40 protein-coding genes (2 of these 40 cut by a window edge) are annotated in these 57,671 nt (G+C 67.6%); 21 read left to right on the top strand and 19 right to left on the bottom strand.

From position 1 onward, the window contains the following. The 4 genes from PS060_RS09735 to PS060_RS09720 all read right to left on the bottom strand — a co-directional run. Positions 1 to 1,614, bottom strand: the 5' portion of a protein-coding gene (locus tag PS060_RS09735; RefSeq protein ID WP_273982777.1) for a CHAT domain-containing protein. It extends 1,452 nt beyond the left edge of the window; the window shows 1,614 of its 3,066 coding nt (coding positions 1-1,614); the start codon lies at positions 1,612 to 1,614; its stop codon lies beyond the left edge, outside the window. Position 1,615: 1 nt separating this feature from the next. Then, entirely contained in the window at positions 1,616 to 8,047 is a 6,432-nt protein-coding gene (locus tag PS060_RS09730) for a beta strand repeat-containing protein (protein ID WP_273982776.1), read from the bottom strand. Position 8,048: 1 nt separating this feature from the next. Continuing rightward, positions 8,049 to 9,863 carry a ShlB/FhaC/HecB family hemolysin secretion/activation protein gene (locus tag PS060_RS09725; protein ID WP_273982775.1) on the bottom strand — a complete coding sequence of 605 codons (1,815 nt, stop codon included), beginning with the start codon at positions 9,861 to 9,863 and terminating at the stop codon, positions 8,049 to 8,051. Between the two features lie 354 nt (positions 9,864 to 10,217). Next, positions 10,218 to 11,072: a hypothetical protein gene (locus PS060_RS09720; RefSeq protein WP_273982774.1), complete on the bottom strand. Its 855-nt coding sequence runs from the start codon at positions 11,070 to 11,072 to the stop codon at positions 10,218 to 10,220. 187 nt (positions 11,073 to 11,259) lie between these two features. On the opposite strand from PS060_RS09720, the gene PS060_RS09715 reads away from it, so the two are divergent. The 4 genes from PS060_RS09715 (at position 11,260) to PS060_RS09700 (ending at position 17,979) form a co-directional block, all read left to right on the top strand. Next, positions 11,260 to 11,895, top strand: a complete 636-nt coding sequence (locus PS060_RS09715; RefSeq protein WP_273982772.1) for a DUF1826 domain-containing protein — start codon at positions 11,260 to 11,262, stop codon at positions 11,893 to 11,895. A 97-nt stretch (positions 11,896 to 11,992) separates the two neighbouring features. Next, positions 11,993 to 14,131, top strand: coding sequence for a S46 family peptidase (locus PS060_RS09710; protein ID WP_273982770.1), 2,139 nt, complete (start codon positions 11,993 to 11,995; stop codon positions 14,129 to 14,131). Positions 14,132 to 14,230: 99 nt separating this feature from the next. Continuing rightward, the gene (locus tag PS060_RS09705; RefSeq protein ID WP_273982768.1) at positions 14,231 to 15,220 is read left to right on the top strand and encodes a glucokinase; all 990 of its coding nucleotides are present in this window, start codon (positions 14,231 to 14,233) and stop codon (positions 15,218 to 15,220) included. Continuing rightward, positions 15,217 to 17,979: a phosphoenolpyruvate carboxylase gene (locus PS060_RS09700; RefSeq protein WP_273982766.1), complete on the top strand. Its 2,763-nt coding sequence runs from the start codon at positions 15,217 to 15,219 to the stop codon at positions 17,977 to 17,979. Before PS060_RS09705 ends, PS060_RS09700 begins: the two co-directional genes overlap by 4 nt. Positions 17,980 to 18,044: 65 nt before the next feature. Here PS060_RS09700 and PS060_RS09695 read toward each other — a convergent pair whose 3' ends face one another. Beyond that, positions 18,045 to 19,064: a LacI family DNA-binding transcriptional regulator gene (locus tag PS060_RS09695; RefSeq protein ID WP_273982764.1), complete on the bottom strand. Its 1,020-nt coding sequence runs from the start codon at positions 19,062 to 19,064 to the stop codon at positions 18,045 to 18,047. A 166-nt stretch (positions 19,065 to 19,230) separates the two neighbouring features. Between PS060_RS09695 and PS060_RS09690 the strand changes: the two genes are divergently transcribed. The 4 genes from PS060_RS09690 to eda all read left to right on the top strand — a co-directional run bounded on the left by PS060_RS09690 (position 19,231) and on the right by eda (position 24,581). Then, positions 19,231 to 20,514, top strand: a complete 1,284-nt coding sequence (locus PS060_RS09690) for a sugar MFS transporter (protein ID WP_273982762.1) — start codon at positions 19,231 to 19,233, stop codon at positions 20,512 to 20,514. Between the two features lie 209 nt (positions 20,515 to 20,723). Next, positions 20,724 to 22,163, top strand: coding sequence for a glucose-6-phosphate dehydrogenase (gene zwf / locus PS060_RS09685; RefSeq protein WP_273982761.1), 1,440 nt, complete (start codon positions 20,724 to 20,726; stop codon positions 22,161 to 22,163). After that, positions 22,156 to 23,970 carry a phosphogluconate dehydratase gene (gene edd / locus PS060_RS09680; protein WP_273982760.1) on the top strand — a complete coding sequence of 605 codons (1,815 nt, stop codon included), beginning with the start codon at positions 22,156 to 22,158 and terminating at the stop codon, positions 23,968 to 23,970. Before zwf ends, edd begins: the two co-directional genes overlap by 8 nt. 2 nt (positions 23,971 to 23,972) lie before the next feature. After that, on the top strand, positions 23,973 to 24,581 hold the full coding sequence (gene eda / locus PS060_RS09675; RefSeq protein WP_273982758.1) for a bifunctional 4-hydroxy-2-oxoglutarate aldolase/2-dehydro-3-deoxy-phosphogluconate aldolase: 609 nt from the start codon (positions 23,973 to 23,975) through the stop codon (positions 24,579 to 24,581). A gap of 50 nt (positions 24,582 to 24,631) precedes the next feature. On the opposite strand, the gene PS060_RS09670 is transcribed toward eda, so the two are convergent. After that, complete coding sequence (locus PS060_RS09670; protein ID WP_273982756.1) at positions 24,632 to 25,537, bottom strand: alpha/beta hydrolase; 906 nt, start codon at positions 25,535 to 25,537, stop codon at positions 24,632 to 24,634. Positions 25,538 to 25,697: 160 nt separating this feature from the next. Here PS060_RS09670 and PS060_RS09665 point away from each other — a divergent pair, with 160 nt between their 5' ends. The 3 genes from PS060_RS09665 to PS060_RS09655 all read left to right on the top strand — a co-directional run bounded on the left by PS060_RS09665 (position 25,698) and on the right by PS060_RS09655 (position 28,964). Continuing rightward, positions 25,698 to 26,723 carry a LacI family DNA-binding transcriptional regulator gene (locus PS060_RS09665; RefSeq protein ID WP_273982755.1) on the top strand — a complete coding sequence of 342 codons (1,026 nt, stop codon included), beginning with the start codon at positions 25,698 to 25,700 and terminating at the stop codon, positions 26,721 to 26,723. Positions 26,724 to 26,737: 14 nt separating this feature from the next. Further along, complete coding sequence (locus PS060_RS09660; protein WP_273982754.1) at positions 26,738 to 27,004, top strand: hypothetical protein; 267 nt, start codon at positions 26,738 to 26,740, stop codon at positions 27,002 to 27,004. A 130-nt stretch (positions 27,005 to 27,134) separates the two neighbouring features. Further along, positions 27,135 to 28,964 (top strand): DEAD/DEAH box helicase, encoded by a 1,830-nt coding sequence (locus PS060_RS09655; RefSeq protein ID WP_273982753.1) that lies wholly within the window; start codon positions 27,135 to 27,137, stop codon positions 28,962 to 28,964. Positions 28,965 to 28,971: 7 nt separating this feature from the next. Here PS060_RS09655 and PS060_RS09650 read toward each other — a convergent pair whose 3' ends face one another. The 8 genes from PS060_RS09650 to PS060_RS09615 all read right to left on the bottom strand — a co-directional run bounded on the left by PS060_RS09650 (position 28,972) and on the right by PS060_RS09615 (position 37,940). Further along, a complete protein-coding gene (locus tag PS060_RS09650; RefSeq protein ID WP_273982752.1) occupies positions 28,972 to 29,616 on the bottom strand; it encodes a DUF1109 domain-containing protein in 645 nt (214 codons plus the stop codon). Between the two features lie 2 nt (positions 29,617 to 29,618). Then, the gene (locus tag PS060_RS09645; RefSeq protein WP_273982750.1) at positions 29,619 to 30,143 is read right to left on the bottom strand and encodes a sigma-70 family RNA polymerase sigma factor; all 525 of its coding nucleotides are present in this window, start codon (positions 30,141 to 30,143) and stop codon (positions 29,619 to 29,621) included. A 104-nt stretch (positions 30,144 to 30,247) separates the two neighbouring features. Continuing rightward, on the bottom strand, positions 30,248 to 31,378 hold the full coding sequence (locus PS060_RS09640) for an acyl-CoA dehydrogenase family protein (RefSeq protein ID WP_273982748.1): 1,131 nt from the start codon (positions 31,376 to 31,378) through the stop codon (positions 30,248 to 30,250). Positions 31,379 to 31,401: 23 nt separating this feature from the next. After that, positions 31,402 to 32,595, bottom strand: a complete 1,194-nt coding sequence (locus PS060_RS09635) for an acyl-CoA dehydrogenase family protein (protein WP_273982746.1) — start codon at positions 32,593 to 32,595, stop codon at positions 31,402 to 31,404. Positions 32,596 to 32,821: 226 nt separating this feature from the next. Then, a complete protein-coding gene (locus PS060_RS09630) occupies positions 32,822 to 33,913 on the bottom strand; it encodes an LLM class flavin-dependent oxidoreductase (protein WP_273982744.1) in 1,092 nt (363 codons plus the stop codon). 126 nt (positions 33,914 to 34,039) lie between these two features. After that, entirely contained in the window at positions 34,040 to 34,954 is a 915-nt protein-coding gene (locus PS060_RS09625) for an aldo/keto reductase (RefSeq protein ID WP_273982742.1), read from the bottom strand. A gap of 2 nt (positions 34,955 to 34,956) precedes the next feature. After that, positions 34,957 to 35,961: a LacI family DNA-binding transcriptional regulator gene (locus tag PS060_RS09620; protein ID WP_273982741.1), complete on the bottom strand. Its 1,005-nt coding sequence runs from the start codon at positions 35,959 to 35,961 to the stop codon at positions 34,957 to 34,959. Then, the gene (locus PS060_RS09615; protein WP_273982740.1) at positions 35,958 to 37,940 is read right to left on the bottom strand and encodes an alpha-glucosidase; all 1,983 of its coding nucleotides are present in this window, start codon (positions 37,938 to 37,940) and stop codon (positions 35,958 to 35,960) included. Before PS060_RS09615 ends, PS060_RS09620 begins: the two co-directional genes overlap by 4 nt. A 164-nt stretch (positions 37,941 to 38,104) precedes the next feature. Here PS060_RS09615 and PS060_RS09610 point away from each other — a divergent pair, with 164 nt between their 5' ends. The 8 genes from PS060_RS09610 (at position 38,105) to PS060_RS09575 (ending at position 47,157) form a co-directional block, all read left to right on the top strand. Then, the gene (locus tag PS060_RS09610) at positions 38,105 to 40,420 is read left to right on the top strand and encodes a TonB-dependent receptor (protein ID WP_273982739.1); all 2,316 of its coding nucleotides are present in this window, start codon (positions 38,105 to 38,107) and stop codon (positions 40,418 to 40,420) included. 110 nt (positions 40,421 to 40,530) lie between these two features. Then, positions 40,531 to 41,796, top strand: a complete 1,266-nt coding sequence (locus PS060_RS09605) for an MFS transporter (RefSeq protein ID WP_273982738.1) — start codon at positions 40,531 to 40,533, stop codon at positions 41,794 to 41,796. Positions 41,797 to 41,870: 74 nt separating this feature from the next. Continuing rightward, positions 41,871 to 42,962, top strand: a complete 1,092-nt coding sequence (locus PS060_RS09600) for a YeiH family protein (RefSeq protein WP_273982736.1) — start codon at positions 41,871 to 41,873, stop codon at positions 42,960 to 42,962. Next, a complete protein-coding gene (locus PS060_RS09595) occupies positions 42,959 to 44,446 on the top strand; it encodes a glycerol-3-phosphate dehydrogenase (RefSeq protein WP_273982734.1) in 1,488 nt (495 codons plus the stop codon). Before PS060_RS09600 ends, PS060_RS09595 begins: the two co-directional genes overlap by 4 nt. After that, on the top strand, positions 44,443 to 45,015 hold the full coding sequence (locus PS060_RS09590) for an NADPH-dependent FMN reductase (protein ID WP_273982733.1): 573 nt from the start codon (positions 44,443 to 44,445) through the stop codon (positions 45,013 to 45,015). The genes PS060_RS09595 and PS060_RS09590 overlap by 4 nt, the downstream gene beginning before the upstream one ends. Continuing rightward, positions 45,015 to 45,626: a 3,4-dihydroxy-2-butanone-4-phosphate synthase gene (locus tag PS060_RS09585; protein WP_273982732.1), complete on the top strand. Its 612-nt coding sequence runs from the start codon at positions 45,015 to 45,017 to the stop codon at positions 45,624 to 45,626. The genes PS060_RS09590 and PS060_RS09585 overlap by 1 nt, the downstream gene beginning before the upstream one ends. Next, complete coding sequence (locus tag PS060_RS09580; protein ID WP_273982730.1) at positions 45,623 to 46,831, top strand: molybdopterin-dependent oxidoreductase; 1,209 nt, start codon at positions 45,623 to 45,625, stop codon at positions 46,829 to 46,831. The genes PS060_RS09585 and PS060_RS09580 overlap by 4 nt, the downstream gene beginning before the upstream one ends. Next, positions 46,828 to 47,157 carry a cytochrome c gene (locus PS060_RS09575; RefSeq protein WP_273982728.1) on the top strand — a complete coding sequence of 110 codons (330 nt, stop codon included), beginning with the start codon at positions 46,828 to 46,830 and terminating at the stop codon, positions 47,155 to 47,157. Before PS060_RS09580 ends, PS060_RS09575 begins: the two co-directional genes overlap by 4 nt. 1 nt (position 47,158) lies before the next feature. Here the strand turns inward: PS060_RS09575 and PS060_RS09570 are convergent, their stop codons facing one another. Continuing rightward, entirely contained in the window at positions 47,159 to 49,492 is a 2,334-nt protein-coding gene (locus PS060_RS09570) for a putative bifunctional diguanylate cyclase/phosphodiesterase (protein ID WP_273982726.1), read from the bottom strand. Continuing rightward, entirely contained in the window at positions 49,489 to 50,088 is a 600-nt protein-coding gene (locus PS060_RS09565; protein WP_273982724.1) for a methylamine utilization protein, read from the bottom strand. Before PS060_RS09565 ends, PS060_RS09570 begins: the two co-directional genes overlap by 4 nt. Positions 50,089 to 50,218: 130 nt before the next feature. On the opposite strand from PS060_RS09565, the gene PS060_RS09560 reads away from it, so the two are divergent. Both PS060_RS09560 and PS060_RS09555 read left to right on the top strand, forming a co-directional pair. Next, positions 50,219 to 51,280 carry a DUF3034 family protein gene (locus PS060_RS09560; protein WP_273982723.1) on the top strand — a complete coding sequence of 354 codons (1,062 nt, stop codon included), beginning with the start codon at positions 50,219 to 50,221 and terminating at the stop codon, positions 51,278 to 51,280. A 16-nt stretch (positions 51,281 to 51,296) separates the two neighbouring features. Further along, entirely contained in the window at positions 51,297 to 51,833 is a 537-nt protein-coding gene (locus PS060_RS09555) for a group I truncated hemoglobin (RefSeq protein WP_273982721.1), read from the top strand. Between the two features lie 73 nt (positions 51,834 to 51,906). Here PS060_RS09555 and PS060_RS09550 read toward each other — a convergent pair whose 3' ends face one another. The 3 genes from PS060_RS09550 to PS060_RS09540 all read right to left on the bottom strand — a co-directional run. Then, a complete protein-coding gene (locus PS060_RS09550) occupies positions 51,907 to 55,050 on the bottom strand; it encodes an autotransporter outer membrane beta-barrel domain-containing protein (RefSeq protein ID WP_273982720.1) in 3,144 nt (1,047 codons plus the stop codon). A 76-nt stretch (positions 55,051 to 55,126) separates the two neighbouring features. Continuing rightward, positions 55,127 to 57,586, bottom strand: a complete 2,460-nt coding sequence (locus PS060_RS09545; protein ID WP_273982719.1) for a TonB-dependent receptor — start codon at positions 57,584 to 57,586, stop codon at positions 55,127 to 55,129. A gap of 4 nt (positions 57,587 to 57,590) precedes the next feature. After that, a protein-coding gene (locus PS060_RS09540; RefSeq protein ID WP_273982718.1) for a FecR family protein crosses the window boundary here: on the bottom strand, positions 57,591 to 57,671 show its 3' end. 846 nt of this gene lie beyond the right edge of the window; the window shows 81 of its 927 coding nt (coding positions 847-927); its start codon lies off the right edge, out of view; its stop codon occupies positions 57,591 to 57,593.

The raw sequence follows: 57,671 nt of genomic DNA, 5'->3' as shown, positions 1-57,671 counted from the left end.
GCGGAACAGCTGGGCGGCCTCGTCGGTGCCTTCGGACAGCTCGCGGGCGAGCGCTGCCTGGGTCTGGGCAAGGCCGGGACGCTGGAGCAGCTGGCTGGCGGCGAACAGATCGGCGGCGGCATCGCTTCCGGCTGCACCGCCCTCGGTCAGCAGAGCGAAATAGGGCGTCATCACCCCGCGCAGCGAAGGCAGCGCCCGGCCTTCGGCATCGCCGATGATCCCGCGATAGAGCCCAAGCGCGTCATCGCGCCGTCCAGCGCGTGCGTAAAACCCTGCAAGCTGCGCTTTGGCGCTGCCAAGAACCGGCGTGCCGGGATAGGTCGCCTGAAGCAATGTGATCGCGGACCGATGCAGCCCCTCGGCCTCGGCGGGCCGGCCTTCGCGCTCAGCCACTTCGGCCAGTTCGCCAAGCACCTGCGCGCGCAGCCACGCGACCGAGACAACCCGACCGCCGCGCACTTCGCCGAAAGCCGCGTTCGCTGCGCGCAGGAAGCCGGTCGCCTCGTCAGTGCGCCCAAGCTGGCGCAGCGCGGTTGCCTTGAGATAGGCGTGCTGTCCATCGAGCAGCCGCGCGCGTTCCAGCGGGGTGAGGCTGAGTGAATATTCGCTGGTGATGCGCCCGCTCTCGCTTGCCAGCTGCCCGGCCAGTGCAGGGCCGATCGTCAGCGACCGGGCGAGGTCGTTGTCGGCAAATTCGACCGCGGGCGGGGTGTCGAGGATGGCCAGCGCACGGGCGGGCTGGCGCTGGTTGAGCGCGTCCATGCCCTCGTAATTGCGCTGGAGCCGCGCGAGCAACGGGCTGCTCGCCGCTGCGGGGCGCGTCAGGGCGAACAGGCGGCGGCCTTCGGCGAAGTTGCCGAGGTTGGACTGCTGCAACGCCTCGTTCAATTGCGCTTCGGCAGCGCCCGGCCCGGCGAGCGCCGCCGCCGAGGCTGCGAAGAACTCCGAGGCCTCGGCAAAATTGCCCGCGTTCGAACGGCGATAGGCCTCCGACAGTGCCTGATCGCCCGCAATCGCTTCGGCCTGCTGGCGCGCGAAGGCGATGGCGTCGGTGGTGCTGGTCAGCGGGATCTCGACCGTGCCCGGCACGACCTCGTCACTGGCGAGCGAGGCGAGGCCGAGTTCGAGCGCCTTGGAATAGGCGGTGAGCCCGGATGCGGCAAAGGTGCGGCCCGCGCGACCTGCGATCAGCAGGTCGGTGGCAAGGATCGATCCGTCACGCTTGCAGGTAAGGCGCTCGACCGCAGCAAGGCCGGGAAGCGCGGCCTGCCTTGCCGCCGCATCGCTCCCGCAGCCGTGGCCTTCCCCCAGAAAGCGCGCCGGGCCGGGGCTGTCGCCCGCCTTGGGCTTGACCACCCACAAGGTGCCGACCGGCGCGGCGGAATCGCGGCAGATCACCGCATAGCGGCGGTCGAACAGCCCTGCGCCGGGTTCGGGCGACAGGATCTGCGCTTCGCACAAGCCATTGGAACCGATCGGGAAGGTATCCCGCAACGACAGGCTGACGCTGTTTTCGGCACTGTCGGCAAGGCCGGGCGCGGCAAGGCCGAACACGGCCAGCGCCGCCGCAGCCCCGGCCGCGAGCCGGACGGGAAAGAGACGCGGATGCTTCATGTCACTTCCCTCCCTGCGGCGCGCCCGGCTGGGCAGGCGGCGTAGCCGTGCCATAGACAGCGGTATCGCTGCCGCTGGTGACCGGATCGTCCAGCAGCGGGTCTTCGCTGATCAGCGGCGTTTCCGGACGGTCGGGGAAGTCGACGCCGTAGCGCTCTTCGTCCTCGTCCGACACGCCCTGACGCGAATCGCCAATGGCAACCGGCTTTTCGAACACCTCCGGATTGTTGATCGCAACCGGCGGCTCCCGCTCCGGCGGCGGTGGCGGCGGCGGCGGTGGCGGCGGCGGCGGAGGCGGCGGCGGCGGCGGCGGAGGCGGCGGAGGCGGAGGCGGCGGGGTCAGCGGACATTCGCCCGTGTTGATGTCGCAATCGTTGAATTTGCTGGAGGAGCTGTAGGTCGTCGGGTCGTTGCCCGTGCGGTTGAAATTGACCTCGCGGAAGAACGCTTCGCCGACGATGAAGTCACCGGAAGCGGTCAGCCTGCGGCCATAGGCGAAGACATCGAGCGGGGCGGGGTTGGCCTTGGGCTGGTTTGCACCGCCCCCCTGATTGACGGCAGGGTCGAACCCGGCAATCGACAGTCCGGCATCGCCGACCAGGATCCCGCCTTGCGCGGAGGCCGTCCCGGTGTTGCGCACCAGCAGCCCGCGGCTGATGAAAATGTCGACATCGCGGGCGCGGATATAGCCGAGCGGGTCGTCGCTCCCCGCCGCAGCGACCGCAAGCAGCGCATCGCGTCCGGCGAAGTTGGGATTGGTTTGCAGCTGGGCGATGGTGGCAGCATCGGCCGCCCAGATATAGCCCGACGTCAGTTCGATCTGACCGCCCAGACCACCATCATTGTTGGTCACGCGGATGCTGCCGGGCGTGACGAGCTCGATCCGTCCGCCTGCAATCAGCGAGAGGACATCGCTGTCGATGGTGTCATCGAAGGCAAGGTTGCCCTCGATCCGGATGATTCCCTCGGTCGCCGATCCCACGCGGAAGCGAACCAGCGAGAAGCCGTCACCATCCGACCCGGCCAGCGTCAGGTTGCGGATGATCAGTGCCGGGGTGTTGGCATCGATCGCCATCGGCTGGTTGAGTTGGTTGTTGCCGCCCGGATCAACCAGAACCGGCATGAAGAAGGTGAGGTTGCGCCCGTCGATCCGGTCGGCTTCCTCAGCCAGCAGCGTCCAGCCATCGCCATCCACGGTGCCGCCGATCACTGCGGGCGCATCGGTGTTGATCGAGGACAGGCCCAGCACCGGCGCGGCGATCCGCGCCCCTGCCGTGATTTCGATATCGCGCGAGGACAGCCCGATTCTGTCCCCCGCCATCCCGGCGCGGGTGTCGTCATCGCCTTCGATGGTGATGGTCTGGCCCGAATTGACCGTGATCAGCGCGGTCGAGGTGCCCGCCGGGCCGCCGATGACCCCGCCGTTGAAGGTCTGGATCAGCACGTCGCCCAGCGCATTGGCATTCAGCACGCCCGAAACCAGCAGGGAGCCACGATCTGCGAGGAAGGTCGAGGGCGGCAGCGCGCCGTTCAGCCCGTCTCCCAAGGCCGAGGCGAACAGCGACCCGGCGTTGACGGTTCCATCGGCAAGCTTGATCGCGAACACCCCGGCGGTGTTGCGGTTGCCCCCCGGCGTCGCGCCGAAGCCGTCGGCCGCGAGCCGCAGATTGCCGACCGAAATTCGCGCCCGGCTGTCGGCCTCGATTTCGAGCGAGGCGGTGCCGCCCGACGCCGTGCCGCCCGCCTTCGCCTGTGCGCTGGCGTAGATTTCCATGAATCCGGCATCGATCGTGCTCGCCCCGGTCAGACGCAGGCGGGCAAGGCCGCTGGAGGCCGCCCGGCCTTCAGTGTTGTCGGTGCCGCCCGCCGAAATCGAGCGCGATTCGACGACCAGTTCATCGAGTGTCAGCGCCGAGCTGGCGAGGGTGAAGATCGCATCGAGACTGGTGGCCGAGCCATGCACCAGCGCCACGCCGGCCTCGGCGCGCGAACTCACCCGGAACGTGCCTGCGCCCGCCTGATCCGAGCTGACCGTCAGCGCCGAACCCTCAACCGTCAGCGTGACCGCACCCGAGGTGGCGTTGCCGCCGGTGCCTTCGCCCTCACCACCGTCACCGCCAAAGGCATCGGCGTTGATGAAGGAGGCTCCCCTGAGGCCGACCGTCGAGTTCCGGATCAGCACGTTCACCGGTGCAGAGGTGGCGCTGCCGCCATTGCCGGTCGCCGAAGTGGCGTTGCCGCCGGTCACCGTGGCCGCGATCCTGAGGATGGCGCCGGTTATATCGGTGTTGATCAGCGAGAAGTTGACCGGCACGCCCGCGGCATTGCCGCCGGTGCGCGTGCCGGTGCCGCCGACGATCCCGCCGTTGATCGCAATTCCGGCCTCGCCGGTGCCGTTGGGGGTGAAATTGATGGTCGAATCGGTAGCGGAGAAGCGCAGCTCGCCCGCGACCCCGCCTTCGCCATTGCTCAGGGTCACTGCGCCGCCGCGCACACCATCGCCCCCGCGCGACATATCGCTGAGGTCAAGCAGGCCCGTGATGTTGAGCGTGCCGCCGTTGAGCTCGATCTGGTTGAAACCGCTGATCGCCCCGCCGCCATCGCCCGAACCCGAGCCATCGCCGCCGCGCGCGCCCGATGCGCCTCCGGCCAGCTCCAGCGTCGCCGTCCCGCCGTTCAGCACCCGGATGATGCGCGTGCCGCCAATGCCCTGGCCGCCGTGGACATTGCTGGTCGAAACCGTGCTCGATCCGCCCTGCGAGAAGACGGTGAAATGGGTGCGGCCCATGACAAGGCTCGATCCTGCGCCATCGACCTCGATCACTGCCGTGCCGCCCTGGCCGATGCCCGCCGGGCCACCGGCAAAGCCCTCGCCCGCATCCACAGACGATCCGCCGCCAAAGCCGCGCGCCCAGATGCCGATTTCGGGCATGACGCCCTGGGTGGGGTCGATGTTGGTGGGCAGGGCGATGCTGCCGCCGCCCCGCGCGAGCAGGGCGACGTTGCCGCCCCGGCCCAGACCGCCCAGCCCGCTGCCGCCATTGGTATTGCCGCCGCTGCCGTCGGCGCTCAGGATCCCGCCCGCACCGGGCGCGGATTGCAGGTCGGTGATGATGTTCCGCTGGATAATCAGGCGGCTGCCTGTTCCGAGGCTGCGCATTTCGGCGGTGCCGCCAATGCCGTTGCCGCCTTCGTGGACCAACGCCTGCCCGCCGCGCCCGGTCGCCACCGCCTGGGCCGAGCCCAGCGTGATCGTGCTGCCGCCGCGCGACTGGATGAAGGCGAGCCCGCCCGTGCCGTTGCCCGCTGCAAAGGCGGCGCGCGTCTCGCCGCCTTCGCCATTGGCGAAGACCTGCGCGATGCCGGTCACGGTCAGGGTGCCGCCGCCTGTGTCGCCGACATTGGTGATATAGGCCGTGCCGCCCACGCCGTTGCCGCCCGCACCGGTCTCGGCCGCGCCGCCGCTGCCGCTGGCATCGACGATCAGCTCGCCATCGACATCGATGGTGATCCCGTCGATCTCGACCGCCGCTTCCCCGCCGGTGCCATTGCCGCCGCGCCCGCCAATGGCAAAGCCGCCCGAACCGCCCGCGAGCAGGAGGATCCCGGTCGCCTCAAGCCGCCCGCCAAGGCCGCCCAGCACTGCCGCAGCGCCGCCGAAGCCATTGCCGCCCGTGCCGCCCGTGCCGCCAAAGCCGACCGCATTGGCCTGCACCTGCTGCACCGACACGCGTCCGGCCCGTACCGTCAGGGCGGAAAAGCCGCCCGTGCCATTGCCCGCAAGGCCGCGCGGGTCGTCATTGCTGTTGTCGACCCCGCCGGTGCCGCCAAAGCCGGTGGTATCGAGCGTGAGATTGGAGAAGCTGGCAAACCCGCCGCCGACATTGCCCGGCCCGCCGAGCAGCGCCAGACCGGCCTGCGCCAGACCGCCAAACCCGTTGCCGCCGCGCCCCGGCGTGAACTGGTCGCTCGACGGCCCGCCGCGCCCGCCCGATCCCTGCGCCGCGACAAAGGCTTCGCCAGCGACGCTGATCTCGCCATAATCGCCGCCTGCGAGCAGATAGGCGCCGCTGTTGAAGGTCGGGTCGGCCTGGTTGGGCGTGTCGGACGATCCGCCATAGCCATCGCCGCCATTGCCCGGCGCGATCTGCTGGCCATCGTCAGACCCACCCTCGCCCCCGCGACCATCGGCGCGCACGTCGGCCTGACCGCCAATGGTGACCACGGCGCGCTGGCTGGCGGTGCCATTGGCCTGGAAGAAGGCATTGCCGCCGCGGCCGATGCCGCCATTGCCGCCATGCCCGAAATTGGCATTGCCGCCGACCCCGATCGCACTGGCGCGGGCCGCCTGCTGCAATGCGATGGTGCCGGTCACGGCATTGGCGCCCGCAAGCCCCGCCTCGGCATCGCCGCCCGAAATGCCGTTGCCGCCCGTCGCATTGCCGAAGGCCAGGAACTCGCCGCCGACCGTGATCCGCCCGGCACCGCGCGTGATCGCCCGTGCCGCGCCGCCCAGCGCCCGCCCGCCCTTGCCGCCGCCATTGTCGCCGCCGAAGGCCGAGGCATCGAGTTCGAGCTGGCCGTCGATCGTCAGCGCCCCGGTGCCATCGACCGCAATCTCCGCCGTCCCGCCATCGGCGAGCGCCCCGTCGCCCGACCCGTTGGAGCCGCGCGCAAAGGCAGCGGCAAACAGGCCGACATCACCGCGCACGCCGAGAGTCGCCGAATCCGCGAGCGAGATCAGCGTCGCCCCGCCAAAGGCGTTGGACGCGGTCGAGGCCGAATTGGTGTCCCCGTCGGCCCCATCGCCGTCCGCTGCAAGGAACAGGTTGCTGTCGATCGTCGCCGCGCTGTTGCCGCTCAGCACGATCCGCGCCGTGCCGCCCCGCGCTGCGGCGCCGGTGCGCACATCGCCGATCGAGCTGCCGAAGGCCGAGGCGTTGAGACTGACAAGCCCGCCAATCGCGAGCCGCCCGCCGGTCATCGCGATTTCGGCTGTCCCGCCGCGCGATGTGCCGGTGATGCGGTTGATGTCGTCCGCTCCGGCAAAGGCGTCGGAGGTGATCGTCACGTCACCATCAATATTGACCACCGCCGAGCCATTACCGACCGAAAGCCGGGCAATCCCGCCGGTCGCGTTGATCGCATCGAGCGATTGCAGGCTCGAACTCACCACGCCGAAATCGCGTGCGTCGATCAGCAGGTCGCCCTTGATCGTAACCGGCCCCGGCCCGGCGGCCGACAGCTCGGCGCGGGTGCGCCCCACGAGCAGGAGGTTGCCCGCGACCGACAGCGCGCCATCAAGGGTCGAGGCGATGGTGCGGCCATTGCTGATGGCAAGGATGCTGGAGGTCGAACTGACATCGCGCAGGTTCACCGTCACGTCGATCTCGCTCGTCGCCCGCTCGCCGCGGAACACCGCGTCCTTGCCGTCGCGGATCGAGCCGGTGTCGACGTTGCGCCCGAAGACGTTGTAATTGGCCGCAAGAATGATCTCGCCGTTGACGATCCCGGCGCTCTGGGCGGTATCGAAGCCGACATTGCCGCGCAGCAGCATCGAGATCGGGTCGCGCGCGGCGCGCATCACCCCGTAGATCATGTGCGCATCATTATCGCCGGTGCTCGACGGGCCACCGATATTGCCGTCAAGCCGCAGCACCTCGCCAGCGGCCGAGGTTCCGACCGGAATCGATATGTCGAACAGGCCGTTCGAAAACCTGAGGTTGACCAGCTCGCCTGCTACATAGGCGTGGCTGCCATTGACCCGCGCCGTGCCGCGCATCGCGACTTCGGCCCCGACGGCCGCAAAGAAGGCGTTCTCGTTGAGGGCGTTGATCTGCGCCCCCTGGCGAATGTCGATCAGCGCCGTGGTGCCCTGCTGGCCCTGCAGCGTCAGGTTGCCGCCCTGCACGAAATCATCGAAGGTGCCCGACACCGGATCGAGCGTGGTCAGCAGCAGGCTGCCGACATCGAAAGTCGCATTGCTGCCGACCAGAATCCCGGTGGGCGAATAGAAGGCGATGAAGCCGCCCGGCACGAACCCGCCCGTAGCATCGCGCACCTGCCCCAGCACCGCGCCGTTGATGACCGCGATATTGTTGTTCGCGGTCGGCAGGATGCGGTTGAGCACCGCAAAATTATCGCCCTGCGCAGCGCGGAAAATCGCGGTCGCGCCGGTGCGCAGGAAATCGAGCGCATTGCCGTTGTTGTCGGTCTGCGGCGTCCAGTCGATCACAGCGGTGGGCGAGAACACATCGACACGGGTCGTGGTGGTGTCGACCGTGTTGATCTCGGCCGAGCCCGAAACCACCTGTCCGCCCGCCTGAATACCCTGCGCCGCCGCCCGGTGCGGCGACAGCACCAGCGCCAGCGCGAGCGCGGCGCTGCCGCAGCCGACCAGCAGGCGCGAACGATTGCGCAAGGGATGGGTCATGTCAGAATCTCCACGGCAGCAGGCGGGCTGTCAGCGTAAACAGGAAACGGATGTCGCCCTTCTCGAGCGCAAGATCGGGCCGGACGAGCGGCGCAGCGACGAGGAAATCGCCCTGCAATCCCTGCCCCCAGGCAAAGCGCACCCCGGCCCCTGCCGACCACAGCCGGTCGGGGTTGGCCGCGCGGCGGCTGGGATCCTCGTTCCAGACGTGCGCGACATCGCTGAACAGATAGGTCTGCCAGGCGACGGTCTCCGCGCGGGTGGGCATCAGCGTGCCGAAGCGCACTTCGAGCGAATTGAGCACGCCGCTGTCGCCCAGCACCGCGCCCGGATCATAACCGCGCCCGATCGAGAAACTGCCTGCGGCGATTTCCTCGAAGGCGGGCAGCGGATCGTTGGTGATCTGCCCCTGATTGTCGAGCACGAAGGCGAGCTGTGGCAGCGGGCGCCATTCGATCCCGGCATTGAGCCGCACCAGGAAGGGCGTGGGATCGGCCTCGATCCGGCTGGGGGGCGCGGCCCCGCCGAGCAGGCAACCGAGCAGATTGGCGCGGCAATCGGGGCTGGCATCCAGCACATCGAGCCCGTGGCGCGCCTCGATCCCGTAGCGCAGCCGGAAGCGCGGCTCGAACGGGGAATAGCCGTCCGCGCGCAGCACCGAACGCTGATCGAGCACCTCGCCCGCCACCCGCGCAAAGGCCACGCGCACCTTGTCGCGGGTCAGGGCGACATTGTTCACGTCGACATTCTGATCGACCACATCGAAGCCGCCATCGACATAGATGCTGTGCTTGCGGCTGCGCACCAGCGGATAACTGGCATAGAGGCTGGCAAACAGCGTTTCGGCCTCGACATTGAAGCCGGCGATCCCGGTGGCGGGCTTGGTCTGGCTCAGCGTCAGCTGCCCGCCGAACCTGAGCCCTTCGCTCCCCACCCGGAAATCATGGCCGAGCTGGAGGGTTTGCTGCTCGTCGAAATCAAGCGTCGAGAACAGCGCCACCGAGGTGCGGTCGCCCAGCCCGGTGACGTCGTAGATCTCGCCCCGCAGCACCCCGCCCAGCCGCCCGATCGCGCGCGAGCCGAGGTTCTGGATATTGACGTCGGCCATCGCCTTCTGGCGCAGCACCGCGATCTCGCCGACCAGATCGCCCGGCGCGCCGCCCGCCGCCGGTCGCAGCGACAGGCGCACATCGAGGCCCGGCAGATCATCGGCCAGCAGCAGATAGCGTTCGGCGGTGTTGGTGTTGAACACGTCCTGCTGGGTCAGCTTTTCGAGGTAGCTTGCCACCAGCCGTTCCGACGGCCCCGCCTCGCCGCGCACGCGCACTGCCGTCAGCCGTCCGAACACCACCCTGAAATCGGGGATGCCATCGGCAAGGCTCTGTTCGGGGATCTCGACCGTGGCGAGATAGCCCTTGCTGCGCAGCAGCGCGTTGGCTTCCGCGCGGATGTCGCACAGCACCGACACCGGCAATTCGCGCCCAACGTAATCGGCATAGGCCTGATCGAGCGACAGGCCCGGCACGCGGTCAAGCCCGACAAAGGCCGCGCCTTTGACGGTGAAGCGGATGTCGGCAAATTCGGGGCGATCGAGCGCGCAGGGCGGACGCTCGAAATCGCCGTCGACGGTCAGCGTGACGCTCTTTTCCTCGCGCCGCAGCTCGGGCGGGATGAGGTCGCTGCGGTTGGGCGGGGTGATCTGCGCCAGCGGCGGCTGTTGCTGGGCAAGAGCAGGCTGCGCGCCCGCAACGAGCGCCATGCCGAGCGCCAGCGCCGATCCTGCCCGCCGCAGGGCGCGCAGAGGCCGATGCTGCACAGGGCGCGAGCTGGTGACGTGTTTCGGCAAATTCCCCCCCAAAAGACACAGCGTCCCTGCGCGACCCTGACCCGGCCAAGACAGTGGACTGCGTTTTTCATCCGGCCTGCCCGGTGCCCGCGCAACAGCGCAGCCATCGCATGGCAGATCGGCGACCCCTTGGCGCGAAGACTACTCCCACAGGCCTCAAAAACAAGCGCGCAAGGCCTCACACCCGGCTTTGGGTGTCACTTTGTCGCATTTGCACAAATGTGAGCGCTGCCAAGCCGAGGGGGTGGCCGTGGCACAGCACAGGCACAGCGCAGGCACAGGCGACCGGCAGCGCTGTCGGGCGCGGCCGGTCAGTCCAGCCGATCAGTTCTGCGCGGCGAGCATCACCTTGGCCGAAGCGCCGGACAGCGCCCCCGGCTCGGCGGGCAGCTTGGCCGGACGCGCCGCGCCCGGATAGGCCTTGGCGAGCAGCGCCAGCGCCTCGGTGATGCGCGCGTGGACAGCCGGGTTCTCGGCCTTGATCGCGGTGCTGTTGGCGGCAAAGGCCGAAGCCGCGACGCGGGCAAAGCCATAGCCGTCGAGATAGGGCTCGTAGGCGTCATTGCCGGGCAATTGGCGGTACATGGTGCTGGCGCGTTCAATCATGTCGGCGATGACCCCGGTTGCGACCTTGGCGCTGCTGGCGTCGGTCTTGGGCGCCTTGGTCGCCGCCTGCCGCAGCGCGGCGATGATCGCGTCATAGGCCTTGCCGACCTCGGCCGTGCTCTTGCCCGCAAGGGCCGCATCCGAAGCGGCGGTGAACAGCGGCTTCACGTCGGCAACGCCCAGCTTGGTGAAGGTCGGCTCCATGTCCACCAGCACCTCGCTGACAGGATGCGCGAACATTTCGGCGGCGGCTTCCTTCTTGCCCGCGCCATAGGCATCGCGCGCGGCCACGACGTGGGCCTCGGCCACCGCAAGGGCAATGCCATAGGCGACGGGATCGCTGGCCGCATCGGCGACGGCAACACCGCCTTCGCCTTCGCCGCCTGCGCCGACCGCCGCCTCGCCCTCGCCCGCGCCGCCTTCGCCTTCACCGGCGGTGGCGGCAGCTTCGGGGGTGGCACCCGCCTCGCCCCCGGCCTCGCCCCCCGCTTCCCCGCCACAGGCGGCCAGAAGGCCCCCTGCCAGCGCTGTCCCGAGGCCGAGCTGAGTCCAGAGTTTGAGCGTGCTGTTCATGGGGGATGCGTCCTTGATCGCGGGGGTAATCCGGTGCGCCTCATGGCCCAGATGATAATGGCTCGCAAGAGACATTCGCACAGTCGCGGGCTTGCCAGCTGTGCCGGGCAGCATTAGATTATGAGATAACGTATCATCCTGTAGCGCCCAGAGGCTTTCCCCCACTATGCACGCACCGCTCACTCGCATGACCCGATATGTCGACAAGCCCGCGGGGCTGGCCGCGATCCGGGAGCCCGAATGCAGCCTCGCCATCTGGCAGCGCACGCCCTTCGCCGACTTTGCGGCCCTGACCGAAGGCGACCCGCAAGACCTGCGGTTCAGCTGCTCGAGCCAGAGCCTGCCCGCGCTGCTCGCTCAGGGGCTGGTGACCGGCGGCTTCGGCGGCGATGCGGCCTGCCACGCTGCGCTGGTCGAAGATGTCGCGATGCTCGCCCACCACTTCTGCACCGCGATGGAGCTGGCCACCTGCGAGTTGCGGCTCGAGGTCGTGCGCACCGACAGTTGCCGCAAGTTCCACGCCGACTATGTCACCGCCCGCCTTATCACCACGTATGTCGGCGAAGGCACCGACTGGCTCGACGAGGCCGATGCGGCGCGGGTGGCTGAGGGCGGCGCGCCGCAGCGCATCCATCGCCTCGCCCCCTTTGATGTGGGGCTGTTCAAGGGCAAGCTGGCGAGCGAGAATCCCGCCATCCACCGCTCTCCCCCGATCAGCGAGACCGAGGGCGGGGCGCGGCTGCTGTTGGTGCTCAACCCCGCCAGTCGGTCGTTCGTCGATGGGGCAGATTGTCCCCTTCCGCCGCAGGAGCAACTGCCTTAACAGGCGCGCCATGCGCCCGCGCGGGCGCGGATCAACCATGCGATGCCTGCCGCTTTGGGCGGGGACAGGGCATCGCTCGCAACAAGGGATGTGCTCGATGAAGAAGTTCCTGCTGGCCGGGGCTTCGGCCCTGATCATGGCCGCACCTGCCGCTGTCCAGGCCGATGAAGGGATGTGGCTGCCGAGCCAGACGGCTGCGATCGCCGATCAGATGAAGGCCGCCGGCCTCGAACTCGACGCCAAGACGCTGGGCGACCTGCAACGCCCGCCGCTGACCGCGATTGCCTCGCTGGGTGGCTGTTCGGCCGCGTTCCTTTCGCCCGAAGGCCTGGTCGCGACCAACCACCACTGCGTTGCCGGATCGCTCCAGTACAATTCCTCGCCCGAAAACGACTACCTCACCAACGGCTTCCTCGCCAAGGAACTGGGCGATGAACTCCCCGCCGCGCCGGGCAGCCGCGTCTATGTGATCGAAGACCTGCGCGACGTGACCAAGGACGTGCTCAAGGGTGGCGACAAGCTCGATGGCCGCGCGCGTTACGACCGCTTGCAGGCCAACCGTCAGGCCTTGATCGAGGCGTGCGAAAAGCAGGCCAACCGCCGCTGCGACGTGCGCGCCTATTTCGGCGGCGCGCAGTACTGGCTCCAGCAGCAGCTCGAGATCAAGGACGTGCGCCTCGTCTATGCGCCCGCCGCGGGCGTGGGCAATTTCGGCGGCGAGAAGGACAACTGGATGTGGCCGCGCCACACCGGCGACTTCTCGTTCTACCGCGCTTACGTCGCCCCCGATGGCTCCTCGGCGCCGTTCAGCAAGGACAATGTGCCCTTCAAGCCCAAGGCCTGGCTGCCGATCGCCAAGGAGGGCGTGAAGGAAGGCGACTTCGTGATGGTCGCCGGCTTCCCCGGCACCACCGAGCGTCTGCGCATGGCCGAAGAAGCGCGCTTCTCCTATGAAGAGCTCTACCCCTACCAGCAGCGGATGCTGGCCGAATATGGCGACCGCATCGACGAGCTGACCGCGGGCGATCAGGCCGCGACCATCGCCTATGCCGCCACCTTGCAGGGCACCGAGAACTACGAGAAGAAGATCGCTGGCCAGATGGCAGGCGCCGACGCGATCTCGCTGGTCGCCAAGAAGCAGGCCGAGGAAGCCGCGTTCCGGGCCTGGATCAAGGCCGATCCGGCGCGCGAGGCGCAATATGGCCCCTCGCTCGCCAAGCTTGATGAACTGATCGCCGCCGGCAATGCCGAGGCGCTCGCCGATGCCAAGCGCGGGATGCTCGGGCGCGGCCAGCTTTATGGTGCGGCCCGCCAGCTCTATCGCTGGGCGAACGAGCAGGCCAAGCCCGACAAGGACCGCGAACCCGGCTTTCAGGAGCGCGACAAGGCGTTCATGACGCAGGCGATGCAGCGGATCGAGCGGCGCTATGTGCCCGCGATCGATCAGGCGTTGTGGACCGACGGCATCGCCGAATACCGCAGCCTGCCCGCCGACAAGCGCAACACAAGCTTCGATGCCTTCATGGAAGGCAAGGACATCGCCAGCTTCTACGCCGCGACCGAACTCGGCAACACCGCCAAGCGGATGGAGTGGATGGGCAAGACCCCGGCCGACTTCAAGGCGTCGAGCGATCCCTTCATCCAGCTGGCGGTCGCCACCTATGACGAAGCGATGGCCAACGAGGCGGCTGAAAAGGCCCGCTCGGGCGAAGTGCAGAAGGCCCGTTCGGCGGTGATGCAGGCGCGCCTCGCCTATGCAGCGTCGCAGGGCAAGGCGATGTATCCCGATGCCAACGGCTCGCTGCGCTTCACCTATGGCAAGGTCACCGGCAAGGCGGTCGACGGGCAGATCTGGACGCCCTTCACCACCGCCGAAGGCATCGTTGCCAAGCACACGGGCCGCGGTGAATTCGATGCGCCCGACAAGATGGTCGAGCTGATCAAGGCCAAGGATTATGGCCGCTGGGCCGCGCCGGAACTGGGCACGCTGCCGGTCGACTACCTCTCGACCGTCGACATCACCAACGGCAATTCGGGCTCCTCGACGCTCAACGCCAAGGGCGAGTTCGTCGGCCTTGCCTTCGACGGCACGATCGAGGGCGTGGTCAGCGACTGGATGTATGATCCCAAGATCAACCGCACCATCCACGTCGACAGCCGCTTCATGCTGTGGACCATGGAAAAGGTCGACGGCGCGGATCGTCTGCTCAAGGAAATGGGCGTCACCGCCAAGTGAGGCTGCGCCTGCCAATCTGAATAAGTATGCGGCGCGTGGGAATCCCGCGCGCCGCCTGCTATTGCTGCCCCGGTCAGGGTTCCGGACGGGGAGAGAGCGATGCAGGACGTGGTGGTGGTCGATATCGGCGGGACGCACGCCCGCTTTGCGATTGCCAGCATCGGCGCGGGCGGCGCGATCAGTCTCGACGAGCCCGAAACGCTCCACACCGCCGATCACGCCAGCTTCCAGACCGCGTGGGAAGCCTACCGCGACCGCAAGGGCGGCACTCTGCCCGCCGCCGTCAGCATGGCGATTGCCGGGCCGGTGGGAACACCCGGCAACCTCAATCCCGTCATCCGCTTCACCAACAACCCGTGGATCATCCGCCCGGCGCTGATCCCGGAAAAGCTGGGGGTGGAGCGCTTCACCCTCGTCAATGATTTCGCCGCCGTCGCCCATGCCGTGGCGCGCGCCGACGACAGCCAGTTCCTGCACCTTGCCGGCCCCGACCAGCCATTGGGCCGCGAGGGCACGATCAGCGTGATCGGGCCGGGCACGGGCCTTGGCGTGGCGCATCTCTACCGCTCCGAGGGCGGCGGTTACCGCGTGCAGGCGACAGAAGGCGGGCATATCGACTTTGCCCCGCTCGACAGCATCGAGGACGCGATCCTCGCCCGTCTGCGCCAGCGGCATCTGCGCGTGTCGGTCGAGCGGGTGGTGGCCGGCCCCGGCATCGTCGACATCTATCAGGCGCTCGCCGCGCTCGAAGGCCGCACCGAGCCTGAGCGCGAAGCCATCGAAATCTGGAACCTCGGCACCAGCGGAGAAGACAGCCTGGCCGCCGCCGCAGTCGACCGGTTCTGCCTGTCACTCGGATCGGTCGCGGGCGATCTGGCGCTGGCGCAGGGCGGCTTTGCGGGCGTGGTGATTGCAGGCGGCCTCGGCTACCGCATCCGCGACACGCTGCTGGCCTCGGGGTTTGCGGCGCGCTTCAAGGCCAAGGGGCGGTTCGAAAGCCTGATGGCGGGCATCCCGGTCAAGCTGATCGTCCACCCGCAGCCCGGCCTGTTCGGCGCGGCGGCCGCCTTCGCCTCGGAACATCCATGAAGACCGTCGCTGCCCTTGAAGCCCGGCTGGGCGAGCTGCACCAGCGCACCCGCGAAACGCCGCTGTTCAACCCGGTGTTCCAACTCTCGCTCGATCTGTCGCGGGCGCTGGAAGGGGGCGAAGTCAGCCTCGATGATCTGACCGCGCTGGTGGCGCAGCTGGAATGTGACGGGTTGAAGGCGCGTGCGAAGAAGCTGCGCAGCCTGCTCGCCGCGCCGCCGTCAACGCAGCCCCTGATCGATGAGGGCGAGACCTTCGAATCCTTTGCCGCGCGCTGGCAGCGCCCGCAGCTGCACGCCGTTTTCACCGCCCACCCCACCTTCCTCCTCGCACCCGCCCAGGCCGCTGCCGTTGCCGAAGCCGCCTCGGCGCCGGGTGATGTCGATGACGCGGTCTGCGCCGTGCCTGCCACCCGCACCGCCGTGACGCTGGAACACGAACACCGCGCGGCGATGGACGCAATGGCCCGCGCGCAGGACGCCCGCGACGTGATCGTCACCCGGTTGCTCGAGGACGCACGCAGCCGGTGGCCCGAGACATGGCGCACCCTGCGCCCGCTGCCGTTCCGCTTTGCCAGCTGGGTCGGCTACGACATGGACGGGCGCACCGACATCGGCTGGCACACCTCGATCGCCTTCCGGCTTCAGGAAAAGGCCGAGCGGCTGGCGCGCTACACCGCCAGTCTTGAGGCGCTGGACGCTGCCCACCCGCTGCTCGCCGCGCTCAGGCCCGCCACCGCCTTCGCCAAGGCGCGCGCCGAGGATTTTGCGGGCGATCTGACGGGGGCCGAGGCACTCGCCGCTGCCGCCAACAAGCTGACCACCCACAGCGCGGACAACCTGCTCTCGCTCGCCCCGGTGATCGCCGCGCTCGAAGACGAAGCAGCTGGCGCCCCGGCGGCTCGCGCGGTCGCGCTGCTTACGCTGGCGGCGGCGATGCGGGCCGATGGGCTTGGCATGGGCTGGATCCACTTCCGGGTGAACGCCAAGCAGCTCCACAATGCCGTGCGCCGCCGCCTTGCCGATGACGAGGTGATCGACCTTGCCAGCAAGGGCGCGATTGCCACCCTGCGCCGGATGGTCGACGAGGCGCAGCCCTTACGCACCAACTTCGCCGCACTCGCCACCGAAAGTTCGACCGCGATCCGCCAATTCCTCGCGATGGCGCAGATCCTCAAGCACATCGACGCCGATGCCCCGATCCGGATGCTGGTGGCCGAGTGCGAACAGCCCGCCACGGTGCTCGCCGCGCTCTATTTCGCCAAGCTGTTCGGGGTGGAAGACAAGGTCGATGTCTCGCCCCTGTTCGAGACCGAGACCGCGCTGGAACACGGTGGACGCTTCCTCGATGCGCTGCTCGCCGAGCCTGCCTACCGCGCCTATGCCCGCACCCGCGGGCGGGTTTCGGTGCAGACCGGCTTTTCGGACGCGGGGCGCTTTGTCGGGCAGGTGCCCGCTGCTCTTGCCATCGAGCGCCTGCAAGGCCGCCTCGCCGAAGCCATGGCAGCCAACGGCCTCGGCGATATTGCCGCGCTGGTGTTCAACACCCATGGCGAGAGCATGGGCCGCGGCGCGCACCCGGCGAGCCTTGCCGACCGGCTCGAATGGCCGCTCTCCCCCTGGGCCCGGCGCCGGTTTGCGCGGGCCGGCATCCAGCTCGAGCCCGAGGTCAGCTTTCAGGGCGGCGATGGCTACCTGTTCTTCGCCACCCCTGAGCTCGCGCTCGCGACCCTCACCCGCATCGCCGAACTGCGGCCGGCCGAGACCGATCTCGCCGCGCCCGCCGACCCGTTCTACCACCGCACCGACATCAGCCTCGATTTCTACCGCGCGGTGAAGGAGCATCAGGGCGATCACCTTGCCAGCCGCACCTATTCGCGCGCGGTCACCGCTTTCGGGCTTGGGCTATTGAACCCCACCGGTAGCCGCGTCTCGCGCCGCCAGAGCGACATCAACGCCGACCGCGAGATGAGCCTGCGCCAGATCCGCGCGATCCCGCACAATGCGATCCTCCAGCAATTGGGCTACCCGGTGAACGTCATCGCCGGGATCGGCAGCGCCGCAGATGGCAACCGCGAGGAAATCGCCGCGCTGCTCGCCGACAGCGCCCGCGGCCGACAGGTCATGCGGCTGGTGCGCCGCGCCAATGCGCTCGCCAGCATCAAGACCGTTGCGGCCTATGGCGAGCTGTTCAACTCGGCCTATTGGGCGAGCCGCACCTATCGCGGCACTGAAGAGCACCTCGCCGAACCGTGCGCGGCGCTGGCTGAATATCTGGTGGGCGATGACCGCACCGGCGTGTTCCGGCGCCTCGCCTCGCGCCTGAGGATCGACGCGATCAAGCTCCACCGCTTGACCGACCTGCTGCCCGATGAGGCGCCCGACGACACCCGCGAGCACGTGCGCCGCCGCATCGGCGTGCTGCAGGCGCTCCGGCTCGCCCTGCTGCAACATATGTTCCTCAAGGCCGTCGCCGTCCCCGCCTTCAGCCGCGCCAATGACATCAGCCGCCGCGACGTGATCGAAATGGTGATGACCTTGCGGGTCGACGAAGCCCTCGCCCAGCTGCGCCGCGCCTTCCCCGTCCGGGTGCCCGGCCCGCGCGATTTCCCCTTGGACGAGCCAAGCGACTACCCCGATGGCGGCGAGGAAGGTTACGGCGCGATCGAGCGCGACTTCATCACGCCGATCGCCCGCGCGCAGGAATTGTCGCTCCGGATCAGCACGGCGATTGCCAACGAATTCGGCGCGCACGGGTAACGGCGCAGACAGCACCTTCGGCTCCCACCCCTCAAGGGAGGGGAGTTGAAGAGCGACACCTCGCCTTACTTCAACGTGCTGCCCCGCACGATCAGCTTGACCGGCACCCGGCGGCGCGCGGCTTCGCCTTCGTCCAGCACCGCTTCCACCAGCGCCGCACCTGCTTCGGCAGGGTCAGGCGCGATGGTGGTGAGCGGCGGCCGGCTGAACCGCCCTGCGACAAGGTCATCGAAACCCATCACACCGACATCGCCCGGCACGGCGATATCGGCGGCGGAGAAGGCCTCGATCGCCCCCAGCGCCATCGCGTCGCAGGCAGCGAAAACCGCGTCCACATCCTCGCCCCGCTCGATCAGGCGGCGGGCTGCGCGGCGGCCCTCTTCCTCGCGGGTGGAGGCGTTGACGGTGGCAGCCAGACAGGGCTCCAGCCCGGCAGCCCGCATCGCCTCGGCATAGCCTTCATAGCGTTCGGTGAACTGCACCTGCGGCGTATTGAGCGCGCCGAGAAAGCAGGGGCGGCGATAGCCGGCCGCCAGCAGATGCTCGGTCGCCAGCCTGCCCGCTGCGCGGTTGTCGGACCGCACCCAGTCGAGATCGTCGAACGGCGAGCCCCAATAGGCGACCCGGCGGCCTTCGCTTTCAAGGCTGCGAAAATGCTCCCAGGCGGCGGCATTGGTGGTGGTGCCGATCACCACCAGCCCATCGGCGCGGCCCTGTTCCTGATAGTGCCCGAAAAAGTCGGCGGGCCGGGCCTGAAAGCTCACCAACGTCTCGAAGCCCCTTTCGGAGGCGGCAACGCAGACCGAGCCGAGCAGCGCATAGGCGAAAGGGTTGATGCTCGACGCGCTGTCGCCCTCGCGGCAGATCACCACCACCGCGAGCGTGCCGGTGGAGCCGCGGCGCAGCCGGGCGGCGCGTTCGTCGACGAAATAGCCCAGCGCCTCGGCCGCCTCGATCACCTTGCGGCGGGTCGCCTCGGCGATGGCGGGGGAGCCGGACAGCGCACGGCTTACCGTCGGCTGGCTGACGCCCGCCCGTTCTGCCACATCGAAGGATGTCGGCCGCCGTTTTGGTCCCCCGTTCATGGGGCTTGCTTCTAGGGCGGGAAGGCGTGGCGGCGCAAGGCTGGCCGTGCATTTGCGCTGCATTGCTATTCGCACTGGATTTGTGCGGTGGGGTCTTGCATTTCTTAAGCAGCGCGCGGATTGTGAACGTTAGCAATAAACCAGCGCGCTATGGGAGAGAGCGACAATGGCAATGGCACCGGGTGCGGCAACCGCCGCCGGGGATAGGCTGAGCGATGCACCGCAGGTGGACGCGCCGGGCCTCAACTATTTCGTTTTCGCGCTGTTCTTCATCTTCGGCGGGATCACCTCGCTGAACGATGTCATCATTCCCAAGCTCAAAGAGCTGTTCACGCTCAACTTCTTCGAAGCGAGCCTGGTGCAGTTCTGCTTCTTTATCGCCTATGCCGTGGTCGGCATTCCGGGTGCGCGGCTGGTCAAGAAGCTGGGCTATATGCGCGGCGCGGTGGCGGGTCTCGTCACTATGATGGCGGGCTGCCTGCTGTTCATCCCGGCCAGCCAAACCGCGCTGTTCCCGATGTTCCTGTTCGCTTATTTCATCCTCGCGACCGGCGTGGTGCTGGTGCAAATTGTCGCCAACCCACTGATCAGCCTGCTGGGGCCGGAGCGCACGACCCACAGCCGCCTGACCTTCGCGCAGGCGTTCAATTCAGCAGGGACGACGCTGTTTCCGATCGTGGGTGCGGGCATCATTCTCGGCAGTATCGCCAATGTCAGCGCCGACCAGCTGTCGGGTGAGGCGTTGCAGGCCTATCGCCAGACCGAAAGCGCGATCATCACCAGCACCTATCTCGGCCTTGCCGCCGCGCTGGCGCTGGTGGCGGGGGCGGTGTGGATGTTCCGCAACCGCCTGAAGGGCGAGAAGCACGAGCAGACCAGCCTTGCGGATGGCCTTGCGCTGCTGAAGCGCCCGCGCTTTGGCTACGGCGCAGCCTCGATCTTCCTTTATGTCGGCGCGGAAGTCGCAATCGGCAGCTTCATCATCAACTATCTGGCGCAAAAGGAAATCCTCGGCCAGCCCGAAAGCGTGATCGGCTGGATGGTGTCGATCTACTGGTTCGGCGCGCTGGTCGGACGGTTCATCGGCTCTGCCGTGCTGCGTTTTGTCAGCCCCGGGCTGACGCTGGCCGCCGTCGCGGCGGGTGCGATCACGCTGATCCTGATTTCGGCCAACACCACCGGAGTCCTCGCGGGCTATTCGCTGATCGCCGTGGGTCTGATGAACGCGATCATGTTCCCGACGATCTTCAGCCTCGCCTGCGAGAAGCTGGGGCCCAAGGCGGCCGACGGATCGGGGATCATCAACGTCGCAATCTGCGGCGGGGCGATCATCCCGCCGATGTATGGCGCGCTGGCCGATGCGACCAGCCTCGCCTTCGCGCTGGTGCTGCCCGCGGCCTGCTATGCGATCATCGCCGGGTTCGGGGTGTTTGCGCGCAAGCCTGCCTGATTTGCGTGCCACCTTCGGTGGCGCAGACCTCCCGCCCCGCCTCCCCACCCGGCCACCATACCGTAATGGATTCTTGGTGGCCGGGTGGGGAGGCGGGGCGGGAGGTCTGCATCGCGCGCCAGCGCGATCGCAGTTGAATAAGTATGCGCCCACTGGCGGATAAATCCTCGTGCGCCTAGGTATGGCGCACGAGGATAAGGGCCATTTGCATGAGCTTCACCGCTGACCGCCTGCTGCTGTTCGGAGCCACCGGCGACCTTGCCCAGCGGATGCTGCTGCCGAGCCTGTTCGCGCTTGATGCCGACGGGCTGCTTGCGCCCGATCTCAAGATCATCGGCACCGCCCGCAGCGCCATGTCGGACAGCGAATACCGCAATTTCGCCCGCGCCGCGCTGGAGAAATATCTCCCCGCCGAGCGCCGGGGCAGCATGGCGGGGTTCCTCAACCGCCTCGCCTACCAGACCCTCGATGCGACCACGCTGGAAGGCTATGCCGATCTCGCCAAGAAGGTCGGCACGCCCGAACGCGGCCTTGCGATTTTCCTCTCGACTGCGCCGAGCCTGTTCGAGCCGACCATCAAGGGGCTGCAATCGGCCGGGCTGACGGGCGAGACGGTGCGGATGTGCCTCGAAAAGCCGCTCGGCACCAACCTTGCCACCAGCCGCGAGATCAATGACGCGGTCTCCGCCGCCTTCCCGGAAAGCCGCATCTTCCGGATCGACCACTATCTCGGCAAGGAGACGGTGCAGAACCTGCTCGCGCTCCGCTTTGCCAACATCATGTTCGAGCCGCTGTGGAACGCCGCGCATATCGACCATGTGCAGATCACCGTCGCCGAAACCGTCGGGCTTGAGGGCCGCGTCGCCTTCTATGACGATGCCGGGGCGATCCGCGACATGGTGCAGAACCATATGCTCCAGCTGCTCGCCCTGGTGGCGATGGAGCCGCCTGCGCATTTCGATGCGACCGCGGTGCGCGACGAGAAGGTCAAGGTGCTGCGCGCGCTGAGGGGCGTGGAGGCGGGTGAGACCGTCACCGGCCAATACCGTGCAGGCGCGATTCTTGGCGCGGCGGTGCCGGGTTATGACGAGGAGCTCGGCAAGGAATCGGACACCGAGACCTTCGTTGCGATCAAGGCCCATGTCGATAACTGGCGCTGGAAGGGCGTGCCCTTCTACCTGCGCACCGGCAAGCGTCTGCCCAAGCGCGTGACCGAAATCGTGATCCAGTTCCGCTGCGTGCCGCACTCGATCTTCGCCGGAAAGGGCGCGACGATGCAGCCCAACCGGCTGGTGATCGGCATCCAGCCCGAAGAGAACATCACGCTTTCGCTGATGGCCAAGGTGCCGGGATTGGACCGCGAAGGCATCCGCCTGCGCTCCGTGCCGCTCAATATCGCCATGCCCGATGCCTTCACCGGCGCGGTGCGGCGGATCGCCTATGAACGCCTGCTGCTCGATCTGGTCGAGGGCGATCAGACGCTGTTCGTGCGCCGTGACGAGGTCGAGGCGCAGTGGGAATGGGTCGATGCCATCCGCGCAGGCTGGGAGACGGAAGGCCTGACCCCCAAGACCTATACCGCAGGCAGCTGGGGCCCGACGGCGGCCATCGCGCTGGCGGAACGCGACGGAGTAACGTGGCATGAGTAAGCCCCTTCACGACACCCTGCACAAGGTGACGCAGCGGGTGATCGAACGCTCGCGGCCGACCCGCAGCGCCTATCTCGACCTCATCAAGCGTGAGGGCGTCAACATGGGCGAGCGCAATGCCGTGTCCTGCTCGAACCTCGCCCATGCCTATGCCGGCGCGCTGGAGGATCAGGCCGCGCTGATGGCGGGCCGGGGCGCGAATATCGGCATTGTCACCAGCTACAATGATATGCTCTCGGCGCATCAGCCCTATGGCCGCTACCCCGATCGCCTCAAGATCTATGCGCGCGAGATCGGCGCGACCGCGCAGGTTGCAGGCGGCACCCCGGCGATGTGCGACGGGGTGACGCAGGGCGAGGTCGGCATGGAACTCTCGCTGTTCAGCCGCGACGTGATCGCGCTGTCGGCGGCGGTTGCCCTCAGCCACGCGATGTATGACGGCGCGCTGATGCTCGGCATCTGCGACAAGATCGTGCCGGGCCTGTTGATGGGGGCGCTGCGCTTCGGCCACCTGCCGATGATCTTCGTGCCCAGCGGGCCGATGCCGACCGGCATCCCCAACAAGGAAAAGCAGCGCGTCCGCCAACTCTACGCCGAAGGCAAGGCGACCCGCGCCGAGCTGCTGGCGAGCGAGATGGCAAGCTACCACTCGCCCGGCACCTGCACCTTCTTCGGCACGGCCAATTCCAACCAGATGATGATGGAGATGATGGGGCTGCACATTCCGGGCAGCGCTTTCATCCAGCCCGGCACGCAATTGCGTCAGGCGCTTGATCGCGAGGCGGTGCACCGGGTCGCGCAGATCGGGCGCAAGGGCGAGGATTATCGCCCGCTTGGCCTCGTCGTCGACGAAAAGGCGGTGATCAACGCCGCGGTCGGCCTGCTCGCGACCGGCGGCTCGACCAACCATGCGATCCACCTGCCCGCGATGGCGCGCGCGGCGGGCGTGATCTTCGACTGGGACGATCTTTCGGAGCTGTCGGGCGCCGTCCCACTGATCGCGCAGGTCTATCCCAATGGCTCGGGCGATGTGAACAACTTCCACAATGCGGGCGGGATGGGTTTCGTGATCGGCGAACTGCTGAGCGAAGGCCTAGCCCATCCCGACATCCTGACCGTCGGGCGCGGAGATTTCTCCGACTATGCCCGCGAACCTGGCCTCGATGGCGACAATCTTGTGTGGCGCGAGGTCGGGCCGAGCATGGACGACACCATGCTCCGCCCGGTCGCCAATCCGTTCAAGCCCGATGGCGGGATGCGCCTGCTCACCGGCAATCTCGGGCGCGCCTGCTTCAAGACCTCGGCGGTTGACCGCGAGCGCTGGACGATCGAGGCGCCGTGCCGCGTGTTCGAGGATCAGGCCGCTGTCAGCGCCGCCTTCAAGGCGGGCGAGCTTGACCGCGATGTCGTCGTGGTCGTGCGCTTCCAGGGCCCGCGCGCCAACGGGATGCCCGAACTCCACAAGCTCACCCCGCCGCTCGGCGTGTTGCAGGATCGCGGCTTCAAGGTCGCGCTGGTCACCGATGGGCGGATGTCGGGCGCGAGCGGCAAGGTGCCCGCCGCGATCCACTGCACGCCCGAAGCCTTGGGCGGCGGCCCGCTCGCCCGGCTGCGCGATGGCGACATCGTCAAGGTCTGCGCGGTGACCTGCGAACTCAACACCACCGCCGATCTTTCAGCCCGCGATCCCGCCCCCGATCCGCGCGAGGAATGGGGCACCGGCCGCGAGCTGTTCGGCATGATGCGCCGCTTCGCCGACGGGGCCGAACAGGGCGCCAGCGCGATGCTCGCCACCGGAGGAATGTGACAATGAACATCGACGCCATCATGCGCGTAGCCCCGGTGATCCCGGTAATCGTGATCGAGGACGAGGCTCACGCCGTGCCGCTCGCCGAAGCGCTGGTCGCAGGCGGCCTGCGCGTGCTCGAGGTCACCCTGCGCACCCCCGCCGCGCTCGGTGCGATCCGGGCGATGAAGCAGGTTGAAGGCGCGATTGTCGGTGCGGGCACCGTCACCAACCCTCGCGAGCTCGACGCAGCGCTCGAAGCCGGGAGCGAGTTCATCGTCTCGCCCGGCCTGACCGACAATCTTGGGCGTGCGGCGATCGCGGCAGGCGTGCCGTTCCTGCCCGGGATCGCCAATGCGGGCGACATCATGCGCGGGCTGGATCTGGGGCTTGAGCGGTTCAAGTTCTTCCCGGCGATGGCTGCGGGCGGCCTGCCTGCGCTGAAGGCGCTTGCCGCGCCTTTCGGCCAGTGCCGCTTCTGCCCCACGGGCGGGATCAGTCTGGAGAACGCGCCCGAGTGGCTCGCCTTCGACCCCGTGCTGTGCGTCGGCGGAAGCTGGGTCTCCCCCAAGGGCGCGCCCGACAAGGCGGTGGTGGAACGGCTGGCGCGCGAGGCCTTCGCGCTGCGCTGATACCATATACCGTTCGCCCTGAGCCTGTCGAAGCACGAACGAGGTTTGTTTTACTTTCTCAGCAGCCAGCCGAAAATCTCCGGCAGCCTTGCGGCCCAGGCGTTTTCCTCGTGCTCGGCGCCTTCGTAGACGCGGCTCTCCCAGTCGCGGCCCTTCTGCCAGCCGGCCGCCGCAAAGCGCGCGTCGACGACCTTCTGGTAAGGCGCGTAATATTGGTCGAGCGTTGCGGTGCCGTGATCGAGCCATACCCGCCGCCCATCTGGCGCGCCAAGCCTTGCGGCGAACCATGCGTCCCACAGCTGTCTGACGCCGCTGTCCTCGCCCTCCACCGCGCGCGGATCGACTGCGGGCCAGTGCGACGACACGCAGCCGGCCTTGCCGAACACCTCAGGGGCTTCGAGGAAGGCATAGCAGCTCATCAGCCCGCCCATGCTCGACCCCACAATCGCGGTATCATCGCGCCCGGTGCGGGTGCGGAAGCTGGCGTCGACCCATGATTTGAGCGGCCCAGTGATCCACGCCAGGTAGCGGTCGGACACCACCGCGCCGCCCGCCGCCGCATCCATCTGCGCGCGCACTGCCACAGGGGCCGTGTCATAGGCGCTGCGGGGGAGATACTGGCGATAGCGGTCCGGCCCGGGCGCCCAGATGCCGATGATGATATGCGGCTCCACCGCACCGCTCGCCATGGCTGCGAGCATCGCCTTGTCGGCCGCCCAGACCTTGTTGAAGTTGGATTTGGCCGGATCGAACAGATTGTGCCCGTCGTGCATATAGAGCACCGGATAGCGCTCGGTTGCCGCATCATAGCCCGGTGGCAGCCAGATCGTCAGGCGCTGATCGGGCAGGCCGGCAGCCGCGATCCGCTCATATTCGATCGTCCGGCCATGATCCTCGGCGCTTAGCGGCATGGCAAGTCCCACCAGCACCAGCAGCGCGGCAACCCATCGAAACATACGGCTCCACCTCTCATCTCGAACCGGTTTCTAGCGCGCCGCGGGGCAGCGGCTCAAGCCCTTGTGCGCGGCTTGATCCGCGCCAGCCAGCCCGCTAGGCTGATCGCCCAACGCCGCTGGACGGCACCCCGCGCGAACAAGGTCTGGCAACGGATAGGCGATGACCGAGGACAGGCAGCCGCGCCCCGTGGTGCGCAACATTTCCGATCTGGCGCGGCTGGCCGGGGTGTCGACCGGCACTGTCAGCCGCGCGCTGGCGGGCAAGAGCCTCGTCAACGCCAAGACCCGCGAACGGATCGAGGCGCTCGCGCGCGAACACGGCTTCCGCCCCAACCAGATGGCGAGCGGCCTCAGGCGACAGAAAACCGGGGTGATCGGCGTGGTCATCCCGCTGGGCCATGACAGCCGCCAGCAGGTGTCCGACGGCTTCTTCATGACCCTGCTCGGCCATCTCGCCGATGAACTCACGCGCGAGGGCTATGACCTGATGCTGCGCCGCGTGGTGCCCGAAACTGACGCGGACTGGCTCGACCGGTTCATCGGTTCGGGCATGATCGACGGCGTCATCGTGATCGGCCAGTCCGACCAGTACGACCGGATCGAAGACGTCGCTGAGGGCTATCTGCCGATGGTGGTGTGGGGCAACCACACCGAAGGGCAGCGGCACTGCGTGGTTGGCACGGACAATCGGCTGGGCGGACGGCTGGCGGCCGAACGGCTGGCGGCAGCGGGCGCGCGGCGGCTGGTGTTCCTGGGCGACACCGGCGCGATCGAATTCGCCGCGCGTTTCGCCGGGGCGCAGGATGTTGCCGCAAGGCTGGGTCTGCCGCCGATCATCGCGCTGCCGACGCACCTTTCTCCCGACCGCGCGAGTGCGGAAATCGCCGGCCATATCGCCCAGCACGCCGGGCAGATCGACGGGATCTTCGCTGCCACCGATACCCTTGCAGCGCTGTGCCTCACTGAGCTGCGCCGTCAGGGCATCGCTGCGCCCGGCACGATCAAGCTGGTCGGGTTCGACGACCTCCCGATTGCCCGGCAGACCGTGCCGCCGCTCACCACCGTGCGGCAGGACATTGCCGCCGGCGCGCGCGGGCTGGTCGAATTGCTGCTGCGACGGCTTGCTGGCGAGACGACCGAGAGCCTCGTCCTCCCGCCCGAACTCGTGATCCGCGAAACCGCCTGAGAGGCCGCCCGCCGATGAACATGGCCGATCTCCTCCAGCGCTATTTCGGTACCCGCGATCTCGCTGCGGTTGCGCCTGCCGCGCTGCCCGCGGGGGTCGAGCGGATGCGGGTCGATTTCGGCATGACCGCCGATCCGGGCCAGCGTTTTGCCCTGTGGAGCCTGCTCCTGGTGCTGGGCGAAGCGCCCGATCTCGATGTCGCTTTCCCCGACGAGGAAAGCCGCGAGGCGGCGCGCAATCTGATGGATATGCTGGCCGCGGCCACGGATCAGCCTGAATAGGTCTGCCGCGCGCGACGAAAGCGCAAGCCAAACCGGGCAATTGTGTGTATGGGCCGCGCGATTGACGCGCTGCGTCGCCCTTTTGCTCGCCCGCTGCGGCTTGCACATTCCTTCCTGAAAGTTCCTCCCCATGTCTTTTCCCGCCCTTCCCGCCGGCCTTGCCGCGGCCCTGACCACTCGCGGCTATGAAACGCTCACCCCGGTGCAGGCCGCCGTGCTGGAGCCGGAGGCGGCGGGGCGCGATCTGGTGGTCTCGGCGCAGACCGGGTCGGGCAAGACGGTCGCCTTCGGCCTTGCCTTTGCCGATCAGGTGCTGGGCGAGGACGGCCATGTCCGCCGCGCCCAGGCGCCGCTCGCTCTGGTAATCGCGCCCACGCGCGAGCTGGCCTTGCAGGTCGCGCGCGAGCTTGACTGGCTCTACAAATCGGCAGGCGCGCGCATTGCCACCTGTGTCGGGGGCATGAACCCGCAGGTCGAACGCCGCGCCTTGCAGGCCGGCGCAACCATCGTGGTCGGCACCCCGGGCCGGTTGCGCGATCATCTGGAGCGCGGCGCGCTTGACCTGTCGGCGCTGTCGGCCGTGGTGCTGGATGAAGCCGACGAAATGCTCGACATGGGTTTCCGCGAGGAGCTCGAAGAAATCCTCGACGCCACGCCCGAGGATCGCCGCGTGCTGATGTTCTCGGCCACCATGCCGCGCCCGATCGAAGCCCTCGCCCGCCGTTACCAGCGCGATGCGCTGCGGATCGAGACCCGCTCCGAAGAACGCGGGCATGGCGATATTGCCTATCAGGCGATCACCGTCTCCCCGTCGGAAATCGAGAACGCCGTGGTCAACCTGCTGCGCTTCCACGAGGCGGAGACCGCGATCCTGTTCTGCGCCACGCGCGACAATGTGCGACACCTGCACGCAACCTTGCAGGAGCGCGGTTTCGGCGTCGTCGCGCTGTCGGGCGAGCATTCGCAGCAGGAGCGCAATCAGGCCTTGCAAGCCCTGCGTGATCGCCGCGCCCGCGTCTGCGTCGCCACCGACGTCGCCGCGCGCGGGATCGACCTGCCTTCATTGAGCCTCGTCATCCACGTCGAAATCCCGCGTGATGCCGAAACGCTCCAGCACCGCTCGGGCCGAACGGGCCGCGCGGGCAAGAAGGGCATCGCCGCCCTGATCGTCCCCTTCCCACGCCGCAAGCGGGTGGAAGCCATGCTGCGCCATGCGCGGATCAATGCCGAATGGATCGCCGCGCCCAGCCGCGAGGATATTGTCGCGGCAGACCGCGTGCGCCTGCTCGACAAGCTGATGCAGCCGGTCGAGGTCACCGATGCCGACCGTGAGCTGGCCGACACCCTGCTCGAAAGCCGCAGCCCGCAGGAGATCGCGGCGATGCTGGTGCAGGCCCACCGCGCCTCCATGCCCGAGCCGGAAGAACTGCTCGCCCAAAGCCACGAGGCCCAGCGTGAGGCAAACAAGGCGCGCCACCGCGAGGGGTTCGAGGATACGGTGTGGTTCCGCATGGATATCGGCCGCCGCCAGAACGCCGATCCGCGCTGGGTGATGCCGCTGATCTGCCGCCGCGGGCACATCACCCGCAACGAGATCGGCGCGATCCGCATCGCCCATGCCGAGACCTATTTCCAGATTCCCCGCGCGATTGCCGGCAAGTTCGCCGAAGCGGTTGCCGCCACCGCAGGGAGCGAGGAGAACGGCGGCTATATCGCCATCGAACATTCGGCCGAACCGCCGCGCATGGCTGCGCGCGAGAATGCCCGGCGCGGCAAGGCCAATGCCGGCCCCGCGCCGCAACGGCACTTCAAGGGGAAGAGCGATGCCGCCCCCGCAGCCAACGCTGGTGCGGGGTATGCCAAGCCGCGGCACTTCACCAAGGGGCCGGGAAAGCCGCAGGGCAAACCGTTTGGGAAGCCGCAGGGCAAGCCGAATGGCAAGCCCAAGGGACGCGGCTGAGGCTAGCCTACCAGCGGATCAGGGACGGCACCACCGCGCGGCCCAGCCCCGCCATCGCGAACACCGGGGCGCTGTGCCACAGTCCAATATGGACGATGTCATTGTCCGGGCAATGCAGGGCAAAGGCGAAGGTGCCGAAAGCTCCGGCTGCGATCCCGGCCACGAGGCCTGCGCGATCCGGTGCCGTCGGCGCGCCGCGGCGCAGCCATGCCACCAGCGCGGCAAAGACGAGCAGCGAGGCTGCCCCACCGACGATAAAGCACTGCATCCCGTGATCGGCGGGCGTTATCAGCTCCGCGCCCTCGCCCCGGCTGAGGCCCACGATCAGCGCCGCGAGCGGCAGCAGCGCCGCCATCCCCGCCGCCCAGCGCCAGCCTGAGTGATCGCTGCCCACCAGCGGACGGCTCATCACGATCACCGTCACGCTCGCGGCAAGGCCAAGGCCGAGGAACAGTCCGGTCGAGACAATATGCATCGGATCGAACTGGCCCGCAGCAAGGTCAGCGCGCAGGCCGAACATAGCGATCACCATGACGGCCGAAACGGTGGCGGCCGCCAGCGCCAGCGCCATGCCGGTGCCGAAGCGCAGGGGCTGCACCGGCTCCAGCCCTTCGACCAGCTGCGCGATCAGGGCATCGGAATTGCGCTCCATTGTCATTCTTTCTCGATCATGGCGGCGAGTTTCTTGAGGCCGCGGTGGATGTTCACTTTGACGAGGCTTTCGCTCTGCCCGGTGGCAGCAGCGGCCTCGGCGATGCTCAGACCCTCGATCTTGACGAGGGCAATGGCGCGTTCCTGCGCCGGGGGAAGCAGCCCCAACAGCCGGTCAATGCTGATGCGCGCGGCAACGGCGGGCTCATCGTCGGTGCCGATCAGTTCCTCGTGGAGTTCCTGCACATCGGCGCGGTAGAGGCGGCGCAGGTGATCGACCCAGCGATAGCGCGCAATCGCCGCGAGCCACGGCAGGAACGGCCGCGAGGCATCCCACGAGGCGCGTTTGGAGTGCAGCGCGATCAGCGTTTCCTGCACCAGATCGTCAAGCTGCGCGGGCGCGATGCGGCGGCTGTAATAGGCGCGCAGCCAGCGCTGGCAGGCCTCCAGCAGCGCCCCATAGGCCTGCCGGTCGCCCTGCTGCGATAGCGCCATCAACCGCGCAAGGGTAGGCTCGTCCGCTCTCATGCGGCCCGGTTCGCCCCGGTGCGCCGGGGGGTTACAGCGCACACAGAAAACCCCGCGCTCGGGCTGGCCAAGCGCGGGGTTGTGCGTGTCATGCGCGGTGCGCCTCAGCTGAGGGCGACGTGGCGCTTCAGGTGGTGGTCGACATTGCCGAATTCGCTGTCGAAGATCGTCAACCGCTTGAAATAGTGGCCGATGGCATATTCATCGGTCACGCCGTTGCCGCCGTGGATCTGGATCGCTTCCTGCCCGATCAGCCGCGCCGACTGGCCGACGCCGACCTTGGCCGCGCTGACCGCCAGCTTGCGGGTGCGCTCGTCGCTGCCGAGGCGCAGGGTCGCAAGGTAGGTCAGCGAAACGGCGGTTTCATAGGCCGTGTACATATCGACCATGCGGTGCTGGAGCACCTGGAATGATCCGATGGGCACGCCGAACTGCTTGCGCTGGCGGCTGTATTCCACGGTCATCGCGTGGGCGACCTTCATCGCCCCGCAGGCCTCGGCGCACAGCGCGGCGATGGCTTCGTCGGTGACGAGTTCGATAAGCGCCAGCCCCTCGCCCTCCGCGCCGATCAGCGCGTCGGCGCCGACGGCCACGTTCTCGAAATAGACTTCCGAGGCGCGGCGGCCATCGACCGTCACATAATCGCGCGTGGTGACGCCGGGGGTGTCCTTGGCGAGCACGAAGACCGAAACGCCGCTCCGATCACGCCGCTCGCCGCCGGTGCGCGCGGTGACGACGAGGTGGCTCGCCCAGGGCGCGCCGATCACGACCGCCTTGTGGCCGTTCAGCACGTAGCCCGCGCCGTCCTTCTTGGCGGTGGTTTCGAGGTCGGCATAGTCATAGCGGCCCTTGGGCTCGGCATAGGCGAAGGCGAACACCGCCGCCCCCGAGACGATCGCGCCGATATGCTCTTCCTTCTGCGCCGCGGTGCCCCCGTGCTTGAGGAAGCCGCCGGCGCAGACCACGGTGGGAAGGAAGGGCTCGATCACCAGACCCTTGCCGAATTCCTCCATAATGACCATCGCATCGACCGCGCCGCCGCCAAAGCCGCCATCGGCCTCGGAGAAGGGCATCCCGAGAATGCCCAGCTCTGCCAGCTGCGCCCACACCTCGGGCCGCCAACCAGCCCCGCTGGCAATCGCCTTGCGGCGCTCCTCGAAGCCGTATTGCTCACGCACCAGCCGCGAGAGGCCGTCGCGCACCATGCCCTGTTCTTCGGTGAAGTTGAAATCCACGTCTGTCTCTCCCGTCTCGTGTCTTACAGACCGAGGATCATCTTGGTGATGATGTTGCGCTGGATCTCGTTCGATCCGCCATAGATGCTGGTCTTGCGCATGTTGAAATAGGTCGCCGCAGCGTGCTGGGCATAGTCGGGGCCGACCGGGTGTTCGTTCGAATTGTCGTTCGACACCCCGCCCATGTAAGGCGCGGAGTAGGTGCCGACCGCCTCGAGGGTCAGTTCCGTGAGGCGCTGCTGGATCTCGGTGCCCTTGATCTTGAGGATCGAGCTTTCCGGCCCCGGCCCCTTGCCCGCCTGCTCGCCCGCGAGCGTGCGCAGTTCGGTGATTTCGAGCGCGGCGAGGTCGATTTCGAGCTGGCTCACCTTCTTGGCGAAGTCGAAATCCTTGATCAGCGGCGCGCCGTCGAGCGTCTCGTGCGCGGCAATTTCACGAAGCTTTTCAATGCCACGCTTGCTGCGCGCCACGCCGGCAATGCCGCTGCGTTCGTGGGCGAGCAGGAACTTGGCGTAGGTCCAGCCCTTGTTCTCCACGCCCACCAGATTCTCGACCGGCACGCGCACGTCGGTGAGCCAGGTCTCGTTGACCTCGTAGCCGCCGTCGAGCAGCTTGATCGGCTTCACTTCCACACCCGGCGTCTTCATGTCGACGAGGATGAAGCTGATGCCTTCCTGCTGCTTGGCCGTCGGGTCAGTGCGGCACAGGAAAAAGCCCCAGTCGGCGTGCTGGGCAAGCGTCGTCCAGGTCTTCTGGCCGTTGATCACATAGTGGTCGCCATCACGCACCGCGGTGGTCTTGAGGCTCGCAAGGTCAGAGCCCGCGCCGGGCTCCGAATAGCCTTGGCACCACCACACTTCACCGCTGCGGATGCCGGGGAGGTGCTTGGCCTTCTGCTCTTCGCTGCCGAAGGTGTAGATCACCGGGCCGACCATCGACACGCCGAAAGGCAGCGGCATGAAGGTGTTGGCGCGGGCGTTTTCTTCCGACCAGATGTAGCGCTGGGTCGCCGTCCAGCCGGTGCCGCCATACTCGACGGGCCATGCCGGAACCGACCAGCCCTTGCGGCCGAGGATCTTGTGCCAGGCGACCATTTCTTCGCGGGTCATGTCTTCGCGCATCCCGAAATCGCCCAGCTCCTTGGGGTGATTTTCGGCGATGAAGGCGCGCACTTCCTCGCGGAAGGCCTGTTCTTCGGGGGTGAATTCGAGGTTCATTGGGTCTCTCTCCAGACTGCCGTTTCTGCCTTTGCGATACGCTTTGTCACGGCGCGGGGATGCGGAAAAGAGGGTTTTGACGAGGCGTGCCGCAAGCCCGCCGCGCCCTAGCGTCATGTTTCACGTGAAACACGGCAAGACCCGCCGAAAACGCGTCAAAGCGCGACAGCAGAGGCGCAAGGGGCGAGGAATCGCGCCTGCGACTCCGCGCCCCTGACGCGCCGTTCTACATCTCCAACGGGCCGTGCTGGATGTGGGGCAGCACATGGCGCGCGAAGAGATCGGCTTCCTGCATGTGCGGATAGCCCGAGAGGATGAACGCCTCGATCCCTTCGGCCTGATAGGCGCGCAGCTTGGCGAGCACCTGGTCGGGGGTGCCGACGATCGCCGCCCCGCAGCCTGACCGCGCCCGGCCGATGCCGGTCCACAGGTTCTCCTCGACGAAGCCGTCGCCATCCGCTGCGCCGCGCAGTTCCTGCTGGCGCTGGACGCCGTAATTCTTGGCATCGAGGCTCTTTTCGCGGATCGCCCGGCCTGCCTCGTCGTCGAGCTTGGAGAGCAGGCGGTCGGCATAGTGGCGCGCCTCGTCCTCGGTCTCGCGCACGATCACGTGGACGCGGTAGCCGAACTTGAGGGTGCGGCCATATTTCGCCGCGCGATCCTTGAGGTCGGCGATGTTCTCGCGCACCTTGTCCATCGTGTCGGGCCACATCAGGTAGACATCCGCCGCCTCGGCCGCACATTCGCGCGCTTCGTGGCTGAGGCCGCCGAAGTAGAACGGCGGGCACTTGCCCGACAGGGTCGTGATGCGCGGCGGATCGAGCTTGAGGTTGTAGAACTCGCCTTGAAAATCGAGGTGCTCGCCGTTCAGCAGCGTCTTGACGATCTTCATGATCTCGGTGCCGCGGCGGTAGCGCGGGCCGCTCTCGATCTTCTCGCCCGGCATATCGGACGAGATGATGTTGACGTTGAGCCTGCCCCCGGTGCCTGCCGCGTTCGGCCCGAGAATGCGGTCAAGCGTGGCGATCCGGCGCGCGAGCTGCGGCGGCCAGTCCTCGCCCATGCGGGTCGCCCAGAGCAGCTTGATGCGCTTGACCTGCGTGGCGACGGCAGCCGCGAAGATCGTGGTGTCCACCCCCAGCTGATAGCCCGAGGGCAGCAGGATATTGTCGAACCCGCCCTCTTCCGCGCGCAGCACGAGGTTGCGGCAATGCTCCCAGCTTGACTGGAGGTATTTGTCGGGCACGCCGAGGAACTCGTAATCGTCGTCGCACAGCGCGGAAAACCACGCGATTTCGCATTGTTGCTGGTCAGTCATGGCTTCGTTCCCATCCCAGTTTACGTTCGCCCTGAGCTTGTCGAAGGGCCGTCTTGTCTTGTGGCCCCCGCATAATCCCAAGAAGGACAGGGCTTCGACAAGCTCAGCCCGAACGGGGGTTGGCGGTTATGGCAGCGGCACGCCCCGCGCGGCGACCAGCACGGCGTACCATTCGGTGCGCGTCCAGCGCACGGTGAGCGCCTGCGCCCCTTCGGCGATGCGGGCCGCGTTCTGCGAGCCGATGATCGGCACGATCCCCGCCGGATGCGCCATCAGCCAGCTATAGGCCGCGACCGTGCGCGACACGCCCTGCGCCTCGGCCACCGCATCGAGCGCGGCGGCCACGGCTTTATCCCGCGCGGTTTCCGGCGCGGCGAGACGCCCGCCGCCGAGCGGCGACCATGCCAGCGGGGTGAGGCCCATCATCATCGCCTGATCCAATTCGCCATTCTCGAAGCAGTCGATCCGCAAGGGGCTGATCTCGGGCTGGGTCGCCACCAGCTTGTTGCCGAGGAAGTGCTGGAGCGCGGCGATCTGGGGCTGCGTGAAATTCGACACCCCCAGCGCCTTCACCTTGCCGCTTGCCACCGCATCGTCGAGCACGCGGGCCACCTCCTGCGGGTGGGCGAGGATATCGGGGCGGTGGATCTGCCACAGGTCAACACTGTCCACCTGAAGGCGGCTGAGCGAAGCGTCGATAGCCTTGCGCAGATAGTCAGCGCTCTGGTCGTAAGGCAGCGGGGGCAGGATGCCGCCCTTGGTCGCCAGCACCATGCGGCCCCGCAGCGAAGGGTCAGCCGCCAGCACCTCGCCCAGCAGCACCTCGGCATCGCCGAAGCCCCCGGTGCCGTCGAAGCCATAGATGTCGGCGGTGTCGAGGAAGGTGATCCCCGCATCCAGCGCCGCGTGCACCAGCTTGGCCGCATCGGCGGCGGTGCGGCCATCTTCGGCCAGCCGCCACATCCCCCAGGCGATGGGAGAGACCTCGATAGCGCTCGTACCAAGACGGCGCGTTGCAGGCGGCAGGGGCAGTTCACTCATTGTCAGTTCCTCTTGGGTGGAGCGACCGAGGCGCGCTCGACAAGGTCGTGGGGCAGGCGTTTGTGGGTGATGTCCCCGCCTGCGATCAGGATTTGGGTGGCGGTGCGGGCAAGTTCCGCCATCGGCTGGCGAATGGTGGTGAGCGGCGGCCAGACCGTGCGCGCCAGCGTGGTATCGTCGAAGCCGGCCACCGAAAGATCGGCGGGGACATTGATCCCCCGGTCATGCGCCACGGCCAGCACGCCTGCGGCCATGTCGTCGTTCGAGGCGAAGATCGCGGTCGGGCGCGCGGACTGATCCAGCAGCGCCTTGGCGCCCCGCACCCCGCTGTCGAAATCGAACTCGCCGTCGACCACGAGATTGGGCTCGAACGGGATGCCGACCCGGTCAAGCGCGCGGCGGTATCCGAACAGGCGATCGTCCGAGGCCATGTGGTTGGTGTGGCCCTTGATGAACCCGATGCGGCGGTGGCCTGCATTGATGAGATGCGTGGTCATGTCGTCGGCGGCCTGCGCGTCGTCCATGAACACGGATGATGTGAGCGCATGGTTGGTGCCCGGCGAGATGCGCACGAAGGGCACATCCATCGTCTCCAGCGCGCGCAGCACCGGATCGCAATCGGTAACGGGGGAGGACAGGATGATGCCGTCCACATGCGTCTCGCTCACCAGCCCGCGCACCTGCTCGCCGACGCGCGGATCGGCGACGTCGACCGGCTGGGCCAGCAGGCGGATGCCGCTTTCATGGCACACGTCCCAGCAGCCCTTCTGGATCTGGAACATGTAATAGGGGCTGTGATTGTCGTAGATCAGCGCCACTTGCCCCGACTTCGCGCCCGACAGGATGCGCGCCGCAACCGAGGGACGGTAGTCGAGATCGGCCATCGCCTGCTCGACCCGCGCCTTGAGCTCGGCGCTGACATAGGGGTGGCCGTTGAGCACGCGGCTGACGGTCTTGACCGCAACGCCCGCGCGGGCGGCGACATCACGGATATTGGCGCGGCTCATTGGGCGAGGCTCCCGAACAGCGAGGCAAAGGCGCTGTCAGGGCGATAGAACACCGGCGGCGCGCCGATGGGCGCTGGCACATCATGCCAGCCGGGCGCGTAGTCCTGCCCGCTCCACAGGTGCCGCCATTGCCCCTCGGGCAGATAGACGCGGCGCTCTGCCGCCCCTGCTTCGATCACCGGTGCCACCATCATGTCGTCCCCATAAAGGTACTGATCCTGAATGGTGAAGGTTTCGGCGTCGTCAGGGAAGTGCAGGAACAGCGCGCGCTGTGCCGGAAGGCCGGTGGCCTGCGCCGCAGCGACCAGATGCCGCGCATAGGGCGCGAGCGCTGCGTGAACGCGGCTCCAGCGGACAAAGCCCTCGATCAGCTCTGCGGTCGAATCGATCTGGAGGTTGTCGTCCGGGCGGTTGCCTTCGTGAGTGCGGAATACCGGGCCGAACGCGCCGAGTTCGTACCAGCGCAGCATCAGTTCGGGTGTGCGGACATTGCCGAACAGGCTGGTGTAGCCGCCGATGTCGGAATGGCTGAAGGCATTGCCCACCAGCCCCGATGACAGCGCAGCGGTGATCACCGTGCCGATCCCGTCATGGCGCGAGAAGTCGACCGACTGGTCGCCCGCCCACAGCAGGGGGCAATGGGCCTGCACCCCGGTGTGCCCGGCGCGCATGAACCACAGCACATCCCCCGTCCGCCCCCTTGAAGCGACAGCGCGGGCGTTGACCTCGGCCCAGCGCACCGGCCAGCGGTTGTGCTCCTGCATCGGGTCGCCATCGTGGAGCCTGAGGTCGGTGGGCAGGTATTCGCCAAAGTCCGCCATCCAGCCATCGAGGCCGAAATCGAGCATCCGCTTGCCGATCACTTCCTCGGCGAACCATTCGGCGGCTTCGGGGTTGGTGAAGTCGACGACGCCTGCGTAAAACTCGCCAAAGTCGACCGCATAGGGCGCGTCGCTGTCGATCTGCCGCGCGAAGTAGCCCTTGGCCGCAGCTTCGGGGTAAAGCGGGCCGTCGACCGCGAGGTACGGGTTCACATAGCCCAGAAAGCGGATGCCGCGGGCCTTGAGGGCGGCGATGCGCGCGGGCAGATCGGGGTAGCGCTCGGCGTTCCACTGCCAGTCCCAGAACAGGCGGCGGCCGAAGCTGGTCTCGCGGATGCCGACCCAGTCCTCGCACCACAGACCCGAGACAGCCGCGCCAGCTTCGATCAGCGCTTCGAGCCGGTCGAAGCTGGCTTCGCCCTGTTTCAGTCCGACAATCGCACCGCCCAGCGCCCATTCGGGCAAGGGCTGGCGCTGGCCGAACCGTGCCCCGAGCTGGCAGGTGAGTTCGGCGGGGGTGCCTTCGAACAGGTCGATGACGACCTCGCCCGACCACACGTGGATTCGCAACCGCCCCGCCTCACGCGCGTCGAGTTCGGCATATTCGGCATTGGCGAGGCTCAGCGCCCAGCCTGCCGAACACAGCACGGTGGGTTCGGGATAGTTGGTCGTCCAGTAATCCCCGCCCGCAAAGCTGCCATCGGCACTCGCCTGATCGGTGAGGTGCGTGCCGGGTTCGCGGCCGACTCCCGGCTCGCTGGTCCAGATCGGGAAGTTGCGGCCATTGAGGGCAAGGTAGCTCATCTGCTCGCCCCCGCCCCACAGCACATCGCCCTCGCCCAGCGCGAAATCGAGCGTGACGCGGTTCTGCGCGCCCGCTGCTGCGACGGTGAGCCGCGCGCCATGCAACTGCACCGTCGCCGAAGCCGTGCCATCGTCGCTCGAAAGCCGCACCGCGCCGTCTTCGCGCACTTCGCAGGCTGACAGTGGCCTTGCTGCCACAGGGCGGTCGGAGAGGCGGAAATTGCCGCGCACCATCACCACCTGCGGATCGCCACAAGCTACGGAAATAGAGGGACAATCAGGCCTGTGGCGCAGGAGGGCGCGGCCTGCCAGATGCAGGTCAAATCCCCCCTCGCATGGCGTCAGTTGCACCATTCCCGTCCCGTATCCTTGCCCCGGACTGTCCCTCTGTCCGGTCTGACACCGCTTGACAGATCGTGACAGAAAGCGCAACCCGAACGGCGAAAGATCGACCGCACGGGCGATGATCTGGTTCCGCGCCCGAATGACCCGATCACGTTGCAGGGGAGAGAAACTTCATGTCCGCCACCACCCGTTTTGCGCTCAAGGCTCTCGGCCTCAGCGCCAGCACCTTCGCCCTTCTCGCCACCGCCCCGGCGATGGCGCAGGTCGAAGAAATCATCGTAACCGCCCAGAAGGTCGAGGAAAACGTCCAGGACGTGCCGATCGCGATTGCCGCGGTTTCGGGTGACCGGCTGATCCAGGCGGGCGTCACCAGCCTTGAGAACATCAGCTCGGTCGTCCCCTCGGTGACCTTCCGCAAGGGCACCACCAGCGCCAACAGCGCGATCGTGATGCGCGGCGTGGGCACGATCAGTTTCTCGGTCGCGGCAGAGCCTTCTGTGTCCACCGTTGTCGACGGCGTGGTGCTGTCGCGTTCGGGCCAGGCCTTCATGGACCTCGTCGACCTCCAGCGGCTCGAAGTCCTGCGCGGCCCGCAGGGCACGCTGTTCGGCCGCAACGCCTCGGCGGGCCTTGTCAACATCGTCTCCAAGGGCGGCACCGACACCTTCGAAGCCGAAGTCAACGCCGACTGGTTCGAAGGTGAGGAATACCGGATGCGCGCGGCCATTTCCGGCCCGCTCGGTGAAAACCTCAGCGCCCGCGTGACCGGGTTCTATGGCAGCTTCGATGGCAACATCACCAACATCTTCGGTGGCCGCAACGAGGACATCAACGGCTACAAGCGCTATGGCGTGCGCGGCATCATGGATTACGACGACGGCGGCAACACCGTCCGCCTGATCGCCGATTACTACAAGGCCGATGATGATTGCTGCGTCGACGTGACCGGCGCGAGCCGCGGCGCGGTGCAGGATGCGCTGCTGGCGCTGCCCGGCGGCGTGGCGCAGGGCGAGAACCAGCGCTTCGTCAACAACGACCTTGTCACCCGCACCGAAGACCAGCAGTGGAGCCTGACCGGGACCGGCGATTTCGACATCACCGACACCCACACGCTCAGCGTCGTGCTCGGCTATCGCAACTGGGAAAACACCGAAATCCGCGAAGGCGACTTCCTGCCGCGCGCGATTGTCGGCGCGGGCCAGCTGCATGACAACGGCACGGTCAAGACCGAGCAGGTTTCGGCCGAAATCCGCCTCGCCTCGGACCAGACCAATCCCTTCTACTATCAGGTCGGCGCGTTCGCGTGGCAGTCGGACAACACGCAGGATTTCACCCGCAGCGGGATCACCTGCACCACCTCCACGCTGGCTGCGCTGCCGGGCGGAGCGATCCCCTGCAACGTCAATGACCGCGTCAACACGCTGTTCCCCAGCGCCACCTCGCGCAGCGATGTGCGTTCGCAGAACTACGCGCTGTTCGGTCAGGCGACCTACGAGATCACCGAGCAGCTCTCGCTGACCGGCGGCCTGCGCTACACCTGGGACAAGCTGCGCTTCAGCCACACCCGCGCGCCGGCGGTGAACCTTGCCACCGGGCTCCCGGCGGCTGGCCCGGGCACCAACCTCAACCCTGCCGGCGGCCTCATCGCCAATGGCGGCAACGGCACCAACACCAGCCGCGGATCGACCGACAATGGCAACCTTTCGGGCCGCGCCGCGATCCAGTTCAAGCCGAGCGACGACGTCATGCTCTACGGCTCGTACACCCGCGGTTACAAGGGCCCGGCCTTCAACGTGTTCTTCAACCACACCGCCCCCAACAACGCGGTGCCGATCGACGAGGAGCTGTCCGACAGCTTCGAAATCGGGGTGAAGTCGCAATTCCTTGACAACCGCGTGCAGCTGAACGTGGCCGCCTTCACCGTCACCTATGACGGGTTCCAGGCGAACAACTTCATCGTGGTGAACGGCGCGACGATCTCGAACCTGACCAATGCGGGCAAGGTGAAGAGCGAGGGCTTCGAGGCCGACCTCGTGGTCAACCCGGCTGACGGCCTCAACCTGCGTGCCAGCGCGGCCTATGCCGATGCGCGGGTGACCGAGTTCAACCCCAACCCGACCACGGGCGCACCCGACGCACGCAACGGCACCGTGCTGCCGCTCGCGCCGAAGTTCACCTACACCGTTGGCGGGGACTACACCAAGGAGCTGGGCGGGGTGACGCTGTACCTCAACACCGATTACCGCCACACCAGCACGCAGTATTCCGACCTTGGGCAGGCGGCCTCGACCCGGATCGACCCCTACGGCATCTGGAACGCCTCGGTCGGCTTCTCGGACCCGGACGACAAGTACCGCGTGACCTTCCACGCCCGCAACATCACCGACGAAAGCTACGTGCTGCTCAACATCGAAGGCGGCCGCCGCTTGCAGATCCCGCGCGATGCGGACCGCTATTTCGGCGTCAGCTTGCGCGTGCGCACGTTCTGATCCCGCGTGACGGTGTGAACGAAACAGGGGGCCGTCGGAGCGATCCGGCGGCCTCTTTTGTCTCGCGCGTGCCTTGCCCTGCCCTGCCCTGTGCCCGATAGGAGGCCGTGATGGCCCAGTTCAACTCGCCCCTTGGCACCCGCCTGCGCTGGTCGCTGTTCACGGTGCTGTGCATCGCGGGGGTGTTCAACGCGATGGATCGCCCGATCATCGCCATCCTCAAGCCCGACATGATGGCCGATTTCGGCTGGAGTGACAGTGACTTCGGCGATCTGGCCGCGGTTACGCAGTTCTCTGCCGCCTTCGCTTTCCTGTTCACCGGCTGGCTGGTTGACCGGCTGGGGGTGAACCGTTCGATGCAGGTCGGCGCTTCTGCGTGGAGCCTTGCGGCGGTGGCGCATGGCTGGGCGCTGACGACCTGGCAGGTGGTGGCCGCCCGCGTCGGGCTGGGGGTGACCGAGGCGGTGCAGACCCCGCTGACGATCAAGACCGTCGCCGCGCTGTTCCCGCCCGACAAGCGCTCTTTCGCCTTCGGTTTTGCGACCTTGCTGGCGGGTGCGGGGACGATTGCGATGCCCTTCGTGATCCCGGCGCTGGCGCTTTCGGTGGGCTGGCGCGGAGCCTTGGTGGCGGGCGGGATCGGCGGGTTTGCCTCGCTCATCGCGTGGATGTGGCTCGCACGGGGCGTGCATCAACTGCGCAATGACCCGGCAACACCTGCGCAAAACGCGGCACAGGCCGACGCCGACCGCTATGGCGCGATCCTGGCGAGCCGCTCCACCTGGGCCATCGTCGTCGCCAAGGCGCTGTCGGACATGACCTGGTGGTTCATCAATTTCTGGCTCGCCGATTACTACCGCAAGGTCTTCGGCCTATCGACGCTCGAACTGGCGGTGCCGCTGGCGATTGCCTTTGCCGGATCGGGATTGGGCGCGCTGCTGGCGGGCTGGGCCTCGACCCGGCTGCTGGAGGCCGGCTGGAGCCCCAACCGCGTGCGCAAGAGCGTGATGCTGGCATCCGCCCTGATCGTCGCGCCGCTGCCGCTGGTGCTCAGCCTCCATTCGTTCTGGCCGGTGGCGGTAATGATCGGGGTGGTGATGGCGGGCCATCAGGGCTTCTCGCTCTCGCTGTTCTCCACCATCACCGATGTCGTCCCGCAGGCCAAGGTCGGGCGGGTGACGGCGTTTGGCGCCTTCATGGGCAATATGGGCGGGGTGGCGATCAGCCTGATCACCGGGCGGGTGCTCGATGCCGGGTTCGGCTTCGTCCCGCTGTTCGTCTTCGCCGCCGCGTCCTATCTGATCGCGCTGGCGTGGTTCCACATGCTCCTGCCCGAAATCCGCCGCCCCGAGGACGAGGTCGACCTGTTCGAATAGGCGCGCTGCCTTGCCAAAGCGGGCGGCGCGGGGTAGGGATGTGACACCGTGAGACAGAAGACGGATCAACCGGCATGAAGCGCGACGCGCGCCCCGATTTCGAGGCTTTTGCCGGCGACCTGTTCGGCGAGATCATGCTCGCCGATTCGGCAGCGGCAGTCTCGGTGCAGAAGAAGCCGCTGTCGCGCTTCGTCCCCGGCCTTGCGATTGCCGCGATTGCCGGGGCCGCGGCCGCATGGCTGGCGCAGAATTACGGCGTGCCGGTGATCCTTGCGGGCCTGTTGATCGGACTTGCGGTCAATTTCGCCTCCGCCGACCCGCGCACCCATGACGGGCTCGACGCGGCCTCGCGCCACGGGCTTCGCGCCGGGATCGTGCTGCTCGGTTGTCAGGTCACCGCTGCACAGGTGGCGGCGATGGGCCTGGTGCCTTTCGCAGGCCTCGCGCTGGTCATGGCCGCCGCGCTTCTCGCCGCGCTCGCCGCCGCGCGCGCGACCGGGCAGAGCGCATCGGCCGGGCTCCTTGGCGGCGGGGCGACCGCGATCTGCGGCGCTTCGGCCGCGCTCGCGCTCTATGGCGTGATCGGGCGGGAACGGATCGATCAGGCGCAATTCACCCTGACCCTTGTGATCCTCGCAGCCGCGTCGGCCATCGCGCTCGTCACCTATCCGCCGCTGACGCAGATGCTGGGCTTTTCCGATGCGCAGGCGGGGTTCCTTGTCGGCGCGTCGATCCATGATGTGGCGCAGGCGATCGGCGCAGGCTTTGCCGTGTCCGACGCAGCGGGCGCGCAGGCGACCGTGGTGAAGCTTACTCGTGTGGCCATGCTCGCCCCGCTGGTGACGCTCGCCGCGCTGTGGATCGCCAAGGCCGAGCCTCTGCCCGCAGGCGTGGGCCGCGCGCGGGTGCCGATGCTGCCGGGCTTCATCCTCGCCTTTCTGGGGCTGGTGGCGATCAATTCGCTCATCCCCCTGCCCCCGATGCTGGCCGCCCATGCGCTAACCGCGTCCAAGACCCTGCTGCTGCTCGCCGTCACCGCGACCGCGATGCGCACCCGCACCGATCTGCTGCTGGGCCTTGGCTGGCGCGCGGTGATGCCGGTGCTGGCGGCGACCATCGCTTCGCTTGTGGTCGCGCTCGCTTTCGCCCAGTGGGTGATCGCATGAGCACCCTATTTGATCTCGCGGTGATCGGCGGCGGCGTGAACGGCGCAGGGATCGCGCGCGATGCCGCCGGGCGCGGGGCGAAGGTGCTGCTGCTGGAGCGGGGCGATCTGGCGGAGGGCACTTCGTCCAACTCCACCAAGCTGATCCATGGTGGGCTGCGCTATCTGGAGCACTACGAGTTTGCCCTCGTGCGCGAGGCCTTGACCGAGCGCGAGGTGCTGTGGGGCATTGCGCCGCACATCATCTGGCCGCTGCGCTTCATCCTCCCCCACCGCCCCGGCCTGCGCCCGCGCTGGCTGCTGCGGCTGGGGCTGTTCCTTTACGACCATATCGGAGGGCGCAAATACCTGCCCTCGGCTGAGAGCGTCGATCTGACTCGCCACCCGGCAGGCGCGGTGCTGAAGGGCGATTACACCCGCGCCTTCGCCTATTCGGATGGCTGGGTCGATGATGCGCGGCTGGTGGTCTTGAACGCCCGCGATGCCGCCGACCGCGGGGCCGAAGTGCGCACCCGCTGCGAGGTGACGGCGCTTTCGCGCGCGGGCGATCACTGGCGGATCGAGGCGGGGGGCGAGGTCTTCACCGCGCGCGCCGTGGTCAATGCCGCCGGGCCGCGCGTGCTCGACCTCTTGGGCCGCGCCGGTGAGCCTTCGGCGCAAAGGATGCGGCTGGTGCGCGGCTCGCACATCGTGGTGAAGAAGCTGTTCGACCACGACTTCGCCTATTTCTTCCAGCTGCCCGACGGGCGGATCTTCTTTGCCATCCCCTACGAGCAGGACTTCACTCTGATCGGCACCACCGATGTCGATCACCACGGCAGCCTTGATGAAGTGCGCGCGTCCCCGGAAGAAATCGCCTATCTGTGCGCCGGAGCCTCCGAGTATTTCCGCACACCCGTGACGCCTGCCGATGTTGTGTGGACCTATTCCGGGGTGCGCCCCTTGGTCGACGACGGATCGGGCCGGCCCGAGGCGGCGACGCGCGGTTACCGTTTCGAGATTGACGGCGGGCCGGGCGAAGCGCCGCTGCTGTCGGTGTTCGGCGGCAAGATCACCACCTACCGCGAACTCAGCGCCGAGGCGATCAGCAAGTTGGTGCCCTTCCTGCCGGTGCTGGCGGGCGCGGACTGGACGGGCGGGGCGTTTCTGCCCGGCGGGGATTTCGGGCGGTTCGATGCCCCTGCCCTCGCCCGCGATCTGGCGGAGCGCTATCCCTTCCTCACCGAGACCCGCGCCGCGCGGCTGGTGCGGCTTTACGGCACGGTCGCGGCGGAGTTTCTCGGCGCGGCCAAGTCTGCCGCCGATCTGGGCGAGGATTTCGGCCATGGGCTGACCGCAGCCGAAGTCGATCACCTGATCGCCCGCGAATGGGCGCGCAGTGCCGAAGACGTGCTGTGGCGGCGCACCAAGCTGGGGCTGCACTTCACCCCCGAACAGACCGCCCGTCTCGCGGCATACATCACCGAAAGGACAACTCCCGCATGACCCGTATTGTAGCCCTTGGCGGCACGGTGAACCCCGGCTCCTCGACCGAACAGGCGCTGCGCCTGGCCGCCGGGATTGCCGCGGCCGAAGGGGCCGAGGTGACGGTGTTCGGCGGGGAATATTGCGCGGGCCTGCCGCATTATCTCGGCCCCGGCCACACCGCGGCGATGGGCGCGGAGCTGGTCGAGGCGGTGCGGCAGGCCGATGGCCTGCTGGTCGCCGCGCCCGGCTATCACGGCACGATTTCAGGCGTGATCAAGAACGCGCTCGATTACCTTGAAGACCTCGCCCGCGATGAACGTCCCTATCTTGATGGCCGCGCGGTCGGACTGATTGCGACCGCTTTCGGCGATCAGGCCTCGATGTCGACGCTGCTGACGATGCGTGCGATCACCCATGCCCTGCGCGGCTGGCCGACCCCGATGGGCGCGACGATCCGCACCTATCGCGGGCTGTTTTCCCCCGATGGCGAATGTCTGGATGAACGCGCGCGCGGGCAGCTCGAACTCGTCGGCAAGCAGGTGGTGCTCGGCGCCAAGAGCTTTGCCGCCGGGCGGGATCTGGCCTGATGCCTGCCGGGCTGGACGCGGCGCTCGCGGCAGTGGCAGCGGGGCGCATGGTCGTGATCGCAGGCGACCGGCTGCGCGGCGGGGACATCGACCTGATGGTCGCCGCGCGCTATGTGACGCCCGAAGCGATCAATTTCATGGCCACCCACGGGCGCGGGCTGATCTGTCTGGCGGTGACGCCCGAGCGGGCGGCGCAGCTGGGCCTCAGCCTCGTGAACCCCGGCACGGCGCGTCAGACCGGACGGCCCTTCGCCCGCTCGATCGAGGCGGCGGAAGGCGTGTCGACCGGCATTTCGGCAGCCGACCGCGCGCATACGGTGCGGGTGGCGATGGCTGACGGGGCGAGTTCGGCGCACATCCATTCCCCCGGCCACGTCTTCCCGCTGATCGCGCAGGCCGGCGGCGTGCTGGTGCGGGCCTCGGCCTGCGAGGCGTCGATTGACCTCGCGCGGATGGCAGGCGCGGGCGATGCGGCGGTGATCTGCTCGATCATGCGCGACGATGGCGAGATGGCGCGGATCGACGATATCGGCGATCTGATCGCCGCCCACGGGCTTGAAGTCGCCGATATCGGCGCCTTGATCGACAGGCTGGAGGGGGCCAAGGCATGAACGAGGCGCGTCTCACCCGCCGCGCGCTGATCGCGGGCGCCGGCACCGCGGCGCTCGCCGCGCCCTTGCTGGCGCAGCAGGCCGGGCGGATGATCGACCTTGCCCTCCCCGGCGGGCCGAGCCTGAGGCCCACCACCCCTGCCTTCCCCGGCAAGGGCGAGATGATCGTCCAGCGCATCCGCCCCCCGCTGCTCGAAGCCCCGATGGAGGTGTTCCGCGAAGGGGTGATTACCCCCAATGACCGCCATTTCGTGCGCTGGAACTGGGATATGCCCACCAGCATCACAGCCGCCGAGCACCGTGTGGCGATTGGCGGGGCGGTGACAAAGGCGGTATCGCTGACGCTCGACGAGGTGGCGGCGGCGGGCGAGCATATCTCGGTCGTCGCGGTCAACCAGTGCGCGGGCAACGGCCGGGGTCTCTCGACCCCGCGCGTCACCGGCACCCAGTGGGGCAATGGCGCGATGGCCTGCGCCAAGTGGACCGGGGTGCGGCTCAGGGATGTGCTGGCGAAAGCCGGGGTGGCCGAGGGGGCGAAGCGCGTGCGCTATGCGGGCCTCGATGTGCCGCTGACCGACGGCGCGCCGCAGTTCATCAAGTCGCTGCCGATGGACATCGCGATGCGCGACGATGTGCTGGTGGCCTGGGCGATGAATGATGAACCGCTGCCGATCCTCCACGGTTTCCCCCTGCGGATCGTGGTTCCGGGGTGGTTTTCGACCTATTGGGTCAAGATGCTCTCGACCATCGAAGTGCTGACCGGCGAGGATGAGAGCTATTACGTCGCCAAGTCCTACCGGATGCCCGCCCAGCCGATCACGCCGGCGGACAAGGACTTCGATACTGTGCCCATTACCGCCATGCCCCCGCGCGCCTTCATCACCAGCCATGCCGATGGCGCGGCGGTTGCGAAGGGCAAGCCGCTGGTGCTGGAGGGGATGGCCTTCGGCGGCGATGCGGCGCTGGAGCGGGTCGATCTGGTGGGGGCGGGATGGTCGATCCCCTGCTCTCTCGGCCCGGACGAACACGGCCCTTACGCCTTCCGCCGCTGGCAGGTCGAACTGCCGAGCGTGTCGGGTGACCTCGCCGACATCGGCGTGCGGGCCACCAACGTCAAAGGCGCGATGCAACCCGAGACACTGGCGTGGAACCCATCGGGCTATGCCCGCAACGTGATCGAACGCATCACCCTGAGGGCACAATGAGAGCCGCGCTGATCCTCCCCCTGCTCGCGCTGCTGACGGCCTGCGATGCGGCGCCCAAGGCGAGCTTTGCCGATGCCAGCATCACCTTGCCCGACGATCCGATCGACCTGCCCGACGGCCCGGGGCGCGATGCCGTGCTCGCCAATTGCACCGCCTGCCATTCGCCCTCGACCCTGCTCCAGCAGCCCAAGGTTAGCCGCGAGAAGTGGGAGGAGATCGCGGGCAAGATGATCAAGGTCTACAAGGCTCCGGTCGATCCTGCCGCGATCCCCGCGATTGCCGATTACATGGTTCACGTTCAGGCCCAGGGCGAAGCGAGGCAATAGCTCAGGCGCGCAGCTGGCGCTGGTATCCCGCCCCGTCGCGCAGCAGGCCTGCCACCGCGTCGGCGGCAACCGGCTTGGAGAACAGATAGCCCTGGATGTTCTGGCAGCCTTCGCGTTCGAGCACTTCGAACTGGGCAATGTCCTCCACCCCTTCGGCCAGCGTTTCCATTCCCAGCGCATTGGCGAGCGTGGTGATCGCGCGGATCACCGCATGGCCGTTGCTGCTGGTGCCCAGATCCTCGACGAAGCTCTTGTCGATCTTGACCTTGTCGAACGGGAAGGAGCGCAGATAGCTCAATGAGGAATAGCCCGTCCCGAAATCGTCGAGCGCAATCCTGATCCCCAGCGCGCGCAGCGAATGCAGCGTCGCCATGGTCGCATCGACATCGGCGATGAAGATGCTCTCGGTGATTTCCAGCTCCAGCCGATGCGGGGCAAGGCCGCTCGCCGACAGGGCCGACAGCACCGTGCTGGCAAGGCCGGTGGCGGTAAACTGCTTGGGGCTGACATTGACCGCGACCGAGACATCGGCGGGCCAGGTGCTCGCCTGATGGCACGCCTCGCGCAGCACCCATTCGCCGATCGGGATGATCAGGCCGGTTTCCTCGGCAAGGCCGATAAACTCGACCGGGCTGATGCGCCCGCGGGTCGGATGGTTCCAGCGGATCAGCGCCTCGAACCCCGTCAGGCGCTTTTCGGCTAGCGAATAAAGCGGCTGGAAGTTCAGTTCGAACCCGCCGTCCTTGATCGCGGCGCGCAGATCAAGTTCCAGCTGGCGGCGCTGGCGCGCGGCTTCATCAAGCGCAGGCTCGAAGAAGTGGTAGGTCGCCTTGCCTTCATGCTTGGCCCGGTAAAGCGCAAGATCGGCGTTGCGCATCAGCGTGATGCCGTCCTCGCCATCGACGGGGGCCATGGCGATGCCAATGCTCGCCCCGCAGGACGCGGCCTGACCATCGATGGTGATCGGCCGGTCGAAGCTGCGCTGGAGTTTGTCGGCGATGATGCCGAGGCTCGCCTTCTCCTCGATCCCGTCGATGAGAATCGCGAATTCATCGCCCCCCAGCCGCGCGATCAGCGCATCGGGCAGGTCTTCGCGCAGGTGATCGGCGACGGTCCGCAGCAGGGCATCGCCCGCCGGATGGCCAAGCGTGTCGTTGACCATCTTGAAGTCGTCGAGATCGACATAGGCCACCATCACCTTCTCGCCCGCGCGGCGGCGGCCGAGCATGGTGGCGAGCTGTTCGGTGAAGAGCTTGCGGTTGGGCAGGCCGGTCAGCCCGTCGTGCAGGCCGACATGGATGATCTCGCGCTCGCGCTCCTCGATCGCGCGGACCATGGTGTTGAAGCTGTCGGCCAGCCGCCCGATCTCGTCATCGGTCTCGACCGCGAGCGTGACTTCGCGGCCCTCGCCAATCAGGCGGGTGGCCGCGTCGAGCTGCTGGAGCGGTTCGGTGACCGAGCGCGCGACCTTCCAGCTCAATCCCAGAACCAGCGCGATGCCCCCGACGGCGAGCGCGATGAGCCAACCCTTGAAGGTGTCATAGGCGGCCAGCGATTCGGCCAGCGGGTGGCGCAGCACCAGCCGCGGGGCGATGCCGTCCTGCAACACCGGCAGGTCGGAGACGTGGTTGAGAAAGCGCTCGCCCCCCGCATCGCGTTCGAACACGTCATTGGCCTTGGCTTGCCGCAGCCAGACGGGTTGGCCCGTAGCTTCAACCACTTGCGCCTCCAGCGCAATCGGGGCGAGTTCGACCAGCCGGTCAAGCTCGGCCCGGTCGAGCGGCTGGGCGATCACCAGCCAGCCGATCAGATCGGGCGCTTCGATCGGCGCGGCAGCCGCGAGCGCGAGACCCTTGTCCGAAGCGATGATCCCGCGCGTGCCGCCCGCGTCGAGCCGCGTCCACAGCGTTTCGGGCGCGGGCACGCCGGTGGCATCGGCAGCCAGCACCTCGCCATCAAGCGTCAGGACGAAGGCCATGTCGCTGCGCACCCGGCCTTCCAGGCTGGTGAGCGCGCTGGCGATGGTCGGCGCGTCGCCCGTGGCCACCGCCTCGCGAAAGCCGAAGTCATGCGCCAGCACGCCTGCCTGATCGCCCATCTGGCGCGCGCGGGCGGCGAGGATTTCGTCGAACACGCGGGCATTCGCGCCGAGGTCTTTGGCCGCGCCGCTCTCGGCAAAGCGGGCAAGCCCGCCGGCGGCAAGGCTGACGACAAGTCCAAGCACCGCGGCGAACAGCCCGGCATAGAGCAACGCAATGCGGCTGCGCAGCGAACCAAATCGCAGCGCCGCAAGGCGGGCCAGCGCAACGTGCGCCGGCGATTTGGCAAGGATCATCGCATTGCAACTCTAAGCTTGTGCGTCTGCGATCCGCCGTTGATGGTTATGGGTGACTTGCTCTCATTGCCGGGCGCCCGCAGTGCGGGGTGCCACACCGTCAGGCTCGCCCCGCCACCGGGCATCCCGGTGAGCGTGACATAGCCGTTGGTGTCGGTCTTGGCGGCATAGGGCGTATCGGTGACGCGGATATAGCCGCGCATCTCGTCATGGATGTTGCAGCCCAGCTTGACGCTGCCCGCCACGGCGAAGCCCTGCGTGCGGGTCTGGTCGCGGCCATACAGCTCGATCTCGAACCGCGCGGGCTTGGAAAAGCTGTAGATCGAATGGCGCACATTATCGAGATTGGGAAAGGCCACGGTGCTGCCCTTGGCAACGATCAGCGTGCCGGGGGTGAATTCGCGGTTCTTCTGCGCCATGCCCATCTTCCAGGGGAAGCGAATCGGCCCGGTGTGGCCCTTGTTGCTGCGCAGTTCGACCACCGCATCGCGCACCGGCACGCCGCGTTCGTCGACCACCTGCACGCGCAAGGAGGCAGGGCCGGCGGCAAGGGCATCAGGCAACAGCACGGGTGCTGCGGCCAACGCCAGCAGCATCGACAGGCCTGCAAACCTAGGAAGATTACGTGGTCGCATAGTTGATGCGGTCAACTAAGATCGAACCCTTAAAATTCCCTCGCTTCGTGGTTTAGGTGATGTTTACGCTACCATGCCTAACGCGGCACGAATGAGCCTAACACTTCTCAACGTGCTGACGCTGGCCCCAGCAGCCCTCACCTTGCCCGATGCAGCGCCCCACATCGCCTTCGTGCCGGTGCTGGAAAGCCCCGCGCCGTCAGCCGAACGCGCGCTGCCGCAAATCGCGGCACAGGCTGTGGCGCTGGATCACGGCCCGACTCGCCCTGCCGAACTGCGCGCGCTGCAGCCGATCGGGGAAGCTAACGCTTTTGCCAGCGACGCGAGCGGCGGGGTGCGGATCGGCAAGGTCGATGTGCTGAAGGGCGGCAAGCTGCTGCTGACCAATGCGATCAGCACCGTGGAAGGATCATCGGGCGGCGGCATCGCACGCTGGGCCACCATCGGCGGACGGCAGATGCCCGGCGGGATCGGGATTTCGGGCCATGCAAGCGCGATCGAACTGGCTGATTTCGGCTGGCGCTCCTACGGCGTGGCGCTGGGCTTTGGCGACCGGCTGGAGCTGTCCTACGCCCGCGCCGATTTCGACACGCGCGACATCGGCGCGCTTCTGGGGATCGGGCAGGGCTACACCTTCAACCTCGACACCTTCGGCGCCAAGCTGCGCGTGGCGGGCGACCTTGTCTATGGCGAGAGCTGGCTGCCGCAGATCGCGGTGGGCGTGGAGCACAAGCGCAGCCGTGACGGCGCGCTGGTGCGCGCGCTCGGCGCGGCGGATGATGACGGCACGGATTACACCATCAGCGCCACCAAGCTGCTGCTCGCGCGCAGCCTGCTGGTCAACGCGACGCTGCGCTATACCGAGGCGAACGAACTCGGCCTGCTCGGCTTCGGATCGGCGGCGGGCGCAGGCTACAAGCTGCAATTCGAAGGATCGCTGGGCTACCAGCTGTCGCGCCGTGCGGTGGTGGGGGCAGAGTATCGCAGCAAGCCCGACAATCTCGGGCTTGGCGACGATGACTGGATGGACATTTTCGCCGCCTACGCCCTCACCGACAATCTGACCCTCGCGGCGGCCTATGTCGACCTCGGCTCGATCGCCACCATCCCCGATCAGCGCGGCGGCTTTGTGTCGGCGCAGGTCGCATTCTGATTTCGAAAGGCCCGCCATGCTGCTGACCACCGCCGCCTCTGCCTTCCTGATGCTCATGCAGCAGGCGCCCGCCGAGGGCACTGACTGGGACGCCGAATTCGGGGTCGAGACCAAGGAGCGCGATCCTGTCACCGGTGAAATTCCGGTCGAGCCCTACGATCAGTCCAACGCCAACGCCGGGGCCACGCCCTATGACAGCGCCGGGCTGGTCGCAGCCTTCGGCGGGCGCGAGGGGATTGCCCGGATCGCGGCGCGCACGGTCGAGCTGTCCGAGGCCGACCCGCGCATCGCCGACATCTTCGCCGCGCACGACATGGTGCGCCTCAAGCGGACGCTCTCCGAACAGTTCTGCTATCTGCTGGGCGCAGGCTGCGATTACACCGGGCGCGACATGAAGACCGCGCACACCGACATGGGCGTGACCAAGGCCGACATGAACGCGCTGGTCGAAAATCTCCAGATCGCGATGCGCGAGGCCAAGGTGCCGTTTGCCGCGCAGAACCGCCTGCTGGCAAAACTCGCGCCGATGTCGGGCGACGTGGTGGAGCGCTGATCCTGCGCCCCGGAACGGGTGGGTGCCGGCCGGCCGTGCGGGGGGGCAATCAGAGGCCGGCACCCGGCGCGCATCACCAGCCGAAGCGGATCGACGCGCGCAAACTATAGCCGATCTGGCCGAACTGTTCCTCAAGGCCCAACTCGCCGGCGATCTTGTAGCTGCCGTCCCCGCCCAGCGCGCGGGCGCGGGCGAACCAGCCGCTGTCGCGGCTTTCCGGCGTCAGGGTGAACTGGTTGCCGGTGTTGTAGCGCGCACGGGTCGCGCCCAGCTCGTTGGTCAGCAATTCGCGCCAGCCGCCCTCGGCCTCAAGCCGGAACCAGCCGGTATCGCGCGCCTGCATCCCCCACAGATCGGCCCCGACGGCAACCGCGCCGTTGATGCCGACTTCCTTGCTCGAACGGCCCTCGACCGTCAGGTTCAGCGCATTGCCGCCGCCGGTTTCGGTATAGCCGTCTTCCTTCAGCCGCAGGTAATCGACCACCAGTGACGGGCGGAAGAAGAAGAACTGCCCGCCGCCCTCGATCGAGACGCCGCCAGTCGCCGTGACGAAGTCGCCTTTCCAGGCGCGGTTGATGGTGTAGCTGAAGGCATTGGTGCCGGTGCCGCCTGCGACCACGCGGCTGCCCGAGAAATCGGCCTTGCCCAGACCCACGCGGGCAAAGCTGATGACGGGGCCGAACTTGCCGCGCCAATGCGCGCCGGCTTCATAGCTGTCGCTCAGCACCGAATTGTCGAAGAAGCCCGACTTGTGCTTGTTCCACAGCCAGCTGCCGGTCACCCCGAAGGCGCCCGCCTTGGTCAGATATTCGCCGCCCAGCCGGAACCCGAGGCCGGTAAGGTCGAAGTCAGCCGATTGGCCGCGCTCCTTGTCGGCGTTCCAGTTGGCGAAATCGGCGATGATGCGGAACTTGCCTTCTTCATCGAAGGGCGAGTTGGGGTCCATGAAGTGCCGGTCAAAGGCGCGCAGACCCTGGCTGAGGCCTTCAAAGCTGCCGCCCGCGTGATCGGGCATGGTTGCCGCAACATAGGCCTGAAACACCTCGGCGGTGCCGATGTTGAGGAACAGGTCGGCGACCTTGGCGTCCTTCGACAGCGCAGCGAACAGCGGATCGAAGGCCGCGCTTTCAGTGACATTGAGGCCAAGCTCGCTGGTCGCCTTGCGGTTGATCGCCACGTTGATGGTGTTCCCGCTCACCCCCAGCGTGGCCTTGTAGAGGAACGGCACCAGCGCGCTGTCGGCGGCAAGGTTGCTCGCGCCTGTGAGGCTGCCCGCGGTCAGCACCGAATAGGTGCCGCCGGTGATGGTGAGATCGGCAAGGCGAATACGCAGCTTCGATCCGCTCGCGAAGGTGGCGTTGCCGCTGACATTGATCGCGGTGTTGACGTCGGCCGCGCCGCCCACGGTCACGCCGATCACCCCGGTCGCACCGACATTGAGGCTGGCAATGTTGTTCGTCCCCGTCAGCACCAGCGTACCGGCGGAAAGCTGCACGCCGACGTTCTGCGCATTGAGCAACCGGCCCGAAAAGACCGCGGTGTCAGCCAGCGAAAGCGTGCCCGCTCCGCCGCCAAAGTCCGACGTGCCGCTGAAGGCTGCATCGCCGCTCAGGACAAAGCGGTTGGTGCCGCCGCCGAAGCTAACCGTGCCGCTTGCCACGCCGTCGAGCAATTCGAGGAGATCCGAGCCGCTGCCGAACCGGATGTCTCCGGTGATCGAGGGCGCGGCATTGCCGCTGCTCACCACGGTCTGACGGATGATGCTGTCGCCGGTGCGTGCCGACAGGTCGATCGCGACATTGCGGGTCGAGGCCGCGTCCGCCCCGCTCGCGGCAATCGCACCGCTGTTTTCGATCAGTCCGAGCGTGCCCGAAAGGTCGCGGATCGCAAAGGCGCTGCCCGCCGTGGTGGTGGCGGCACTGATCGACTTGGAGTTGCGCAGGATCGGCAGCGAGGCACCCTCGGCGATCAGCAGCGCGGTCGCGCGCCCGGTGCCGGTCGCGGTGCCGCTGACGTTGGCTACCAGCGTGCCGGCATTGTTCAGCACCGGCAGAGTGGTGCCCGTGCCCAGTTCAAGCCCGGTCGCATTGCCATCGCGCGCCGCGCCGCCGATGCTGCCATTGATCTGCATCCCGTTGGTGATGGTCACATCCGCCCCGCGACCGCCAATCCGCATCCCGGTGCCATTGACCCCGGCATAGACACCATCGCCCAGAATGATGCCCGACATGATGATGCCGAAATTATTCGCCGTGCCCTCGGTCGCGCCGATGGTGATGTCATTGGTGGTGCCGCCGATCTGCACCGCGGGGGCTGCGCCATAGGCGATGATCCGGGTGGTGCCTTCCTTGGCATCCTCGATCCCGTCCTTGTCCTCGTCATTGTCGCTCGCGACCGAATCGGTCGGGGCGATTTCGAAGATGATGCCCTTGGCGACATTGCCCTCGATCACCAGCGCACTGCCGCCTTGCAGCAGATCGTCGGCATCGAGCTTGGAAACGTCGGTCGGGGCCGGCACGGTGCGATAGCCGCTGACCGTGATGGTGCTCTGCACCCGCAGCGCACCGCCGAGATTGCCGCCGAGCACCGCGCCCTGCGAATTGCCGCCGCGCGCGGTGATCTCTCCCGCGAGGCGCACATTGCCCGAAATGTCGCCCATCGCCACGCCGACCGAATTGTTGCCGGTGACAGTGGTCTTGCCTTCATGGGTGAAGGTGCCGGTGATCGCGGCATTGGCGCGGATTCCGGCCGAGGCGTTGCCTTCGACCACGATGGTGCCGGTGTGGCTGAGATTGCCGGTCAGCGGGCCATCGATGCGGATCGCGGTGCGGCCGGTGCCCACCGCGAAAGGCCCATCAAGGTCGCCGTCATTATCGCTGTCGGTGGCGGTGTAGGTCTCGTCGATCGTGATCGTGCCGGAATTGGTGATGTTGGCCGTGCGCGCGCCTGTCACCAGAATGCCGGTGGCATTGTCGGCATTGCTGATGGTGATGTTGCCCGCGTTGGTCACCGAATTGTTGCTGTCGACCGTCACCGCCGTCCCGCTGGTGACGGTGACCGACCCCGCCGTCTCGATCCGTACGTCATTGGGCTGCCCGCCATTGACGGTCGAGGTCACCACCGGCGTCGTGCGCGCGGTGCTGATGACGGTCTGGGCGGCAAGGGGCTGAGCCAGCGCGGCAAGGGCCGTGCCGGCGAGAAGCGTACGGGGGTGCATTTAGGGGTTTCCTCCTGATCCTTTGCTTCAGGAGACGGAGGCATCGCGCACCAACCTTGGCCGCCCGCGATTTTTTCTAGAACCGGATGTCGAACCCGATGCGGATGGTGCGCGGCTGGAGCGGTGTCGTCTGCGCGCGCCCCGTGCTGAACGGCGTGCCGAGCGCAAAGCGGTTGCCTTCGCTGTCGAACAGGTTGCTGAGCGTCAGCGTCAGCCCGGCATTGTCGCGCCCGAAGCGCAGGATCATCCCGCTGTCGAGATAATCGCCCTGCAATTCACCCAGTTCCGGCCCGATCCCGAGCCGCGACTTGCCGATATAGCTGATCCAGCCGTCAGCCTCGAGCGCGGTGCCATTCCCGAATTCGCGCCGCCATGTCAGCCCCGTCCGGCCGGAAAAACGCGCGATGTTGGGGATGCGGCTGAGGCGCGGGGCGGCAAGGATGCGCGCGGCGCTTTCCGCCCCGCGCGGCGGCTGGATGTTGAACCCGGTGAGCGTCAGCGGGGTAAGCGAGAAGAACACCGGGACATCGACTTCGCTGTCGTTGATCGTCGCTCCGGCCTCAAGCCTCAGGCCCGGCGCAAGCCGCACGCTGCCGGACAAGCTGGCCGACCAGATCCTGCCGGTGCCGATATTGGCGGTGGTGGGCAAGCCCCGCTCGTCGATGAAATCGGCCTGAATGTCGCGCCAATGGGTATAGGACAGGCTGGCCGAAAGGTCGAAATCCCCGCGCCCCGGCACGCCCCAGCCGCCGCCCAGTTCGATGGTGCGGGCATGATCGGATCGGAACTGCCGCACGAACTCGCCCGACACCGCCAGCCCGCCGGGCCGGAAGCCCTCCTGATAGCGCAGGTAGGCGCGGCCATCCTCGCCGACGTCGAGCAGGGCCGAGGCAGAGGGGAGATAGGCGGTCTCGCGCCGGGTGGCAGTGACCGCACGGCCCGCCAGCGCGATCTGGAGCGGAACATTCTCGCCTTCGCCCCCCAGCTCGACCGTGGTGGCGCGCAGGCCCGCCGCCAGGGTCAGGATCGGAAGCAGGCGATAACTCGCCTCGCCATAGCCGGTGATCTCGAACACGGTGTTCTCGACCCCGGTGGTGGCGGCAGGCGGCTGCCCTGCAAGGCCCAGCGCGCGGGTCAGGGTGTTGCGGCTGTCGATCACGCTGGTGCCCAGCACCCAGCCCAGTCCGCTCCCCTTGCCCACCGGCTGCCAGATGCGGGTTTCGTTGGCGATCATGTGCGTCTGCCCGCGCTGGCTGAACAGGCGCGGCGCGCTGCCGGGGGCGGTGGCATCGTATCGCTCGGTCAGATCCTGCGCGCCGATCCCGGTCGACGATTTGATCCGCACCCCGCCGATCCGTCCGCTTAGCACCAGCTGCGCCTGCCCGTATTGCGCCCGGCTGCCCTCCGTCACCTGCGCCGAGCTTTCAAGCGCGCGCGCGCTGACGCGGTCGGCATACTGGCTGTCGGCGGCCTGCGTATCCTGCCCCAGCAGGATCACATCGGCCTGCCAATCGGGCGCGATGTCGACCCTGAGCGCCGCGCGGCCCGACAGGATATCGGTGCGGTTGACATTGCGCTGCCCGATCAGCGGCTTGTCGATATAGCCGCCAAGCGTTGCCGCATCGAGATTGAGGCGCAGCGTCGCTGTCTCGCCTGCCAGCGGCAGGTTCATGGTCGCATGGGCATCGCCGCCCGGCTCGCCATTGACGATCGCGCTCGCCCCGCCCGAAACGACGAGGCTGGTCTCGCCCGGTTCCGGCGCGCGCGGCACCAGCCGGATGATCCCGCCGAGCGAACCAGCGCCGTAGAGCGTGCCCTGCGGCCCTTCGAGGATCTCGACCCGCTCCATGTCGGACAGGCGCAGGTCGGGGTCGGGGGCGTTGTAGGACAGGCGCAGGTCGCCGAAATACTGGCCGACGGTTGCCTGCGTCGGCCCGGTGAAGCTCGAATCCGCAATGCCGCGGATGAACAGCTTGTTGCGTCCGCTGCCGAGATAGGTCGAGCTGACGCTGGCGGCGCGCTGCATGATCTTCTCGGTGCCGCCCACCCCGCCGCGCTGGAGCACGTCGCCATCAAGCAACGTGACCTGCGCGGCCACTTCGCCAAAGGCCAGATCGCGCTTGGTCGCTGTGACGATGATGGGCGCGCCTTCGGTCTCCTCCGAGCCTTCGGACTGCGCCGCGCGCGCCGGTGCCGACGGCGAGGTTGCCGGGCGGGCGCGCTTCAGCAGCGACCTTCGGGGCGGCGCGGCGACCAGCCGCCAGGCATTGGGGCCGACCTTCACCGCCTGCATCCCGCTTGCCCGGGCAAGCTTGTGGACGGCCTCACCGGCATCCATCCGGCCGACGATGGGGGCAATCCGCCGCGCCCCCTGTGCGGGATCGGCGATCACGATGCTGGCATTGGTCGCGCGCGCAATCGCGATCGCCGCCTCGGCCACGGTGCCAGCGGGCACGGCCAGCTCAACCGACCGCGCTTCGAGCGCGGCCGGCGCGGCCAGCATGGCGATGGCGGCAAGCGGGATGAGCGGTCTCATGGCATCAGCGGGCAGCGATCACCCAGCCCTCCCCCTCGCCATCCGTGCGCGGACGCACCCGGACACCCAGCAGCCCTTCCAGCGC

The organism is Erythrobacter sp. BLCC-B19 (genome assembly GCF_028621955.1).
GTDB lineage: Bacteria > Pseudomonadota > Alphaproteobacteria > Sphingomonadales > Sphingomonadaceae > Erythrobacter.
Note: the sequence above shows the minus strand (reverse complement) of the source record. Positions and strands in the feature narration are given on the sequence as shown.

Coding starts and splice junctions, on each gene's coding strand:
- PS060_RS09660 (WP_273982754.1), top strand. CDS start 26,738: ATGAACATGGCCGATCTCCTCCAGCGCTATTTCGGTACCCGCGATCTC.
- PS060_RS09710 (WP_273982770.1), top strand. CDS start 11,993: ATGAAGAAGTTCCTGCTGGCCGGGGCTTCGGCCCTGATCATGGCCGCA.
- PS060_RS09565 (WP_273982724.1), bottom strand. CDS start 50,088: ATGCTGCTGGCGTTGGCCGCAGCACCCGTGCTGTTGCCTGATGCCCTT.
- PS060_RS09615 (WP_273982740.1), bottom strand. CDS start 37,940: ATGGTGCAACTGACGCCATGCGAGGGGGGATTTGACCTGCATCTGGCA.
- PS060_RS09690 (WP_273982762.1), top strand. CDS start 19,231: ATGGCAATGGCACCGGGTGCGGCAACCGCCGCCGGGGATAGGCTGAGC.
- PS060_RS09655 (WP_273982753.1), top strand. CDS start 27,135: ATGTCTTTTCCCGCCCTTCCCGCCGGCCTTGCCGCGGCCCTGACCACT.
- PS060_RS09670 (WP_273982756.1), bottom strand. CDS start 25,537: ATGTTTCGATGGGTTGCCGCGCTGCTGGTGCTGGTGGGACTTGCCATG.
- PS060_RS09630 (WP_273982744.1), bottom strand. CDS start 33,913: ATGACTGACCAGCAACAATGCGAAATCGCGTGGTTTTCCGCGCTGTGC.
- PS060_RS09590 (WP_273982733.1), top strand. CDS start 44,443: ATGACCCGTATTGTAGCCCTTGGCGGCACGGTGAACCCCGGCTCCTCG.
- PS060_RS09625 (WP_273982742.1), bottom strand. CDS start 34,954: ATGAGTGAACTGCCCCTGCCGCCTGCAACGCGCCGTCTTGGTACGAGC.
- PS060_RS09730 (WP_273982776.1), bottom strand. CDS start 8,047: ATGACCCATCCCTTGCGCAATCGTTCGCGCCTGCTGGTCGGCTGCGGC.
- PS060_RS09595 (WP_273982734.1), top strand. CDS start 42,959: ATGAGCACCCTATTTGATCTCGCGGTGATCGGCGGCGGCGTGAACGGC.
- zwf (WP_273982761.1), top strand. CDS start 20,724: ATGAGCTTCACCGCTGACCGCCTGCTGCTGTTCGGAGCCACCGGCGAC.
- PS060_RS09560 (WP_273982723.1), top strand. CDS start 50,219: ATGAGCCTAACACTTCTCAACGTGCTGACGCTGGCCCCAGCAGCCCTC.
- PS060_RS09645 (WP_273982750.1), bottom strand. CDS start 30,143: ATGAGAGCGGACGAGCCTACCCTTGCGCGGTTGATGGCGCTATCGCAG.
- PS060_RS09650 (WP_273982752.1), bottom strand. CDS start 29,616: ATGGAGCGCAATTCCGATGCCCTGATCGCGCAGCTGGTCGAAGGGCTG.
- PS060_RS09715 (WP_273982772.1), top strand. CDS start 11,260: ATGACCCGATATGTCGACAAGCCCGCGGGGCTGGCCGCGATCCGGGAG.
- PS060_RS09635 (WP_273982746.1), bottom strand. CDS start 32,595: ATGAACCTCGAATTCACCCCCGAAGAACAGGCCTTCCGCGAGGAAGTG.
- PS060_RS09605 (WP_273982738.1), top strand. CDS start 40,531: ATGGCCCAGTTCAACTCGCCCCTTGGCACCCGCCTGCGCTGGTCGCTG.
- PS060_RS09585 (WP_273982732.1), top strand. CDS start 45,015: ATGCCTGCCGGGCTGGACGCGGCGCTCGCGGCAGTGGCAGCGGGGCGC.
- PS060_RS09580 (WP_273982730.1), top strand. CDS start 45,623: ATGAACGAGGCGCGTCTCACCCGCCGCGCGCTGATCGCGGGCGCCGGC.
- PS060_RS09555 (WP_273982721.1), top strand. CDS start 51,297: ATGCTGCTGACCACCGCCGCCTCTGCCTTCCTGATGCTCATGCAGCAG.
- PS060_RS09575 (WP_273982728.1), top strand. CDS start 46,828: ATGAGAGCCGCGCTGATCCTCCCCCTGCTCGCGCTGCTGACGGCCTGC.
- PS060_RS09610 (WP_273982739.1), top strand. CDS start 38,105: ATGTCCGCCACCACCCGTTTTGCGCTCAAGGCTCTCGGCCTCAGCGCC.
- eda (WP_273982758.1), top strand. CDS start 23,973: ATGAACATCGACGCCATCATGCGCGTAGCCCCGGTGATCCCGGTAATC.
- PS060_RS09705 (WP_273982768.1), top strand. CDS start 14,231: ATGCAGGACGTGGTGGTGGTCGATATCGGCGGGACGCACGCCCGCTTT.
- PS060_RS09665 (WP_273982755.1), top strand. CDS start 25,698: ATGACCGAGGACAGGCAGCCGCGCCCCGTGGTGCGCAACATTTCCGAT.
- PS060_RS09695 (WP_273982764.1), bottom strand. CDS start 19,064: ATGAACGGGGGACCAAAACGGCGGCCGACATCCTTCGATGTGGCAGAA.
- PS060_RS09720 (WP_273982774.1), bottom strand. CDS start 11,072: ATGAACAGCACGCTCAAACTCTGGACTCAGCTCGGCCTCGGGACAGCG.
- PS060_RS09600 (WP_273982736.1), top strand. CDS start 41,871: ATGAAGCGCGACGCGCGCCCCGATTTCGAGGCTTTTGCCGGCGACCTG.
- PS060_RS09620 (WP_273982741.1), bottom strand. CDS start 35,961: ATGAGCCGCGCCAATATCCGTGATGTCGCCGCCCGCGCGGGCGTTGCG.
- PS060_RS09550 (WP_273982720.1), bottom strand. CDS start 55,050: ATGCACCCCCGTACGCTTCTCGCCGGCACGGCCCTTGCCGCGCTGGCT.
- edd (WP_273982760.1), top strand. CDS start 22,156: ATGAGTAAGCCCCTTCACGACACCCTGCACAAGGTGACGCAGCGGGTG.
- PS060_RS09700 (WP_273982766.1), top strand. CDS start 15,217: ATGAAGACCGTCGCTGCCCTTGAAGCCCGGCTGGGCGAGCTGCACCAG.
- PS060_RS09570 (WP_273982726.1), bottom strand. CDS start 49,492: ATGATCCTTGCCAAATCGCCGGCGCACGTTGCGCTGGCCCGCCTTGCG.
- PS060_RS09545 (WP_273982719.1), bottom strand. CDS start 57,586: ATGAGACCGCTCATCCCGCTTGCCGCCATCGCCATGCTGGCCGCGCCG.